General features: G+C 57.2%; 53 protein-coding genes, 1 tRNA gene and 1 other RNA gene (2 of these 55 only partly in view). 18 read left to right on the top strand and 37 right to left on the bottom strand.

Annotated features, from left to right (window positions below):
* The 3 genes in view from RUH64_RS06500 to crcB are tightly spaced (at most 20 nt apart) and all read left to right on the top strand, a layout consistent with a single transcriptional unit that may run on beyond the window.
* On the top strand, window positions 1-211 hold the 3' end of the coding sequence (locus tag RUH64_RS06500; protein ID WP_313812236.1) for a universal stress protein. Its footprint begins 272 nt before the window's first position; the window shows 211 of its 483 coding nt (coding positions 273-483); its start codon lies off the left edge, out of view; its stop codon occupies window positions 209-211.
* A 10-nt stretch (window positions 212-221) separates the two neighbouring features.
* Window positions 222-713, top strand: a complete 492-nt coding sequence (locus RUH64_RS06505) for a CrcB family protein (RefSeq protein WP_313812237.1) — start codon at window positions 222-224, stop codon at window positions 711-713.
* A gap of 20 nt (window positions 714-733) precedes the next feature.
* A complete protein-coding gene (crcB, locus tag RUH64_RS06510; RefSeq protein WP_313812332.1) occupies window positions 734-1,087 on the top strand; it encodes a fluoride efflux transporter CrcB in 354 nt (117 codons plus the stop codon).
* Between the two features lie 67 nt (window positions 1,088-1,154).
* On the opposite strand, the gene RUH64_RS06515 is transcribed toward crcB, so the two are convergent.
* From RUH64_RS06515 to RUH64_RS06580, 14 genes are all read right to left on the bottom strand, one after another.
* Window positions 1,155-1,622 (bottom strand): DUF2568 domain-containing protein, encoded by a 468-nt coding sequence (locus RUH64_RS06515; RefSeq protein WP_313812238.1) that lies wholly within the window; start codon window positions 1,620-1,622, stop codon window positions 1,155-1,157.
* Between the two features lie 277 nt (window positions 1,623-1,899).
* Window positions 1,900-2,268, bottom strand: a transfer-messenger RNA (tmRNA) gene (gene ssrA, locus RUH64_RS06520).
* Between the two features lie 118 nt (window positions 2,269-2,386).
* Complete coding sequence (gene smpB, locus RUH64_RS06525) at window positions 2,387-2,866, bottom strand: SsrA-binding protein SmpB (protein WP_313812239.1); 480 nt, start codon at window positions 2,864-2,866, stop codon at window positions 2,387-2,389.
* 138 nt (window positions 2,867-3,004) lie between these two features.
* Window positions 3,005-4,435: a peptidoglycan DD-metalloendopeptidase family protein gene (locus tag RUH64_RS06530; RefSeq protein ID WP_313812240.1), complete on the bottom strand. Its 1,431-nt coding sequence runs from the start codon at window positions 4,433-4,435 to the stop codon at window positions 3,005-3,007.
* A gap of 57 nt (window positions 4,436-4,492) precedes the next feature.
* Window positions 4,493-5,407: a permease-like cell division protein FtsX gene (ftsX, locus tag RUH64_RS06535; protein ID WP_313812241.1), complete on the bottom strand. Its 915-nt coding sequence runs from the start codon at window positions 5,405-5,407 to the stop codon at window positions 4,493-4,495.
* Complete coding sequence (gene ftsE / locus RUH64_RS06540; RefSeq protein ID WP_313812242.1) at window positions 5,407-6,210, bottom strand: cell division ATP-binding protein FtsE; 804 nt, start codon at window positions 6,208-6,210, stop codon at window positions 5,407-5,409. The genes ftsX and ftsE overlap by 1 nt, the downstream gene beginning before the upstream one ends.
* Window positions 6,211-6,517: 307 nt before the next feature.
* Entirely contained in the window at window positions 6,518-7,633 is a 1,116-nt protein-coding gene (prfB, locus tag RUH64_RS06545) for a peptide chain release factor 2 (protein WP_313812244.1), read from the bottom strand.
* A 49-nt stretch (window positions 7,634-7,682) separates the two neighbouring features.
* Complete coding sequence (locus tag RUH64_RS06550; protein ID WP_313812245.1) at window positions 7,683-8,183, bottom strand: hypothetical protein; 501 nt, start codon at window positions 8,181-8,183, stop codon at window positions 7,683-7,685.
* Complete coding sequence (locus RUH64_RS06555; RefSeq protein WP_313812247.1) at window positions 8,176-8,631, bottom strand: hypothetical protein; 456 nt, start codon at window positions 8,629-8,631, stop codon at window positions 8,176-8,178. Before RUH64_RS06555 ends, RUH64_RS06550 begins: the two co-directional genes overlap by 8 nt.
* On the bottom strand, window positions 8,624-9,043 hold the full coding sequence (locus RUH64_RS06560; RefSeq protein WP_313812249.1) for a pilus assembly protein: 420 nt from the start codon (window positions 9,041-9,043) through the stop codon (window positions 8,624-8,626). Before RUH64_RS06560 ends, RUH64_RS06555 begins: the two co-directional genes overlap by 8 nt.
* A 7-nt stretch (window positions 9,044-9,050) precedes the next feature.
* Complete coding sequence (locus RUH64_RS06565; RefSeq protein WP_396275993.1) at window positions 9,051-9,266, bottom strand: hypothetical protein; 216 nt, start codon at window positions 9,264-9,266, stop codon at window positions 9,051-9,053.
* 77 nt (window positions 9,267-9,343) lie between these two features.
* Entirely contained in the window at window positions 9,344-10,285 is a 942-nt protein-coding gene (locus RUH64_RS06570) for a type II secretion system F family protein (RefSeq protein WP_313812251.1), read from the bottom strand.
* A complete protein-coding gene (locus RUH64_RS06575; RefSeq protein ID WP_313812253.1) occupies window positions 10,282-11,133 on the bottom strand; it encodes a type II secretion system F family protein in 852 nt (283 codons plus the stop codon). The genes RUH64_RS06570 and RUH64_RS06575 overlap by 4 nt, the downstream gene beginning before the upstream one ends.
* Entirely contained in the window at window positions 11,130-12,356 is a 1,227-nt protein-coding gene (locus RUH64_RS06580; RefSeq protein WP_313812254.1) for an ATPase, T2SS/T4P/T4SS family, read from the bottom strand. Before RUH64_RS06580 ends, RUH64_RS06575 begins: the two co-directional genes overlap by 4 nt.
* A 279-nt stretch (window positions 12,357-12,635) precedes the next feature.
* Between RUH64_RS06580 and RUH64_RS06585 the strand changes: the two genes are divergently transcribed.
* Window positions 12,636-16,358, top strand: a complete 3,723-nt coding sequence (locus RUH64_RS06585) for an FtsK/SpoIIIE domain-containing protein (protein ID WP_313812255.1) — start codon at window positions 12,636-12,638, stop codon at window positions 16,356-16,358.
* Here RUH64_RS06585 and RUH64_RS06590 read toward each other — a convergent pair.
* Complete coding sequence (locus RUH64_RS06590) at window positions 16,355-16,768, bottom strand: hypothetical protein (RefSeq protein WP_313812256.1); 414 nt, start codon at window positions 16,766-16,768, stop codon at window positions 16,355-16,357. The two genes, RUH64_RS06585 and RUH64_RS06590, sit on opposite strands and share 4 nt — an antisense overlap.
* Window positions 16,769-17,123: 355 nt before the next feature.
* On the opposite strand from RUH64_RS06590, the gene RUH64_RS06595 reads away from it, so the two are divergent.
* Both RUH64_RS06595 and RUH64_RS06600 read left to right on the top strand, forming a co-directional pair.
* On the top strand, window positions 17,124-17,372 hold the full coding sequence (locus RUH64_RS06595; RefSeq protein ID WP_047118688.1) for a WhiB family transcriptional regulator: 249 nt from the start codon (window positions 17,124-17,126) through the stop codon (window positions 17,370-17,372).
* Between the two features lie 148 nt (window positions 17,373-17,520).
* Entirely contained in the window at window positions 17,521-19,809 is a 2,289-nt protein-coding gene (locus RUH64_RS06600; protein WP_313812261.1) for a protein kinase domain-containing protein, read from the top strand.
* Window positions 19,810-19,884: 75 nt separating this feature from the next.
* On the opposite strand, the gene RUH64_RS06605 is transcribed toward RUH64_RS06600, so the two are convergent.
* Window positions 19,885-21,276 (bottom strand): class II 3-deoxy-7-phosphoheptulonate synthase, encoded by a 1,392-nt coding sequence (locus RUH64_RS06605; protein WP_313812263.1) that lies wholly within the window; start codon window positions 21,274-21,276, stop codon window positions 19,885-19,887.
* Between the two features lie 105 nt (window positions 21,277-21,381).
* A complete protein-coding gene (locus tag RUH64_RS06610) occupies window positions 21,382-22,059 on the bottom strand; it encodes a lysophospholipid acyltransferase family protein (protein WP_313812265.1) in 678 nt (225 codons plus the stop codon).
* A gap of 136 nt (window positions 22,060-22,195) precedes the next feature.
* Here RUH64_RS06610 and RUH64_RS06615 point away from each other — a divergent pair, with 136 nt between their 5' ends.
* The 3 genes from RUH64_RS06615 (at window position 22,196) to RUH64_RS06625 (ending at window position 25,309) form a co-directional block, all read left to right on the top strand.
* The gene (locus RUH64_RS06615) at window positions 22,196-22,954 is read left to right on the top strand and encodes an alpha/beta fold hydrolase (RefSeq protein ID WP_313812267.1); all 759 of its coding nucleotides are present in this window, start codon (window positions 22,196-22,198) and stop codon (window positions 22,952-22,954) included.
* Window positions 22,954-23,388: a hypothetical protein gene (locus RUH64_RS06620; protein ID WP_313812269.1), complete on the top strand. Its 435-nt coding sequence runs from the start codon at window positions 22,954-22,956 to the stop codon at window positions 23,386-23,388. The genes RUH64_RS06615 and RUH64_RS06620 overlap by 1 nt, the downstream gene beginning before the upstream one ends.
* A gap of 109 nt (window positions 23,389-23,497) precedes the next feature.
* On the top strand, window positions 23,498-25,309 hold the full coding sequence (locus RUH64_RS06625; RefSeq protein ID WP_313812270.1) for an AMP-dependent synthetase/ligase: 1,812 nt from the start codon (window positions 23,498-23,500) through the stop codon (window positions 25,307-25,309).
* Here RUH64_RS06625 and RUH64_RS06630 read toward each other — a convergent pair.
* Complete coding sequence (locus RUH64_RS06630) at window positions 25,282-25,821, bottom strand: hypothetical protein (RefSeq protein WP_313812271.1); 540 nt, start codon at window positions 25,819-25,821, stop codon at window positions 25,282-25,284. The genes RUH64_RS06625 and RUH64_RS06630 overlap by 28 nt on opposite strands.
* Window positions 25,822-25,959: 138 nt before the next feature.
* Window positions 25,960-29,412 carry a pyruvate carboxylase gene (locus tag RUH64_RS06635; protein WP_313812273.1) on the bottom strand — a complete coding sequence of 1,151 codons (3,453 nt, stop codon included), beginning with the start codon at window positions 29,410-29,412 and terminating at the stop codon, window positions 25,960-25,962.
* A 352-nt stretch (window positions 29,413-29,764) separates the two neighbouring features.
* Here RUH64_RS06635 and RUH64_RS06640 point away from each other — a divergent pair, with 352 nt between their 5' ends.
* Complete coding sequence (locus tag RUH64_RS06640; RefSeq protein WP_313812275.1) at window positions 29,765-30,580, top strand: ParA family protein; 816 nt, start codon at window positions 29,765-29,767, stop codon at window positions 30,578-30,580.
* Window positions 30,581-30,659: 79 nt separating this feature from the next.
* Here RUH64_RS06640 and RUH64_RS06645 read toward each other — a convergent pair whose 3' ends face one another.
* From RUH64_RS06645 to RUH64_RS06660, 4 genes are all read right to left on the bottom strand, one after another.
* Window positions 30,660-31,253 carry a MerR family transcriptional regulator gene (locus RUH64_RS06645; RefSeq protein WP_313812277.1) on the bottom strand — a complete coding sequence of 198 codons (594 nt, stop codon included), beginning with the start codon at window positions 31,251-31,253 and terminating at the stop codon, window positions 30,660-30,662.
* Window positions 31,254-31,497: 244 nt separating this feature from the next.
* Window positions 31,498-31,977 (bottom strand): bifunctional nuclease family protein, encoded by a 480-nt coding sequence (locus tag RUH64_RS06650; RefSeq protein ID WP_313812335.1) that lies wholly within the window; start codon window positions 31,975-31,977, stop codon window positions 31,498-31,500.
* 41 nt (window positions 31,978-32,018) lie between these two features.
* The gene (locus tag RUH64_RS06655; protein WP_396275990.1) at window positions 32,019-32,768 is read right to left on the bottom strand and encodes a MerR family transcriptional regulator; all 750 of its coding nucleotides are present in this window, start codon (window positions 32,766-32,768) and stop codon (window positions 32,019-32,021) included.
* An 83-nt stretch (window positions 32,769-32,851) separates the two neighbouring features.
* Complete coding sequence (locus tag RUH64_RS06660; protein ID WP_313812280.1) at window positions 32,852-33,304, bottom strand: FHA domain-containing protein; 453 nt, start codon at window positions 33,302-33,304, stop codon at window positions 32,852-32,854.
* 234 nt (window positions 33,305-33,538) lie between these two features.
* On the opposite strand from RUH64_RS06660, the gene RUH64_RS06665 reads away from it, so the two are divergent.
* Window positions 33,539-33,901, top strand: coding sequence for a DUF488 family protein (locus RUH64_RS06665; protein WP_313812282.1), 363 nt, complete (start codon window positions 33,539-33,541; stop codon window positions 33,899-33,901).
* A 209-nt stretch (window positions 33,902-34,110) separates the two neighbouring features.
* Here the strand turns inward: RUH64_RS06665 and RUH64_RS06670 are convergent, their stop codons facing one another.
* The 13 genes from RUH64_RS06670 to RUH64_RS06730 form a co-directional block, all read right to left on the bottom strand.
* Entirely contained in the window at window positions 34,111-36,000 is a 1,890-nt protein-coding gene (locus tag RUH64_RS06670; protein ID WP_313812284.1) for an FAD-binding monooxygenase, read from the bottom strand.
* A gap of 126 nt (window positions 36,001-36,126) precedes the next feature.
* Window positions 36,127-37,815: a ribosomal protection-like ABC-F family protein gene (gene abc-f / locus RUH64_RS06675; RefSeq protein ID WP_313812286.1), complete on the bottom strand. Its 1,689-nt coding sequence runs from the start codon at window positions 37,813-37,815 to the stop codon at window positions 36,127-36,129.
* Between the two features lie 232 nt (window positions 37,816-38,047).
* Window positions 38,048-38,995: a PhzF family phenazine biosynthesis protein gene (locus RUH64_RS06680; protein ID WP_313812287.1), complete on the bottom strand. Its 948-nt coding sequence runs from the start codon at window positions 38,993-38,995 to the stop codon at window positions 38,048-38,050.
* A tRNA-Pro gene (locus tag RUH64_RS06685) sits at window positions 38,968-39,044 on the bottom strand. The genes RUH64_RS06680 and RUH64_RS06685 overlap by 28 nt, the downstream gene beginning before the upstream one ends.
* Window positions 39,045-39,146: 102 nt before the next feature.
* Window positions 39,147-40,679 carry a ribosome biogenesis GTPase Der gene (gene der, locus RUH64_RS06690; protein ID WP_313812289.1) on the bottom strand — a complete coding sequence of 511 codons (1,533 nt, stop codon included), beginning with the start codon at window positions 40,677-40,679 and terminating at the stop codon, window positions 39,147-39,149.
* Between the two features lie 65 nt (window positions 40,680-40,744).
* Window positions 40,745-41,425: a (d)CMP kinase gene (gene cmk / locus RUH64_RS06695; protein WP_313812291.1), complete on the bottom strand. Its 681-nt coding sequence runs from the start codon at window positions 41,423-41,425 to the stop codon at window positions 40,745-40,747.
* On the bottom strand, window positions 41,422-42,522 hold the full coding sequence (locus RUH64_RS06700; RefSeq protein WP_313812293.1) for a prephenate dehydrogenase: 1,101 nt from the start codon (window positions 42,520-42,522) through the stop codon (window positions 41,422-41,424). The genes cmk and RUH64_RS06700 overlap by 4 nt, the downstream gene beginning before the upstream one ends.
* Window positions 42,523-42,527: 5 nt before the next feature.
* Window positions 42,528-43,679 (bottom strand): pseudouridine synthase, encoded by a 1,152-nt coding sequence (locus RUH64_RS06705; RefSeq protein ID WP_313812295.1) that lies wholly within the window; start codon window positions 43,677-43,679, stop codon window positions 42,528-42,530.
* Window positions 43,680-43,780: 101 nt separating this feature from the next.
* The gene (gene scpB, locus RUH64_RS06710) at window positions 43,781-44,371 is read right to left on the bottom strand and encodes an SMC-Scp complex subunit ScpB (RefSeq protein WP_313812296.1); all 591 of its coding nucleotides are present in this window, start codon (window positions 44,369-44,371) and stop codon (window positions 43,781-43,783) included.
* Window positions 44,364-45,284, bottom strand: coding sequence for a segregation/condensation protein A (locus RUH64_RS06715; protein ID WP_313812297.1), 921 nt, complete (start codon window positions 45,282-45,284; stop codon window positions 44,364-44,366). The genes scpB and RUH64_RS06715 overlap by 8 nt, the downstream gene beginning before the upstream one ends.
* The gene (locus RUH64_RS06720; RefSeq protein WP_396275991.1) at window positions 45,284-46,180 is read right to left on the bottom strand and encodes a ParA family protein; all 897 of its coding nucleotides are present in this window, start codon (window positions 46,178-46,180) and stop codon (window positions 45,284-45,286) included. The genes RUH64_RS06715 and RUH64_RS06720 overlap by 1 nt, the downstream gene beginning before the upstream one ends.
* A gap of 177 nt (window positions 46,181-46,357) precedes the next feature.
* On the bottom strand, window positions 46,358-47,485 hold the full coding sequence (locus RUH64_RS06725) for a GDSL-type esterase/lipase family protein (protein ID WP_313812299.1): 1,128 nt from the start codon (window positions 47,483-47,485) through the stop codon (window positions 46,358-46,360).
* Between the two features lie 151 nt (window positions 47,486-47,636).
* Window positions 47,637-48,932 carry a cation:dicarboxylate symporter family transporter gene (locus RUH64_RS06730; RefSeq protein ID WP_313812300.1) on the bottom strand — a complete coding sequence of 432 codons (1,296 nt, stop codon included), beginning with the start codon at window positions 48,930-48,932 and terminating at the stop codon, window positions 47,637-47,639.
* Here RUH64_RS06730 and RUH64_RS06735 point away from each other — a divergent pair.
* Genes RUH64_RS06735 through RUH64_RS06745 form a run of 3 tightly spaced genes read left to right on the top strand, consistent with a single transcriptional unit; the run spans window position 48,931 to window position 52,330 of the window.
* Window positions 48,931-50,835: an ATP-binding protein gene (locus RUH64_RS06735; RefSeq protein ID WP_313812302.1), complete on the top strand. Its 1,905-nt coding sequence runs from the start codon at window positions 48,931-48,933 to the stop codon at window positions 50,833-50,835. The two genes, RUH64_RS06730 and RUH64_RS06735, sit on opposite strands and share 2 nt — an antisense overlap.
* Window positions 50,832-51,551 carry a response regulator gene (locus RUH64_RS06740; protein WP_313812304.1) on the top strand — a complete coding sequence of 240 codons (720 nt, stop codon included), beginning with the start codon at window positions 50,832-50,834 and terminating at the stop codon, window positions 51,549-51,551. Before RUH64_RS06735 ends, RUH64_RS06740 begins: the two co-directional genes overlap by 4 nt.
* A gap of 59 nt (window positions 51,552-51,610) precedes the next feature.
* Window positions 51,611-52,330 carry a VIT family protein gene (locus RUH64_RS06745; protein WP_313812305.1) on the top strand — a complete coding sequence of 240 codons (720 nt, stop codon included), beginning with the start codon at window positions 51,611-51,613 and terminating at the stop codon, window positions 52,328-52,330.
* Here the strand turns inward: RUH64_RS06745 and RUH64_RS06750 are convergent.
* Window positions 52,327-54,243: an AMP-binding protein gene (locus RUH64_RS06750; protein ID WP_313812306.1), complete on the bottom strand. Its 1,917-nt coding sequence runs from the start codon at window positions 54,241-54,243 to the stop codon at window positions 52,327-52,329. The genes RUH64_RS06745 and RUH64_RS06750 overlap by 4 nt on opposite strands.
* 163 nt (window positions 54,244-54,406) lie before the next feature.
* Here RUH64_RS06750 and RUH64_RS06755 point away from each other — a divergent pair, with 163 nt between their 5' ends.
* The 4 genes from RUH64_RS06755 to RUH64_RS06770 form a co-directional block, all read left to right on the top strand.
* A complete protein-coding gene (locus RUH64_RS06755) occupies window positions 54,407-55,060 on the top strand; it encodes a GntR family transcriptional regulator (RefSeq protein WP_313812307.1) in 654 nt (217 codons plus the stop codon).
* On the top strand, window positions 55,057-56,574 hold the full coding sequence (locus RUH64_RS06760) for an MmgE/PrpD family protein (protein ID WP_313812308.1): 1,518 nt from the start codon (window positions 55,057-55,059) through the stop codon (window positions 56,572-56,574). The genes RUH64_RS06755 and RUH64_RS06760 overlap by 4 nt, the downstream gene beginning before the upstream one ends.
* A complete protein-coding gene (gene prpB / locus RUH64_RS06765; RefSeq protein WP_313812309.1) occupies window positions 56,575-57,504 on the top strand; it encodes a methylisocitrate lyase in 930 nt (309 codons plus the stop codon). It begins immediately after the preceding gene.
* A gap of 109 nt (window positions 57,505-57,613) precedes the next feature.
* On the top strand, window positions 57,614-57,671 hold the beginning of the coding sequence (locus tag RUH64_RS06770; protein ID WP_313812311.1) for a bifunctional 2-methylcitrate synthase/citrate synthase. It continues 1,079 nt past the right edge of the window; the window shows 58 of its 1,137 coding nt (coding positions 1-58); it begins with the start codon at window positions 57,614-57,616; its stop codon lies off the right edge, out of view.

Raw genomic sequence — 57,671 nt, forward strand, 5'->3', positions numbered from 1 at the left:
GGAAGTCCGAGCTCGGGCCGGCAACGCAAGTTTCGAACTGGGTCTACTTGCCGATGATCTCGACGCAAGGCTCATCGTTCTGGGCAGCCGGGAGCGTTCGCTGCGAACCTCATTACATGAATTGCTCAACGGATCGGTTGCAGTTCGCCTGGCGCAAAAACAACTTCGCCCAATTCTGATCGTTCCTTCCACACGAACTTCGAACACATAGAAATTCGCTTATGACAAAATTCCAGGCACAGTCTGCTGGCCGCGACGACACTCCCACGGTGAGCTCTTCACCATCACGCCCTTTGCATCACCGCTTTGGCAGCCTGTGCCTCGTTTTCATCGGTGGAGCGGCAGGAACTTCTAGCCGGGAAGCGCTGAGCCTGTTTTTCTCATCGTCCGGGACTTTCCCGATGACAATTTTCTTCATCAACATCGCCGGAGCTTTTCTCTTGGGAGTGTTGTTGGAATCTCTGTCCCGCAGCGGAAAAGATCAAGGTTGGCGTCAGCGGTCGCGCCTCATGATCGGCACTGGGTACTTAGGCGGATTCACCACCTACAGTACCTTGGCTACGGACAGTGCTCTGCTCCTAACTAAAGGCATGACTAACACCATGCTGGTCTATGCCCTGGGGACGGTACTGGTTGGAGCAGTGGCGACGTTTCTCGGCATTCTTTGCGGTTCGAAAATCGCGAACACCAAAGGCATTCGGGAGGCAAAGTGACTCCCTTCTTATTTCTCGCCATGGCAGGGTGCGGAGGACTTGGGGCTTGCGCAAGGTTTTTCCTCGATGCATCAATTAAGGCGCGATCTGGAGGAGCGCTCCCTTGGGGCACAATATCCATCAATCTCTCCGGCTCGTTTCTGCTGGGACTACTGACCGGGTTGGTAGCTGGAAATCTGCTCAGTCCAGCTTGGCAGGTCGCCATTGGCACCGGACTGCTTGGAGGTTTCACTACCTTCTCGACGTCGAGTTTTGAGACTGTCAGGTTAGTTCAGGCAGGAAGAACGCTGGCTGGTGCTGTGAACGCGTTTGGCACCCTACTAGGGGCTGTAATCTCCGCACTATTAGGGCTTTTGTTGGCTAGCTGGCTGTGAGCTCGATGGACTCCGTTAAAAACCATAAGCTAGGGACGACGCCCTAGCTTATTTTTTGCCAACCACACTACCTCGCTGCTCTCCGGCCACGTGATGATGTTTTTTCATTGTCGACAATCAGTTCCTGAGGTTTCGTACGGTCATGTGGAACAACGTACCCGCCAGTGGCAAGAATCAATATTGCACTGATTCCGGTTAAGGCCAGCATCGCGATTGCCCAAATTTGCGACTGGTCAGTAAATGAGTGGTCGACGCTCAGCCACAATGTGTAAGAACCAACTAGGTAAATCAAATGAATCAGTACGATCCTTGTCCTCAAACGAAGCTTGATCACTGCCTTAGGTGAAAAGAAGACTGACCAGATCACCAGCAACGGTACAACAACTACCAAGATGGCAACAATCATTGGTAACGGAACGAAAGCAATTGCCGCCAGTGCGGCGGCAAAAAGTAATCCAACTTCGAGAAGAAACGCAACGGCTGCGTACAGGGACTTAAGAATGGGTGAAACCTGCGTGGCGCCGTTCTTACCCATTACTGACTTCCTTACAGTGTATTTGCGCTCTCGCACAATTATTATTCTTGAGGTATCTGTTTAAGTCTAAGTGGTTATCATTCGACTCGCGAATAGGCGCGCATCAGAATAAATGCACGTGCGTCTTAAGAAGTCGGTTGAGGAATGCAATTACAGATCTGGACAGAACTTATCGGAAATAGCAGGCAAACTATCAAGCTCGCCACTCCGGCATCCGCCAGATAACAAAGTCTTAAACGTCAAGAGCTCCGGCACCCTAAGGTGCCGGAGCTCTTGTGAGTGGAGATGGGGAGAATTGAACTCCCGTCCGATGTAGTGTTGCCAGGTCTTCTCCGGGCGCAGTTTGCTGCGGATTTTCTCTGCCCCAGTCATCACGCAAACATGTGACTGATCCGGGCACAGTTACCTAAATATGTACTACGCAACGGTAACAACCGCGCAATACAGTGGCTATCTAAATGACGTTAGGAACAGGGGCGATAGCATCCCCTGGCTAACGGACTGTCTGGCTGCTTAGGCAGCGAGAGCGAAGTCAGTGCGCTTTGATTCGGCACTTATTGGTTTGCAAAGAGCGTTTACGAGATAACTTTGCATCCTCGGCCCGCTTCATCTGTCGCGACTTACACCGTCGAAACCGATCATCCCCGTATTTTGTTGTCAGTCCCGAAAACGGGTGCAACCACACCAAAGTGTGTTAAATAATCATAGCGCAACCTCTGGCCAGATCCCAATGAGAGTTGCGCCATGATCTGAACTTCAATCGCTTAGGCGCTCCTGCGGTTGCGTTCGCGCATAGCCCGTTGTGCCTCGCGGTTGTCTTGCTTCTCTCGCAGTGTTTGGCGCTTGTCAAATTCACGTTTACCGCGAGCAATACCTATCTCGAGCTTGGCCCGACCTGCTTTGAAATACAGGCTCAATGGAACGATAGTCAGGCCCGCTTCGCTGACCTTACGCTCGATTTTGAGGAGCTCCTGACGATGCAACAGCAGTTTGCGCCGGCGGCGAGCGGCATGATTTGTCCATGAGCCGTTAAGGTACTCAGGGATGTAGCAGTTCTCGATATACAGTTCTCCTCGATAGAACTGGCCAAACCCATCGACCAGCGAGGCTTTGCCCTCGCGCAGGGATTTAACTTCTGTTCCAGTGAGGACCATGCCTGCCTCGAAAGTATCGAGAATTTCATAATCGTGCCGAGCCTTGCGGTTGCTGGCGATCACACGATCTTCTTGGTTCTTCTTGGCCATGACACTCCTTGCACGGCGCAGTCGAATTCCTGCACCCAATCACCAAGTCTAAATGAATAAAGGATGTTGAAACGCCAAAGCTACCCCAGTCGCAAATTCACTTGGGGTAGCTGACGCTTGGCATTGCTCGTATTATTTCTAGAGCAGTCCCATAGGATTGACTGCCTGACCGTTAATAACGGTTTCAAAGTGCAGGTGGCAACCGGTTGAATTACCTGTAGTTCCGACGTAGCCAATGACTTGGCCTTGTGAAACCTTCTGGCCCACACTGACCGCCACTTTCGACATGTGGTGGTATCCGGTAGCAAGGGCCTTACCGTTAACCACGCCATGAGAAATCAGGACCTTGTTGCCCGAGGTGCCACCCCAGCCGGCTATCCAAACTTCACCGCTGGCAGCAGCATAAATTGGAGATCCACACTGTCCGCCGAAGCCCCAGTCAAGACCCGCGTGGACATACCCGCCCCGGCCGCCGTAATCAATAGTCCCAGCAGGGGTCGGACGCCAACCAAAAGTCGAGGTGATGTTGTTGCTGTTGGTCGGCTTAATCAATCCCCAGGCGCTGGATCCTGAGCTTGGAGCCTTAGGCGTGGACGAAGATGACGGGACATACTGCTTTTTAACGTAGCTCTTCTTCTTCGCCTTAGCTGCCTTTGCTTTGCGCTGCTGCTCTGCTTCAAAAGCTGCCTTACGCTTTGCTTCGGCTTCAGCGGCCTTGCGCTGGCGTTCCTTTTCCTCACGGATCAAGCGCTCTTGGCGTTCCTTGATTGCGGCGTTATTCTGCGCGCGTTCTTCTTGCTCAGCGTTGAGCTTGGCCTGAATTTGAGGTTTCTTAGCTTCAAGCTCAGCACTCAGAGACTCTGTACTGACCACTAACGCATCCAAGTCATCCTTGGCCGTTTGTGCAGCATCGCGAGCGTTTTCCTCTTGGGCCAATGCATCTTCAGCTTGCGACTTGAGAGAAGCAATTTCCTTTTCAACGGCTACAAGGCGAGCTTTATTGTTCTCATTGTTGGCGCGTTCTTGGGCCAAGTCGTTATAAGCAGAATTCTGTGATTCCATTGCCCGGTTCGCCATGTCAAGTCCATCAGCCATGGCAGTCGCAGAATCCATGTTCAAGATCATGTCCAAGCCACCGGAAACGCCGCCACGCTTATAAGCTTCGGAAGCGATCTTCGCCATCGCGTCCTCGGCTTTGGCAAGTTTGGCATCATTGGCCTGGATCTGTGCTGCTACCTTATCCCGAGTGTCTTGAGCACTTATCAATCGGTCATTTAGATCTGCAACCGCAGACTGAGCATTGGCCACACGGCTTTGTGCATCTGCAAGTGCCGCCTGAAGAACCGGAACCTGGGCTTGTTGTTCGCGAAGCTTTTTGTCGGTCTCCTGGATATCGGAATCCAGGAACTCCATGTCTTGCTCCAAATTATCGATATTCTGCTGAATTTCGACTTTCTTATCATCCAAGTCGTCAGCGAATACCACCCCTGCAGGCAACGTGAGGGCAAATGCCATTGCTCCACCAATGGTGGCGCGCAAGAACTTGCGCCGAACTGCGTTGGACAGCATAGGACTCCTTGGGTATGTGTAGAGCTTCGTCGGTACCACCACGGTTAGTGGAAACAGCTAAACCTTCAGGTATCGCTTCAACGTTACCACTGATGAAATTGTTGCCAAAACGATACCAAGTATCAAGAGAGCGGGCGCAATTAGCCAAACTTCGTCAGTCGAAATAAACGCAACACCCACGTTTTCACTTGCGAGTTTGTCCTGAACCAAGAACTTCATCAGCATCCAGAGCGTTCCTGTGGCCAGTACGCCGCCAATTAACGAAGCTATAACGCCTTCAATAATGAAAGGTAACTGAATCGTCGCTTTAGAAGCTCCAACTAAACGCATGATCGTAGTTTCAAGCCGTCGGTGCATTGCGGACAACTGAATAGTTGTTCCGGTAAGCAAAACAGCACAAACAATCATCACCGCAGCAACAATTGCAGCTGCACCGGAAGCAACACGAACGAGTTGGAAGACCTTTTCCAAAAGTTCGCGTTGATCAACAACTGATTCCACACCGGGAACGGTCGATAGCGCTTCATTAATTACTTGGTACTTCTCCGGATCCACTAGAGCGACGCGGAAGGACTCAGGAAGTTGATCAGGCTTGACCTGATCCACCAATGACGAATTCTTGTACTGATCAAGGAAATTCATGTACGCCTGATCCTTGGACTCGTAGGCAATTTCCTTGATATATGGCTTCAGTTGCTCGGATTCGAGCAACGTCTTAATGTCTGAACGTTGCTGTTCGGTGACTTCTTTTCCGGCACAGTTTGTCGAGGCGCTGGTGTCGTCGCAAAGGTAGACTGCAACCTCCATTCGGTCATACCAGTAGCCCTTCATCTGATTAATCTGAAGTTGCAGCAGTGCGGCTGCACCGACGAAGGTCAACGATACGAAGGTCACCAGGACGACAGAAACGACCATAACGACGTTCTGGCGCAACCCCTTGACAGCTTCACGCAGGATAAATCCGAGTCTCACTAGTCTTCGTCCTTCTTTTCATTGATATCTCCGGTCATGTCTGCATCCCGATCTTGCTGGGTTGAGTCATCTCCGAAAAGCAATGCGCGAGAGCCGTCCTGATTCACCACGGTAGTCATTTTGGTGTACTGGCCTTCGACTTCGTCACGTATGATTCGGCCATGGTTCAGCTCGATAACGCGATGACGGTATTCACTGACCAGCTCGTGTGCATGTGTAGCCATTAATACGGTGGTGCCATTCTGGTTAATTCTGTCCAGAACATTCATGACTTCAATGCTGTTCTTGCGGTCAAGGTTGCCTGTCGGCTCATCGGCCAGCAAGATGGCAGGCTTATTAACAATCGCACGAGCTATACCTACGCGTTGCTGTTCACCTCCGGACAGTTCGGTAGGTTTGCGACGGGCCTTGCCCTCCAAACCAACAAGCTTCAGGGCGTCTGGGACTCTATCGCGAATTTGAGCACGCGATGCACCGATTACTTCCATGGCAAAAGCAACGTTGTCAAAGACGGTGCGTTCTCTGAGCAGTCGGAAGTCCTGGAAAACGAATCCAATATTTCGACGCAATTTCGGAACCCGACGACTGGAGATGCGATTTAAGTTTTGCCCCGCAACATAAACTGCACCAGCTGATGAGCGCTTCTCACGTAGCACGAGGCTGAGGAATGTGGATTTACCTGAGCCAGATTCACCGACAAGGAATGCGAATTCACCGCGGTTGATCTCGATGCTCACGTCATCCAAAGCAGCATTTTCCTGCCGTGGCTCGTAAACCATCGAGACGTTTTCGAATTTAATCATGTCTTCAATCGCCAGCTTTCGTCGGGGCGCGACCCACGAAAACCAATCTCGAGTGCAAACGTCTAATGATGCGCCAATCAACCAAACCTTATCGGTGTGCCACCGACTTTCCTGAGGAATTCAAGGGCGTGTTGCCAGATTCATCAGCTACTGACAGCTTGTTCAAAAGATCAATATGCCCATGAAACCAGGCGAAATCGCCTCGGAAAGTCACACTAATCTAAGCACCTGGCCAATTGATTACATTTTCAAGGTACTGCTGGTTGACGATCACTAGTTGACCAATCACGCCTTGGTCATGACCAACCTATTTCTCAGGACGACGCTGAGCTGCACGCCAGCGAATGCCAGCGTCGATAAAGTCATCAATCTCGCCGTCAAGAACTGCCTGGGTATTTCCAACTTCATGGTCAGTGCGTAGGTCCTTGACCATCTGATACGGGTTCAGCACATACGAACGCATCTGATCGCCCCAGGAGGCTTTGACATCTCCTGCAAGCTCTTTCTTCTGTGCATTTTCCTGTTCCTTTTTCAAAAGGAGCAGACGAGACTGCAAGACGCGCAGGGCTGCTGCTCGGTTCTGAATCTGCGACTTTTCGTTCTGCATCGACACAACTATGCCCGTGGGTATGTGCGTCATGCGAACTGCCGAATCAGTCGTATTCACAGATTGACCGCCGGGGCCCGAGGAGCGGAATACGTCAACGCGAATCTCTGATTCAGGAATCTCGATTGTGTCTGTCTGCTCAATAAGGGGCACGACTTCTACAGCAGCAAAGGACGTCTGACGACGTCCCTGATTGTCGAAAGGCGAAATTCTCACCAGGCGATGCGTGCCTGCTTCAACCGACAAGACACCGAAAGCATAGGGTTCGTCAATTTCAAAGGTAGCCGATTTGAGTCCGGCTTCTTCTGCATACGAGGTATCCATGACAGTTGCTTTGTACCCTCGCTTCTCCGCCCAGCGCAGATACATACGCATCAGCATTTCTGCAAAATCAGCCGCGTCCACACCACCCGCACCAGAACGGATGGTCACTACCGCGCCCCGCGAATCGAATTCGCCGTTCAGCAATGTAACGATCTCCAGATCCTCCAGTGCTTTATGAATTGAAGCTAATTCCCTGTCCGCTTCTTCAATCGTTTCGGCGTCGTCTTCCAGTTCTGCAAGTTCAACGAGTACTTCCAAGTCGTCTATTCTGGTCTGCAGCTTCGTCAAACGCTCCAACTCAGACTGGCGGTAAGACAACTTGCTCGTGACGATTTGCGCGCTCGCGGGATCATCCCAGAGATCAGGGGCTCCGGCTTCCTCGGACAATACAGCAATATCGGCCTTGAGCTGTTCGACGTCGCTCACCTCCTCGATGGCGGCGAAAGTCGCACGAAGGGAACGGATTTCAGCAGGAAAGTCAGTTTTTGCCATGGTCTACTAAGACTACGTCATTGCTTTGGCAGATTCCGATTTCTGCCGTCTAACGGCTCAAGACAGTCTGTGCGCTGGCGGTTACTTCTATAGGAATTCCTGACGGGACGATCCAACCCACAATTGGCGGATCCACTGAACCCGCCAGCACCAGTTCAGCGCCTTGCCCTCCTGGAAGTATATGAATTGAGCGAATATCAAGATTGTCGATGCGGTTACTGGCTTTAATGTCAGCGACGTACCGTTCGACCCCATGACGTACTTGTGAAGTTGTCAGCTGAATTTTCGGGGCGCCCCCGACTGCCACAAAGTCGAACTCGTCAACCGCAGCTACGACGGCACCATCTGCCACTGCCAGTAGCTGTCTCGCTTTCATGTTAACGGCGCTTACCGCCATCACGACAGAAATCGTCACCAAGGCCAAAGCGCAAAGGCCTATCGCCAGCACCAGCGCCTGCCCTTCTTCCGCGTTGTTCGGACTTCTCAGTCCGCGCCGATCGGATGAAAATCGATTCAGCCTGCATGCATCCATATTCTGCTCGTCAGCCAAAGCGATCAACTCGCTGGGCAGACGTGGAATCTACGGTAAAGACCGACACGTTGAAGTAGTCAGAAGCTACAGGCAACGGCACTTCTAGGCTCACTGTAATTGTCACTACAGATCCAGGTTCTAGGCACTTCGGATCACAGACGATGCGGGAGTGTGCATCCTCAAATCCAAAATTTCGCATGGCCCGAGAAATGACGGAATGTGCATTCGCCTCGGCCTGGGCCGGTGTACCGGAAGCTGCATAAACCTTTGCTGCCTGATCGGCCGCTGATACTACGGCATAGCTACCAGCTTCAAGAGCTCCAACAGCAAAGACCAAGTAGGTCAACGGAATGATCAGGATCGTGGCTGCGAAAATGAACTCGACTATTGCACTACCACGTTGATCATTAGGCGTTCTGAGCCAGTACGAGAGTGCACGACATTCTTTGGACTTGGCGTCACTCATAGCGCACCGCATCAGCTCTAACCGTTAGATCCCATCCTGTAGGGAGAAGCCCAACCAGAGGAACCTTGGTATGGACAGTGACTGTCACCAACTGCCCGTCCCCAATTGGATAGACAGTCACATCTATGTCGTTCGCGAAGCGCTCATTGAGCGCAGTTGAAATCAAGGTTTTAGTCCGGCCCATTGCATCAGAGGGTGCCCTATTCGCCAACGCTCCGTAGTGGGCACCATTTGCCGCTGCGTCGGTGATCGTATTTTTTACATGCAAGACGAGCGCTAACTGGATGACCGTAATGGCGATGACAACGAGCAATGTTGTAATCATGACGAACTCGGCTACGGCAGAGCCTTGTTCCCTGCTTTTGACTTCAATTGCAGGGAACAGAATCAGATTTCCTGATTTGGCATTCATTGACGGGCTATCCGAGTCCAGAAACTCTATCGATAGCTTGGTTGAATAACTCCTGCAGCCTTGGCCCGGCAATCGCAAGTAACGCTGCAACCAAAAGCGCAGACATTAGTGTAATCATTACCCATCCCGGCACATCTCCCCGCGAATCTTGGACTCTTCGCGAACCGTGTGCAGAAATTTCTCGAATCGCGTTTAGACACGTGCAAAGTGCTGCATACATCAAGATCTGAAACCTTAACATGGCTAGTTCTCCTTTTGAAAGCGGATACGTGATGACTCAAAGAATTTGTGAATTATCGGTCAATAGCTCATCTCCAAAAGCGCCAGCCCAGGGAAAATAGCGAATACGATCGTCAGAGGCAAAACACCGAAAACGATGGGCACTAGCATTGAGATTTCACGTTTGCCTGCAATCTCCATCAGCTCACGCTTAGAAGCGTCACGAACGTCTTGGGCCTGATCTCGGAGGACTTGTCCAAGAGGAGTCCCGCGTTCCGTGGCAACAGTAATCGCATCTACAAAGCGGGTCATTGCGCCGATTTGAATTCGATCTGACATGTTGGACAAGGCCACAACCATACTTGTTCCTGCATGAATATCGTTTAAGGTCTGCGTTAATTCGTCTCCGATTTCCCCGTGACAGATCCGCGATATTCGTTCGATAGCGCCTGTCGTTGATTCTCCGGCTCCTACGGTCAATGCAAGAACCTCGGCGACCGTAGGGAATTGAGTTAGTATTCGTCGTGCCCGCTTCCTTACTTGCTCTCCCAACCACCATCCACGCAAGAAATAGCCCAGAAGACCGCATCCTATAACGACTATTAATGCGAAGACGAAGGACAATGGCTGTCTCAACGACAGCGCAATCATTAACGCTGCACCCGAGACCACCCCCACGAACGCACATAGTAATTCCTGCGATCGATAGTCAACCAAGCTAAGTTGAAGGCCCGCGGCTCTGAGTCGTCTCTTCACGGTTGCTGACGTTGGGCTGTGAACCGTTGTGAGCCTTTTCAACTGCTCAAGCAATGGTCGAGCGAGTTGCCACACCGCTGACTTGCCGGAGTCTTTCTGCCAGGAATCTTCTAGCATCCTTGATGAGCGCACACCGACTCGAATATGCGAAGCAACCCTATCCGCAAACGACATGGGGCGCCAGGCTGGCAACCTCAGAATCACAATCCAAAGACCAAGCCCAAGCCCACTTCCGCAGAGAACTGCCCATGGCAAATAGCTATTCACGACAACACACGTTCCTCGACGGGAAGTGTGCCAAGCCGCAGCATTACTCTGTAGCAAATGAAAGAAACCACAAGTCCCGACATGAGTACAAAGACTCCCCCGGGCGTCATATACGCTTCTTTTGCCGCAGGTTGTGTCCCAAGGACCAAAAGCAAGATCCACGGTGCTGCGACTGCTAATCGAGCAGCAGATACAATCCAAGATTGACGGGCAGTCAGTTCGCCACGCGTGCGAACATCGTCACGGAGAAATGCAGCAAGGGTCGCGAGCGTTTGTCCCAAATCCGTGCCACCAACTTCTCGCGTAATTCGCAAGGTCGTGATGATCTTATCGGCAACCGGATCAGCTAGTCGTTTAGACAACTGATCGACCGCTACAACGAAGTTTGCTGTCGCCCGATAGTCCAATGCGAATTCTCGAAATACTGGGCGAAGTGTTTCAGGCCCCACAGTCGCGAGTTGGCTCAAGGATTCTGGCAATGATAAGCCCGCACGAATGGCACTTCGTAAATGATCAACAACTTCCGGCCACTGTTCCTGTAACGCAGCCTGCCGTTTCGCAGCCTGATGACGCAAATATACCCATGGTGTAAACAGCCCAAAGACCATGAAGACCGCGGCGAATAACCATGATGCCGTCAGGCCAAGGGTGACAAGTGCAAAAACGATGGAGCTAGCGCAACAAATTATCACGAATTTCGCGCGACTGACGGTAGTAATTCCTGCACGTAGCAGTGCCATCTGAATGGCTGAACCTTTCCGGCGCTTCATTTCCCAAGGCGCATAAAGCATCCAGTCGGCAATAGTCGCTATACCCAACCCACCAATGAGACCAAGTAAAAGGCTCATGATGCCTGACCCAAGTGCTCAGCGACGTTGAATCCAGCTAGATCGAACTTGCTGTGCGCCCAGTCTGCGCCCGGCGCAGGAAGTAGTTCACCGTGTTGCCTTTCGAATAGAGTTGACGTCTCAATAGCACCGGATTCAACTCTGTTCCGGACTGCAAGAATTTCATTAATGAACCGGTTCCCTGATGCGTCGCGCACACAATGGACCACTAGATCAATGCACGCGGCAACTGTTTTTATGGTGAAATCGCTGGTGATATTCGGCCCCGCCAGCAAGGGCAAAGTCGAGATCTTGACTATCGCATCCCGAGCGGAATTCGCGTGGAGGGTACAGAGTCCGGCAACTCCCGAATTCAATGCAATCAACATATCGAGCGACTCGGCTTCCCTAACTTCGCCAATAATGATGCGATCAGGACGCATGCGCAGAGCTTCCTTAACTAACCTGCGCATAGTAATTTCGCCTGTACCCTCGAGATTTGCCAAACGTGTTTGCATCGCAACGACGTCTCGAAGTCGGAGGTTGAGCTCAAATATTTCTTCAATGGTAATAACGCGTTCCCGCGAGCCAATGGCCGCCGACAGCGCGTTGAGCATTGTTGTCTTACCTGCCTGCGTCGGCCCAGTTACGATGATGTTTAGTCCTGCAGCGATTGCCCAGCCAAGATAAGTCGCTGCCATCGGAGTCAACGATTTAAGTTCTACTAAATCCTCCAATTTCGAAGCACGTGCAATAAATTTACGAATGTTGACTGCCCAGTGTTCGTGGGTGATGTCAGGTATTACCACGTGCAATCGTGAACCATCAGGTAACTGACAATCAACGAATGGTTGGGAAAGATCTAGTCGTCGCCCGGAAGACTTCAGCATTCTTTCGACTAGCGTCGATATTTCTGTTGAATCCAGACATATATGAGTAAGTTCGCTTTGTCCGCCTCGTGCACAAAACACCTGCTGTGGCGAATTTATCCATATTTCTTCTACCGTTGGATCATCGAGCAGCTGCTGAAGCGCGCCAAATCCAGCAACATTGTCATAAATTTTTTGACGTGCCAATTCAATTGCGCCTAGTGCCGGCACTGCGCCAAGTAGCGCCCGCTCGTCGTAATCTCTCAAAACATCATCAATTAATGACTTCATCACGTTAGGTTGCTTGGCCGGGTCAAGACCACGACGCCGTACTAGTTCACGAACTTCATCTTCTACGATGGATAAAGCATCCACGATTAGGTCCTCTAATGCCTGGGGGATCGGCAACTTCCCGGAGTTTTCGGGGACAACCGGCGATAATTGCCAGTTCAGCTCATGTACCTGAATCGTTTGCAAATCTAATAAGTATGTCTCCGGAGCCTAGCCCTGACATTGCGGGCTTTCAAGATGTTTACCAAATTTGTGGATAAAGCCTTTGAAATTTCCACACTTCGACAATTCAGTTCATGCGACACACGTCGTTCGTGCTCAGATCGGTATTCAATCCGTTGAGCAATGAAGAAGTGAGGATCGATGCAAAAGTATGAAGTAGTTGTCGCATCGCGAACACTCTCGCGACCGCATCAGTTCTATGTAGAAGCCAACACCGAACTGTCCGGGCAGCAAATGTCGAAAATTCTGCAAGACAATTTTCCTAATCAAACATTGTTTTTGGGTGAAGAGCCATTGAATGAAATTGACTCGGTGCTACCGTCACAATCATTATTCCTATCGGATGTGCCCTATGTTCGGTCGAGCTCATATTCGTCGGGCTCGGCCTTGAAGCTATTCGTACTCGAAGGCCAAGATGCAGGCGCATTCATCGAACTTACTCAAGGGAGCCACGACATAGGTCGTTGTGCACCATTGCGACTTTCTGATCCCCAGATTTCAAGAGTCCACGCAGTAATCTCTGTCGGTGCCCATCGCCTATCACTCAAGACATTGGCCGATACATCAGTACAAATACAATCCGGCACAGAGACGAAGCTAATCACAGGAGAAACCGAATTATTCGAGGGAAATACACTCTTACTAGGAAATACGGTCTTGCAAATTGGAGAACCCGATCGCGAAGATAAATCATTTGCAGTTCATTCAAACGAACTAGCATTCGAGCTTCCGGAAGCTCCCGAACTCGGGCGATTACTTACTCTCTGTCTGGCCTCGCTCATCCCAGTACTCTCCGGAGTGCTTCTGGCGCTTTTCACTAGATCACTACTCTTTTTAGCAATTAGCGGCTTGTCTGCCTCACTTGGTCTGGTTCCGGCTGGTCAACTTCTGGTCCAACGCCGAGCGTGGAAACACCAGGCCATGAAGCTACAGGCCGAAGTTTGCCAAGCACGATGCGATTTTGCGCCACCTTTAGGCACCGCCTTGATTGCTGGAATGAGCAGGATGAAGCACAGGATTCCAAGTAGAACGCTGCCACCGTTGGTGTTCGGCAAAGGTACGTGGAATTTACCAGGAAGCAAAGTTGGCGATCGGCAATGCCAACCGCGTAAAAGACTGAAGTTTCCAGCACGCACGCGACAGTTGACAGAAGTTCAGAACATGCCGATTTTTTCTCCTTCTAAAGCCGAAACTTGGCAAATAGTCTGCGACCAGAATTCTTCCGGTGCAGGGCTACTTTATGCTCTCATCGCAAGGTTCCTGCCGCAGATCGTTTCTGGAGAAATTAAGCTCCTCATTGATTCGTCGATTTCGGCGTTGCCTCCAGAGGTGCTGCTGCTTAGGAATGTTATCCAGAAAGAAATCTGCACCGACCCCGCCGACAACAGGTTATTCCCGTACACCAACCTTAATTTTCCCGCACGTGGGCTTGAGGCGACCGTGGACACGATCTATCTGACTGCAGAAACACCGCATCCTCGAGAACATACATTAATTATTGCGGTGAATTCTGTACTTTCGAAAGATTGCGACTACTGGGTGGACCCCGTTGCCTCCAAAGCAAAATTACCGGATACGTCCATGAATCTGAATGAGGCGTCCTTCCTGTCAGCTGACAGGTTCGCACGTATAGTTCAAAATTGGATCGACATTCAAGAATCTACAGTTTCTTGCCATAGAAAAGGCATCGCAGCGCCCAACCACAATTCACTACGCGCCAATATTGGAACTGACGAGAAGAATGAGCAGCAATACTTAGATTTCGATGTTGACGGACCACATGTGCTGATTTGCGGCACTACAGGTTCCGGCAAGTCAGAGGCACTTCGAAGAGTTGTCTCTAACCTCGCCGAAACGTATGGTCCACAGCAGATAGCCTTCGCCCTCATTGATTTCAAGGGTGGCGCAGGGCTCGCAGCCTTTAGCGATCTACCGCAAGTTCAACTCTTTGCATGCGATCTCGATGCTCCCAGTGCCCAACGCACATTGGCGCAATTAGAACATGAAGTTCGTCGGCGAGAAAGAGTGCTAGCCGAGCACAACTGCAGCGATCTCTTTGAGTATTACGAGCTCGATCTCGCAGCTCCGATGCCACGTCTGCTCGTAGTCATCGATGAGTTTCGAGTCTTTGCCGAATCGATCCCCCTTGCGAACGAGCGAATCGATCGTCTCGCGGCAGTCGGACGGTCGCTTGGCATTCATCTTTTGCTCAGTACGCAAAGGGCAGCTGGTGCCATCACCGGGCAGACAAAGGCAAATATAAACACAATCATCGCACTTCGAGTCAAAGATGCCTCTGAATCGCAAGAATTGGTAGGCAGCACGGCTGCTGCACACTTGCTTAAGCCAGGAAGCGCGGTAATTGCCAGGAACGTTCAACGAATCCAGAACGTTCAATTCGCTCTGGCAGTTCCGCCGTCGATACAAGGCATGATTGCTGAGCGAGGTCCGAATGATCTTTCGCTTCGCCCGCCAGCGTTCTTCGGCGAGCAACGTTCTCAAGCTGAATCCCGATCAATCCAATGCTATGTCGAAAAAATTCAACAGCTCTGGCCGCTTTCCCAAGTCCCTCACTGCAGCTTTGCGCCTTCGCTTCCGGAGCTGTTGCAAGGAATCTCGCTGCCGATTCCACAGGTAGGAGACGATGATTGCTTTTGCGGTTTTCTCGATAATTTAGAACAGGGAAGACTGGATCCACTTGTCATTGGTTCATCCAGCATGCGCGGAATCCTTGCCTGCGGAGTACCGGAATCAGGCGGAGGGGCACTACTACAACTTCTGGCATCTCGCCATCCACGAGTACTAATTTTCGGACCATCTTTATTCGATCCGCGCAGTAGTCCAGAAAATGTACGTTGTGTTACGGGTTCCAATAGATTCGAATTCAACGAAGCACTCGACTATGTCGAGTCTCGGCAAGGAAAAGATCGACTTCTCATTCTTGTCCACGGCGTCGCGAATTTGCAGGCACAACTTGATCCACGAACATTCCAACGTTTTGATGCAGTACTGATGGATATATTGCGAATGGGCCACGACCCGGAACCACGGCTTGTCCTTGCTGTAGACCGAGATCAAAACCTATTAAAGGCCTCAACTTTATGCACAGAACAGTGGTACTTTCCCCTCGACGCAACCGATGCGTTAAAAATGTCGTGGCCTAAACTTCCACCCTGTAGCCAATTGGTTGGACGCGGTGTGCGGATTGTTTCTGATTCAGCCCCAACAGTATTTCAATTAGTCAATTCCATGCCCGAAGAGTCGAAAACTGTCGGTTGCGGACGATCGTGGCCGCTGGGAGAACATCGCCATAACGATAACCTGAATACTCAATTGTTCGTCGGTGAAACCTCGTTTCGCTCGATTCCGTTCGAACTTCCAAGTGTCGGTACTTCTTACTTTTTATGCACCGAAGTCAACGGTCGAAGCGACATAGCGCAGGAATTGGCCAGCAGGTGGAGATCGGAACTGATCATCGGAATTGAGGCGGCCGAAAATTGGCTGGGGTCTCAGGAGAAACAAGCCTATGCTCAGCTAGTTCCAGTCCTTTGTGTGGAACTCAAGTCAACTGCGGATCCAAACACGGCTAAGACCCTTGAACTACTGGCTACGTTTGTGAATCAGATGGTCGTGTTCGTCCCGCCGTCCTCACGCCTTGCATTCGATCTTGGCATTCCCGGCGGTCAACTGGACGAACGAAATGTGGTCATAGTGGAAGCCAAGCATCCACAAGACCTATTGCCAACGAATTGGCCACCACTGCCGCTCGATTCCGGGCAACAGAAAGTTTCAGCCAGAAATCAGTGGCGTGCACTCGTCCAAATTTCAGGGCAACTGCACGCCATCAATATTTCGAGGAGCTAACGCTGAGGTCGATCCCCCAGAAACTGTGTCGTCTTAGGCGCGAAGAGGAACACGACGATTGCACCGGCGACAATGATCGATATGATCGCCGAAACGATGACCATGGCAATGTCAGATTTTAGGAACGACACCGACAGGATCAATTGGAACAATTGCCACACAATGATCGGTGCACGGGTGAAGGCTTTTCCCTTGTAGAAGCTGAATGCAACCGTCCCCTGCCATACGGCTAGGAAGAGGCATAAAGCCAACATGAAAAGATGGGCCCCAAGATTCAGTGACCCTTCATTTGGGATATTGATGGCGTAATTTACCGTATAGGCCAGCACTGCAAGTGCTTCAAGCAGCACGAGGCCGGCGACCACAACAACGCTGGACGGTCGCGAAATCTTCATGTCTTGGTTGCTCACGTCAACAATTTTCGTCGACCAGAGTCTGGAACTCAAACGCAATGTAGCCACCGTCTGGAAAGTAGTGGTCACCGCCTTGTCAAGTAGCCTATGTGCAAGACGAAATCCATGTGAGAAAGCACTCAGGCAATGCGACATATTTCGCATGAATGACCCTTGTTTACTTTCCCGTAACATGAAAACCTTATGTGGTCGGCAAAACGATGACCCCTTCGTAACGTCCGACCATTCGAAGAGCACTTCAGTAGCTGAACCGCACTCTTGAACTTCACTCTAAATCTGGTGATTCTTTTGCGTGCGTTCATATTGAGAGGCTGTTCGTCACCCTCACAGATTTCAAGGAGCATCAATTAGCATGGATTGGCGTAGCCGCGCGGCGTGTCTGGATAAGGACCCGGAACTCTTTTTCCCGGTAGGCAACACCGGTCCGGCCCTCTTACAGATTGAAGAGGCCAAGAGCGTCTGCCGTCGATGTGAAGTCACTGAGACTTGCCTGCAGTGGGCTATCGAGTCGGGCCAGGACGCCGGTGTTTGGGGCGGCATGAGCGAAGACGAGCGGCGCGCTCTAAAGCGTCGAGCTGCTCGCGCACGTCGCGCATCCTAATAGACTGCGCCCGAGGTAGATCTCGCAACCCGGGACGCTGTACGAAATCCGTCAGTGGTAGACACCGCTGGCGGATTTCGACTTTAAACAAGGAATTCTCAGGTCAGCTAGGTACATTTAAAGGTAGTAATCATGTTCGAAAGGAGTCGTGGGTGAATCTCACCTATTCGGCGCCCCAACTCAGCTCGGGGGTGAGCTCGCGTTGAGCCAGGCGCATACCGACCCAAACCTCGGTCGAACCCTTGATGAACGCTACCGGATCGACCATTTACTCGCTTTAGGCGGTATGTCCCGGATCTATCGGGGCATGGATAAACGGCTCCATCGAGCAGTTGTCATCAAAATTCTCAATGAGAATTTCGCAAATGAGGCGACTGTACGCGAACGCTTTGAATCGGAAGCGGTCATTGCCGCCAACATCACGCATCCGAACGTAGTTTCCATTCGTGATCACAATGTCACGGACAATATCGTTTACTTGGTTATGGAATACGTTCGTGGTCGAAATCTCGAACAAGTAATAGCTGAAAGAGGACGATTCACCCCTCGACAGACTCTCAGTGTGCTGGAACAAGTATGCCGAGGCCTAAGCGCAGCCCATGCTGAAGACATCATCCATCGCGACATGAAACCAGCCAATGTGTTGTTGGCTGATTCAGGCGAAGTTAAGATCACCGACTTCGGATTAGCCAGGGCAGCCAGTGCTCACACCCAATCCGCCACTCTGGTCGCAACGTTATCTCATGTTTCCCCAGAATTAGTTTCGGGCTCCCCTGCTGATTCACGGAGTGATATTTATGCCGTTGGCATCATGATCTACCAGATGCTGACTGGCCGACTTCCGTACACGGATACTAACGCGGCTGCTTTGATGAAGCATCACTTGGATTCTCCAATGCCGCTGCCCTCATCAGTGGTTCCGGGCCTCGCCGACGACCTTGATGAGCTCGTTCAGTGGTGCACCGAGAAAGACCCTGAGCGGCGTCCGCAGAATGCGGGCCTGCTCCTTGATGAAGTGATTCAAATTCATTCAACGCTCAGGGATGAACAACTCGATCTTGACGCCGACTCCTTAGGCGATGTGGAAGACCTCATACCGCGTGCGCTCACACACATGCCAACCACTTTGCAGCAGCGTCTCGATGAGATGCAACGCGAGCGCGAAGACGAACGTGAAAAGCTCTGGCAATTGCGCAAATCAGAGCAGGAAACCCAGGCCGCAAGCCGTCCATCGGACATCGATCCGGAGGCAACGTCTGTTATTTCGACGGCAGATGCAACTGAAGTTCTGAATCTTCGTGACGCCCAAGCAACCGTTGTTCATGCGCTGCACCATGCAGAAAATCCGGTAGCTTCCGATGCGTCAGTGAAGGCCACGGAAGCTTACAGCCGGACCGGCGTTGGGGAAGACGTCCCCGCAAGGGCGGCTCACTCCGGCGCTTCCAAGCCCACAGGTACCTCAGCAAAAAATCAAAAGCGAGCCGACAAGCAAGCCGAGAAGCAGTGGCGCAAAGAGGCACAAGTTCCCACGCATCGTTTGCAGAAAGCCAAAAGTGGATCGCAAAGAGTTGTCATTGCACTCGTGTGGGTTTTCGTCGTCGCACTCGTAGCATCGGCCGGATGGTTCTTCGGCAGGGGCCCTGGAACAATCATTCGCATCCCCTCGTTGACTGGGCTTCTACAAGAACAGGCTGTGAACCAACTGGAGGATCAGGGAATTCCTGTAAGAATCACTACTGCATACGATGATGACCTGGCTGTAGGTCGTGTGGTGGACTCTCGGCCCGACTCGGGTTCAAACATCATGAAGTTTCAGGGTGTCGATCTCACAGTCTCTCAAGGACCGGAGCTTTTTGAAGTCCCCGATGTCTCGGGACAGAAGCTTGACACAGCGGTCGAAAACTTGAAGAACCTGGGGTTCTCTAAAATCAAAAGTACCAGTGCCTATTCAGCGGATGTTCCCAAAGGTTCGGTGATTTCTTCTTCTCCTGCTACTGGGAAGAGCATTGCCCACAAAAGCCAAATCACCTTGAATTACTCCAAGGGACCTGCGCCCGTCGACGTTCCTGACGTGAGCGGGATGACTGAAGATGAAGCTCGAAGTGCGGTGGAAGCTAGCGGGCTCAAGCTTGCGGTAGGAGAGCCAGAATATTCATCGGACGTCGATAAAGATCGAGTTGTATCTCAGAATCCAGCCGACAAAACAGCCGAGGTTGGCAGTTCAGTCACGGTTCACCTCTCCAAGGGTCCCGAATATCTCGATGTACCTTCTGTCGTGGGGATGAACGTTGACGACGCGGTTGCAACGCTTGAAGCCGCAGATTTTACAGTAAATACGCACAACGTGCTTGGCGGATTCTCGCAAACTGTACGCATGCAAACTCCGTTGAATCAGAGCGCAATTCGCGGCAGTGAAGTCACTGTGTACACGTTCTAAATCGTACGAATAAATAATGGTCCGGCAGGTTTCATTTTGAAACCTGCCGGACCATTATTTATTGTTTCCAGACGCTTAGCGACGAGCGCGACTCTGCAGGGCCGAGGATACGAGGAATGCCATTTCCAATGACTGGCGATGGTTCAGTCGTGGATCACACAGCGATTCGTACAGTGAATCGAAGTCCTCTTCACGGATTGGATCCGCACCGCCAAGGCATTCAGCTACGTCGTCACCCGTCATTTCGACATGCACGCCACCAGGGTAGGTACCCAAGGAGTCGTGAACCTCGAAGAAGCCGCGGACTTCGTCCATGACATCGTCGAACTTGCGAGTCTTGTAGCCGTTTTTGCTGGTTACGGTGTTGCCGTGCATCGGATCGGTTACCCATAGAACTTGGGCTCCCGTATCGGTGACCTTCTCGACAAGATTCGGAAGCTTTTCACGGATGTTCTGTGCGCCCATGCGAGTGATGAAGGTCAGTCGCCCCGGTTCGCGGTTCGGATCCAGCTTGTCGATCAGAGCAATCGTGTCATCTACTGAAGTATTCGGTCCGAGTTTCACACCGATCGGGTTACGCACGCGCGACAGGAAATCAACGTGGGCGTGATCAAGCTGGCGTGTGCGCTCCCCGATCCACAAGAAGTGCCCTGAGGTATCGTATGGCAAGCCAGTTCGTGAATCGGTGCGTGTCAGCGCGCGTTCGTAATCGAGAAGCAGTGCCTCATGCGATGCAAAGAACTCAGTTCGCGTCAATCCTTCAAAACCGGCGCCACAGGCGTCCATGAAGCGAATCGCCGAGTCAATTTCGCCGGCGAGCTGTTCATACTGTGAATGTGCAGGATTAGCCATGAATCCACGGTTCCAGGAATGTACGCTACGCAGATCCGCGAAGCCACCCTGCGTGAACGCGCGAATCAGATTCAGCGTCGCCGATGAGGTGTTGTATGCATCGACCATTCGCTTCGGGTCGTGCGCGCGAGACTCAGGAGTGAATTCGTAGCCGTTGACGATGTCGCCGCGGAACGCCGGCAGCGTAACACCGTCTCGGGTTTCATCATTGGAGGAACGTGGCTTGGCAAACTGGCCTGCCATGCGTCCCATCTTAATGACCGGCATGGATGCGCCATAGGTCAGGACTACTGCCATCTGCAAGATGGTGCGAACGCGTGCGGAAATCTTATCTGCGGTGGCGTCGGCAAAAGTTTCAGCGCAGTCGCCTCCCTGCAGCAGGAAAGCCTTGCCCTGAGCGGCCTGGGCCAAACGCTCTCGCAAGACATCTACCTCGCCAGCAAATACCAGTGGCGGACGCGAACCCAGTTCAGCAATTGACGCGCTATAGTCCGGATGCTCACTCCAAGTGGGCTGTTGGGCAATAGGCAGATCACGCCACAGATCAAGTTGCGGGTCGGTGGCGGGGCCGGCTACAGAGGAGCCTGGCAATGGGGTTCGGTTTACTTCGCTCACCTTGATAAGTCTACGTGGCTTCTTCCTAAAGCACCGCGTGAAATGTAACAACAGGACGTAACACTGGCCACCAAAAGTTGGAACCATGTGAAGCAGAGTATTGGGCTAGTTCTTCTTCTTAGCCTTCGTCGGTGCATAGACATCGGCGTAGATTTGGCCAGAAAGAACGTTAATTGCCTTTCGAATTTCGTCGGCCACTTCACGCATGACCACCGGGTTACTAGCTTCATCCTGTAGGTGCGAAAAGTTTAGAGGCTTGCCAATCTTGATTCCCACGCGGCCAGGATGCGGAATTCGCTGACCGATAGGCTGAACCTTATCGGTGTTGATCATTGCGATCGGAATGACTGGAACACCTGTCTCCAAGGCAAGTTTGGCGACTCCAAGCTTTGCCCGGTAGAGCCGTCCATCCGGCGAGCGAGTACCTTCGGGGTAGATACCGAGCAACTTACCTTCAGCCAGGGCAACATTGGCGCTGGCCAGCGAAGCAGCAGATTTTTTACCGCCAGAGCGATCCATCGGCAACTGATTAATGCTACGGAAAAACCAGGCAACGAATCGACCTTTGATTCCCTTGCCGTTGAAGTAGTCGTCTTTAGCCAGGAAGATCACCGACCGCTCAAGGGAAGCTGGCAGAAAAACCGAATCGCTCACCGACAAATGGTTGGACGCCAGAATCGCCCCACCTGACTCCGGAACATTATGGAGTCCCTGAATGTCGATCTTGAAAAAAATACGCAGCAACGGTCTGACGGCGAATCGTTTCAGAAAGTCGTAGAGCACGGTGCAGCAGTTCCTTTTCTCGTCTTCAAGCGTGGCCCGAATTCACCCACGGGAAAGATCCCCCATACGGTGAGTCCACACCATTCAATTGTGCACTACGCTCGAGGAAGATCGCAGGCAATGCAAGGGGGATGCAATGAATCAAAACCATGACGTGCAAAAGTCAACAGAACCCGCGGTGTTACTAATCCACGGTTTCACCGGTTCAACTACATCCATGAAGCCGTGGGCTGACTACTTGCAAAGCGTCGGCTTTAGAACTTTATGCCCAGTTTTGCCCGGCCATGAAACCCAGTGGAAGGACATGATTGGAGTCGGATTCTCCGAGTGGATCTCCGCCACGGAAGATGCCTACGACCAACTGGCTGCACAACATGAAACGGTATCCGTTGCAGGACTATCAATGGGTGGAGCCTTGGCCCTTCACCTTGCCACTCGCCGAAACGTCGCCAGTGTTTCTTTGGTAAATCCCGGGTTGGTCGTCGACAGTAAACTTGCACCGTTTACGAAGTGGCTTAAATACATTGTGCGGTCCGTCGAACCGATCAGCAACGACATTGCCAAGCGCGGAGCCGACGAGCAGGCTTACGATCGCACACCCGTCGCTGCGGTTCACCAGCTGTATCAACTTTTCGATCAAACCCGACGTCGATTGCCTTTGGTCACCGCACCGGTTCAGCTGTTTCGTTCCACGGTGGACAACATCGTCTCAGATGCTTCCGTCCGAGTGCTGACCGAAGGGTTAACACCAGGAACCCTTGTCGAACATCACCAGCTATTGCACTCCAAGCATGTAGCCACTTTGGACTACGACGCAGAACAAATTTTTGAGGAGTCGGCTCGCTTCTTCCAGAAGCATCGCAACCAGCACAGCAAAAATATGAAGGGATCCTAATGGGCTCCGAAGACACGACTCCGTCAAGGTCTGATGATCCGCGGTGGGACGAATTGGTCGAGAACTTTCGCACCTTGGATCAGGACACACCGCGCGAGCCCAGTGCAGCAGAGCGTCAGCAGCAACTGCGAAATCTGTTTAGCACTGGACCCGGCGCGCTGCTTAGACCACGTGATTATGAGATTGAAGAAGGCGACGAAGAATTTGTACCGGAAGAGCCTGATGCCTTGGGCTCTGGCAATCCCCTGACCAATCTTGCATGGGTAGCTGCCTTGGGCGGGCCCCTCGGGTTGCTGCTGTGCGTGATTTTCTTTCGCTCGGCGCCAGTCTATGTCTATGTCGGACTGGTCATCGCCACTTTGCTCGGAGCCGCCTACCTGCTTTTGCACCTACCCACCGAACGAGATCCGGGAGATGATGGGGCAAGGGTCTAGCTGACTTTGCACTTCCAGAACGCTAGGTTACTGTAGAGTAATATGATTGTGACGCGGATTACGTCACGATGCTTATGGGGTCACACCAAGTTCAGGAGATGAGTATTAGATGCGCGAATATGGCTCACCACTTCGCATTCACTCGCCAGCACAGTCCAACATCACTGACCTGTTGCTACGTCATGCTAATTCGGCAGCTAATCCTGCACTATTCTCAAAACCCACCTCGAACTCCGGATGGCAGGATGTCACCGCATCGCAGTTCGCCGCGGAAGCTTCCGCCATTGCTAAAGGCTTCATCGCCAATGGGATCAAGCCCGGTGAACGTATCGCCCTGATGGCTGCGACGCGCTATGAATGGACCTTGGTCGATTTCGCAATTTGGTTTGCAGGATGCGTCACGGTACCCATCTATGAGACTTCCTCACCGAGCCAGGTTGCGTGGATCATTGCCGATTCCGGCGCCGTAGCTGCCGTTGTCGAGTCCTCGTCGCATGAAAATGTTGTGCGACAAGCTGCACATCAAGAACAACTTGAAAGCCTCAACCATGTATGGCAATTTGCTCCTGGCCTCGACAAGCTGAGCAACGACGGACTGGATATCAGCGATGAAATTCTCGAAGAACGCCGGACCTCTGCACAGCTGAAGGACGTCGCGACCATCATTTACACCTCTGGCACCACCGGTCGCCCCAAGGGCTGCGAACTGACACATTCAAATTTCGTTGAACTTGCAGAAAACTCTGTGGCCGAGCTGCCTGAGGCGGTCTACCCTGGTGCATCGACTATCATGTTCCTTCCCCTGGCCCATGTATTCGCACGCTTCATTTCCGTAGTCAATATTGCGGCCGCGTGCCGCACCGGCCATACCCCGGATGTTAAGCATCTTTTGGACGATCTCCAGTCCTTCAAGCCGAACTTCATTCTGGCTGTGCCCCGCGTTTTCGAAAAAGTCTATAACTCGGCAATGCTGAAGGCAGAGGACGGTGGAAAGGGCAAGATTTTCCACGCAGGCGTCAACGTGGCTGTCAGCTACTCTCGAGCCCAGCAAGAAGGGAAGATTCCCCTCGTCTTGCAGCTCAAGCACAAAGTTTTCGACGCGCTCCTATACAAGAAGCTACGCAATGCGATGGGTGGCAACATCCGACATGCAGTCTCGGGCGGCGGCCCACTGGGTGAACGTCTGGGCCACTTCTTCAATGGCATCGGGGTGACGGTCCTTGAGGGCTACGGCTTGACCGAAACTACGGCCCCTGTTTCAGTGAATACTCTGGCAAAAATCAAAATTGGTACAGTCGGCAAGCCTCTGCCGGGCAACGCGGTGCGTATTGCGGACGACGGTGAGATCCTTGCCAAGGGAATTTGCGTGATGCGCGGCTACCGCAACCGCCCCGATCTAACCAACGACGCGTTTACCGACGGATGGTTCCACACCGGAGACATCGGCGAACTCGATGCCGACGGCTTCCTGAAAATCACCGGGCGCAAGAAGGAAATCATCGTTACCGCCGGAGGCAAGAACGTCATACCAGCGCTTCTGGAAGATCAGATCCGTTCCGACGCGCTGGTGTCCCAGTGCCTCGTCCTCGGAGAGGGCCGCCCGTTTATTTCCGCATTGGTGACCTTGGATTCTGAATCGCTGCCCGGTTGGCTGGAACGCCATCATTTGGACAAGGCGCTGAGCATGCAGGAAGCAACGGCACATCCGGCAATCACCGCAGCGATTCAGGCAGTCATCGACAAGGCCAACTCCACCGTCAGTCGAGCCGAATCGATCCGCTCGTTCCGCATCGTCCCGGACGACTTCACCGAGTCCTCCGGACACCTCACACCCTCGATGAAGATCAAGCGAGCAGTAGTGATCAGGGACTACAACAACGTCATCGAAGACATCTATTCGACGCGCAAGCCCACCGCGTAGCTCAGCACGGCATCGGCAAGATTCCACGATTCGTGGGATGCAGCGGCCCAGGGAAACCTGCGGCCGCTTTGCTGTATCTGGCTGACATAGGAATCTTCCAAGACCACGTGGTCAAATATCGGCGAAGTCTGGCGGCGGGAGCTGCCCCATTGGGCGAAGACAAGGTTCTGAGCCAACGATGTGCGACCGTTGGCAAGCAGCCACTGAACTAGCTCCATCAGCCGGTCCTCCGCCTCGCTGCCTGAATTGGCAAGGACCACCAGCACGTCGACGTCGTCGAACTTTCCATCAATGGCGCTGCGCACGCGCTCCGGGCCGGCGGTGGCCACGTCGGCAGCCAAGTCCAGACGTCCCAGTTGACCTTGTAGCTGACGGGCAATTTCCTCGTTCGGCAGATCAACATCGAGGGTGAAGAGCAGGATGTTCAGACGCTCCCGCTGTGCCGCAATCTGTGACGCCAATTTCCGCAGGCGCGCCAGGGTGGACCGCGGAGAACTTTTAGCTGGCGTCATGATGGCTCCCTCGTGTTTCGCTGTTGGGCATGCGTCTAGGCGATGCCCCATGATCTTTTCACAAAAGCAGGGCAGTCCACGATTTTCTTCGCGGACTGCCCTGTGCGTGCGGCCGATTAACCGGCCGCCCGGCTGCTGTTACTTCGGTTCAATTACGACGAGCAGGTCTCCGCCCTGCACCTGGCTGGTGCCGTCGAGTGTCACCTGTGCGACGATGCCGGAGACGTTTGCGGTGATGCCGGCCTCCATCTTCATCGCCTCGATGGTAGCCACCGACTGTCCGGCTTCGACCAGATCGCCGACCTGGACGTTGACGGTGACGGCCCCGGCGAACGGCGCCGCGACATGTCCTGCATTGTTCGGGTCCGCCTTGGGGGCGGTCTTGACGGTTGATTCAACTGACTCATCGCGCACCTTGACCTGACGGGACTGGCCGTTGAGCGTGACGACCACGCTGCGCATGCCCTTCTCATCTGGCTCCGAGACCGAGATCAGCTTGACCAACAGGCGCACGCCGGTACCCAGCGAGATCACGTGCTCGACGCCGCGGACCAGGCCAAAGAGGTAGTCACGGGTGTGCAGCACGGACAGGTCGCCGTAGTTCTCCACCGACTTGGCGAAGTCGCGGGCTGGACCGGCGAACAGCAGACGGTTCAGGGTAGCGCGGACGGTGTCGTCGTCCCCCTGCAACGCGGCTGACTCTTCTTCGCTCAAATCCTCGACGTGCGGCTTGACGTTGCGTCCCTGCAGCGCCTTGGTGCGGAACGGTTCCGGCCAGCCGCCGGGAGGGTTGCCCAGCTCACCGGAGAGGAACTGAATTACCGAGTCCGGGATGTCGTAGTTCTGCGGGTTGGCCTCAAACTCCGCCGCTGGTACGCCGGAGCCGACCAACTGCAGTGCAAGATCGCCGACCACCTTGGAGGAGGGGGTCACCTTCACCACGTTGCCGAGCATCGTGTTCACCGAGGCGTACATCGACTCGATGGCTTCGAAGCGCTCGCCCAGGCCCAGTGCAATCGCCTGCTGGCGCAGGTTGGAGAGCTGTCCGCCGGGAATTTCATGCTGGTAGACACGGCCGGTAGGAGCCGGCAGTCCCGATTCGAACGGCTTGTACAGGGCACGGACCGCTTCCCAGTATGGTTCAAGGGATGCGACTGCCTCCAGGGACAACCCCGGATCACGCTCGGTGAACTCCAACGCGGCGACCAACGCCGAAGCAGAAGGCTGCGAAGTGGTTCCTGCCATGGCCGCACTTGCGACATCCACCGCGTCGACGCCTGCGTCGATGGCTGCCAAGAGGGTCGCCATCTGCCCGCCCGAGGTGTCGTGGGTATGCAGGTGCACCGGCAGGTCGAAGCGTTCGCGCAGCGCGGTGACCAGCTTGGCCGCGGCGGCGGGGCGCAGCAGGCCTGCCATGTCCTTGATCGCGATGATGTGGGCGCCGGCGTCGACGATCTGCTGTGCAAGATCCAGGTAGTAGTCCAGGGTGTACAGCTTTTCGTTGGCGTCCAACAGGTTGCCGGTGTAGCACAGGGCCACCTCCGCCACTGCGGTGCCGGTCTCGCGCACGGCCTTGATCGCCGGAGCCATTTGGGAGACGTCGTTCAGCGCATCGAAGATGCGGAAGATGTCGATTCCTGCGGCGGCTGCTTGCTTGACGAAGGCGTCCGTAACCTCGGTGGGGTACGGCGTGTAGCCCACGGTGTTGCGCCCACGCAGCAGCATTTGCAGCGGGATGTTCGGCAGTTCGGCGCGCAGCAGCTCCAGACGCTTCCAGGGGTCCTCCCCCAGGAAGCGCAGGGCCACGTCGTAGGTCGCCCCGCCCCACACCTCCATGGAGAACAGCTGCGGCACGGTGTGTGCGTAGGCAGGTGCCGCAGCCAGCAGGTCGCGGGTGCGTACGCGGGTAGCCAGCAGCGACTGGTGGGCGTCGCGGAAGGTCGTGTCGGTAATGCCTACCGCGGTGGAATTGCGCAGCGCCTTGGCAAAGCCTTCGGGGCCCAGTTCCAGCAGCTTCTGTCGCCAGCCGTCAACAGGACGGGCATCGTCAGAGGGGCCGTCGAAAGGAGAGCGCAGCGGCTCGCTCGACTTGTCCCCCGGGAAGGAAGGTAGCTTATCTCGCGGGTCGATGCCTTCGATCCGTGCGCCGTTCGGCTGGTTGACCGTCACGTGGGCCAGGTAGCTCAGCGCCTTGGTACCGCGGTCCTGGGACTCATTGCCGGTCAACAGGTCCGGGCGCGAATCGATGAAGTCGGTTGCTACATCTCCGGCGATGAACTGCGGGTCGTTGAGCACGTTGAGGATGAACGGGATGTTTGTGGCGACGCCGCGCACGCGGAATTCAGCCAGCGCGCGGCGGGCACGGCCCACGGCGGTCGCGTAGTCGCGGCCGCGGCAGGTCAGCTTCACGAGCATGGAGTCAAAGTGCGGCGATACTTCGGCTCCCGTGTAAATGGTGCCGCCGTCAAGACGCACTCCCGAGCCGCCAGCGGAGCGGTACACGGTAATGGTTCCCACATCCGGGCGGAAGCCGTTGGCTGGGTCCTCGGTGGTGATGCGCGACTGCAGCGCCCAGCCGCGAACCTTGATCTTGTCCTGGCTGATGCCCAAATCGCTCAGCGATTCCCCGGAGGCGATGCGCATCTGCGCCTGGACCAGGTCAATGTCGGTGACTTCTTCGGTCACCGTGTGCTCGACCTGGATGCGCGGATTCATCTCGATGAAGACGTGCTGTCCGGCACGCTCGCCAACGGTGTCGACCAGGAATTCCACGGTGCCGGCATTTTGGTAGCCCAAGGCTTCGGCAAACTTCACAGCATCACGGAACAATGCCTGGCGGATGCTCTCATCAAGGTTGGGGGCCGGAGCGATCTCCACAACCTTTTGGTGGCGGCGCTGCAGCGAGCAGTCGCGTTCATGCAGGTGGACGATGTTCCCGTACTCGTCGGCAAGGATCTGAACCTCGATGTGCCGCGGACGCAATACCGCCTGCTCGAGGAACACCGTGGAGTCGCCGAACGCTGTTCCGGCCTCGCGCATCGCAGCGCCGAGCGCTTCTGGCAGATCTTCGCGCTTGTCGACCCGGCGCATGCCGCGTCCGCCGCCGCCGGCAACAGCCTTAACGAAGATCGGGAATCCAATCTTGTCGGCCTCGGCAATGAGCTTCTGAGCATCGTCGCTCGGCTCTGAGGAGGCCAGTACCGGGATACCTGCTTCACGAGCGGCCTTCAAGGCAGCGACTTTGTTGCCTGCCAGCTCGAGAATTTCAGCCTTTGGGCCGATGAACTTGATTCCGTTGGCGGCCGCAGTGCGGGCCAGCTCCGGGTTTTCCGATAAGAATCCGTAGCCTGGGTAGATTGCGTCGGCGCCGGCTTCCTTGGCAACGCGGACGATCTCATCAATATCCAGGTACGCACGAACCGGATGTCCTTCTTCACCAATCTGGTAGGCCGCGTCGGCCTTCTGACGGTGGACTGAGTTGCGGTCCTCATGCGGGTACACAGCAACGGTTTTTGCGCCTACCTCGTAACCTGCACGAAATGCACGGATTGCGATTTCACCGCGGTTGGCGACCAAGATTTTTTCAAACATAGTGTCCCTACATCGAATCAGCACATGTGTTTCCGTGGCCGACGTTCGTGGCTCATCACGAACGCTATTCCAGCTGGAAACAAATGTGTCGGGTCTGGCAAAAGCACTCAATCAAGCACCTTCTGGCAACACCCTACACGCGTGACGTACAGAACACCCAAACATTTCTTTCTATGGTCGGACCACATGAAACATTGTGTGAATCTGATGCTTTAATCACTAAGTTGGTTCAAATGGCAAATTCCGCCGTTGCAAAGTCGGGGAAACACCATCACGCACACTATGATGATGAGAGACTAATTAATTCGGTGGGACGTTCAAGAAGCGAACAGTGAAAGGCGTGGTCTGGTCCGTGCACGTAGTGAGCATCAGCAGCCTCAAGGGCGGCGTTGGAAAGACCTCCGTAACACTCGGACTGGCCTCAGCGGCATTAGCCGCAGGAATTCCAACACTTGTCATCGACCTTGACCCTCACGCCGATGCCAGCACCGGCCTGGGCGTCAGAGTCAACGGAAATCAGCCAATCGGCCAAATGCTGAAATATGCGCGACGAACTCGTTTGCAAGACAATGTGGTCGCCGCGGCATGGCAGACCAAAGCCGCGGAAAAGAAATCCCGCACCCGAATTCCGGTACTTGACGTGGCAGTTGGCGACGCTTTCACCAGCATCTACGATCGCCCAGACCTGCGTACCAGGGACCTGCGTCGCCTCACCCAGCTACTCAGCCGTACCAGTGGTTATCAGCTGGTGCTCATCGACTGCCCTCCGTCTCTCAACGGCCTGACCCGTATGGCCTGGAGCGCTTCGGATCAGCTACTCCTTGTGGCCGAGCCGAGCCTGTTCTCGGTGGCAGGTACCGAACGTACTCAGCGTGCTCTGGAATTGTTCCGCCGCGAGTTCGCTCCGTCCTTGGGGCCGGTAAGCGTCGTCGCAAACCGAGTTCGCAAAGATTCCGCAGAACATACTTTCCGACTGTCTGAAATGCGCCAAATGTTCGGAAACTCAATGGTCAAGCCCGAGATTCCTGAACACCCAGAGTGGCAGCAGATTCAAGGCGCAGCCTACTCGGTCCACCTTTGGCCTTCGAAGAGCACTGCACCGATGCTCTCTCAATTCGATGCACTGCTCAAGGATGTCATGGGGAAATCCAACTTGAACAACGATTAATCCATCTAAATAGAAGATCGTCGGCTTGAATCTAACGATTCAAGCCGACGATCTTCTATTTTGTATCAATGCTGCCAAATCATCCGACGTGCCGAGCAACTTTCGCCGCCCTACGTGCAGCGAGTTCATCGCCAGGCAGATCCTGGTCCAGTGAACTCTCGGAAGGAAGCTGCGCGAGCGAGCCTTCCACCTCTCTCCATACCCGTCCAACGGCAATCCCAAAAACACCTTGACCCTTCTGGACAAGGTCGATCACTTCGTCGGCACTTGTGCACTCATAAACCGAGGCACCATCGCTCATCAACGTAATCTGTGCAAGGTCTTCTACCCCGCGCTCTCGCAGATGTGCCACGGCTGTACGGATCTGCTGCAATGAAACACCAGTGTCCAAAAGTCGCTTGACTACTTTCAGCACCAAGATATCTCTAAAGGAATACAGTCGCTGGCTACCCGATCCTTGGGCAACTCGCACCGCGGGTTCCACGAGTCCGGTACGAGCCCAATAATCCAACTGGCGGTAGGTGATGCCTGCAGCTTTACAAACAATTGGTCCACGATACCCCGCGTGCTCGTCGAGCTGCGGCAGGTCATCGGTGAAGAGCAAGCCTTGAGTATTGGACCGCTGAACACCACTGACGGCCCCTGTGTGGGGGCCCACCTGGTTTGTCTCCATCCAATGCTCCTTGCAAATCAGCGCGAATCGAAAAGTGTCGTGGGAAACTAAGCTACCCCTGCAGGTGCGAGTGATGAAGGCTCTTGCAGGACCAACAGATTAATCCCTATGACTCGACGGTACGGCTATATTCAACCCGGGTCAAAGACCTTCAAGCTTAACTTTAATCCGTGTCGCTTTATTCGAATCTAGAACACTTCAAGGTCCGATATTCCACAACGATCTTTTGCCTCAAATTATGGCCCTAAGTGAAATCATCTGGATCGATGCTGTCGAGAAACTCGCGAAATTCACGCATCTGTTCTTCCGGCGCTTCTTCCCCATCGGAGCCATTCTCGATAACCACTCCAGCTTCGCGCATGACTTCCTCGGTGCACTGGATCGGACATTGAACACGTACGGCTAGTGCTACAGCATCTGACGATCGAGAATCTACGCGTTTTCCATTGGACAGAACCAATTCTGCGGTGAACACCGCATTCTGGACCGCAACGATCTCGATACGATCCAGCGTCACGCCTAAAGCCTCTATGACGCTGAGTAGGAGATCGTGAGTCAGCGGGCGGGGCGGGGTCAAGCCCTGTTCAGACATGGCAATTGCAGACGCCTCCGGCGCACCAATCCACAAAGGAAGATAAAGATTCTCATGTTGCTTTTTTAGCAAGAGCAACGGTTGATTGGTCGGAAGTTGAATCCGTATACCTGCGAACTCCAAATCCAGCATCATTGCCCCCTGAGGGTTGGAAAGTCGCTTCTGGCTTCAGCTTAGCGGTCGATCTGGGAAATAGCACGCTGCACCAAGGCATCGTGCAGTTCGAGGCATTGGCGTGAGATCTCTTGGGCTTCCTCCGCCGCTCGCGCCCTGGCTGACACCTCAAGTTTTCTCAGATCATTGCCTACGATCGACTCAATGAGTGAGTATTCCCGCTCGGCCGCGGTCCTGAATTGCCGAAGGTGCCGCGGCTCGATACCGTGCGCGGACAATTGCACGGCGGACTTCGTCACGCGAATGCAGTTAGCGTCGAATAGACCGCTCATCGATTCAATTAGCCCGTAATTTAATAGCTCAATGACTAGCTTTTCGCTCGCGCCGGTAATTCCTTGTAGTTCGGCAAGCGACACGGAACGTGAATGGAGTTCGAGGGACTCGCTCATCTCGCTGCTGACCGCTACTGGTGCGGCTGGGGCGCCACCTGGCAACGCCGCTGGATTTTCCCCGCGATCTACCGCGTCTAAATGATCTTTGATGACTTTCAGCGGCAGGTATTGATCACGTTGTACTGAAAGGATAAACCTCAAACGGTTCACGTCCGAGGCCGAGTACTTACGATAACCAGCAGATGTTCGCTGGGGAATGATTAAGCCCTTGTCTTCTAAGAATCGAATCTTAGAAGCCGTAACACGGGGAAACTGTTCCTTGAGTTCGGATAGTACTTCACCGATGTTCAGGGCTGCCTGCCGCACATTCTCTTGGCGCACTGCCTCGAGTCGTGGGCTGCGGGCTGCATCAAACATCGGCAAAGAACAAACACCTCAATGATCAAATGAACGCCAAAACATGTTTGGCGAGAAAACCTATTACTTCAAACTTCACCAGTTTAAAGGTTGGGTACGCTCTGGTAGAAATTAAGTCGGAATTTTCCGATCTGTACCTGCACACCATTGTTGAGGGCAATGGAATCAATGCGATCTCCATTGATGTAGGTGCCGTTCAGGGAACCAATGTCGCTCAACGTAAAACCTTGACCGGTACGAACGAATTTTGCATGTCTGCGTGAGACCGTCACGTCGTCGAGGAAAACATCGGCATTTGGATGTCGGCCGGCAATGCTTTCATCAGTATCCAGCAGGAAACGGGCGCCCTTGTTTGGACCTGTGTGGGCGATAAGCAAAGCAGAACCGCTAGGAAGGGCAGCCACTGCCTTCTTCTCATCCTCGCTCAGCGCATAAATGATCGCCGGTTCCGAGGAATTCTGGAACGTCGGTAGGGAGATATTAGTCGTCTCGGAGGCAGACTCGTTGTGCGGGTCGACTGGCCCATGTTCCGACATTTGTGGTCCTCCAGAAAATCTGCGTTAAGTTCGTAAACGACGAACCTACAATCAACGTCCGTTCGGTATGTGTACCAAACTATTTACAGATTAGCCTACTCAGTGCACAAGCGATAACAGAAAAGTCGATATTTTCACCTCTCTCCAAGCTCAAACGTGGGATGATGCCAATAAGGATGGTGTTCATAGCGCAGCGACCATGAACACTTGGAGTGAAGTGAAAGCGTGAGAGCCATGACAGATATTCTTCTCAAGCGCGCCTATTCTGAACCTGCATCATCCGATGGATACCGGATTTTGGTGGATCGACTGTGGCCCCGCGGGCAATCCAAAGAAAAAATGCAGCTGGATCTGTGGGCGAAGTCCGTTACGCCCAGCCCAGAATTACGCAAGGCGTGGCACCACGACCCGGATAGATTCGATGAGTTCGCCGAATACTACCGGCAGGAGCTGAATCAAAACCCTGCGGTTGACGAGTTTCTTGAGGAATTGGCAAAGCATCCAACGGTGACCTTCGTCTATGGCGCCAAAGACGAACATGTCAACCATGCAGTTATTCTTCGGAAGTATCTTCTGGATCAGTTGTCGCATTCATAGGCGGCACAAAACAGACTCCGTCAACACAAACCTGATCCGAGGCAACGACCTGCTGAAGATCGAAATGGAACTCGTTATTCATCGCTCTGCCTTTCAGACACTGAATGGTTCAGTTAGAAATTCCAACTCTTATCAACCGCAAGATATTCCTCTGGGCTCCACACGTATATTGCGGAGCCCAGAATGCTCATCCAAGGCGAACTCGCGAGCTAAACCTGTTGAAGCAAGATCGGTTCAAAGAATGCCGTCAATTCGCTTCTCGCTTCCAAGGGCAGAATGTTCGCTACATACATGTCCGGTCGGACGATTACGATGGCTCCATCTCGTGAAATCTGGCGATCGTCAAAGACGTCCGGAGAACCAAGGGTCGTATAAACCTTTTCATAGTCCATCAGTCCAAACTTGCCGACGTTGGGACGGAATATTTGGGGCGCATCATTAATGTCCAATTGCCTGTAGTCCTGTTGATAAACCACTTTCACATCAAATAGCGCGTCAATGTCCTCCCCCGGCGCTGTAAAACGAACGATGGGCGACCTGTCGGATTCCATTAGCCATGAAGACAATTCTGCTAGGCGCTTCGATTGGCCGACTGGTTGTTGGTCGGCAAAGACGTAGATTCGATAACGCCCATCTGCGCGGTGATGGTGTCCCAGATGCTTCGGATTCGCGTCCGCCACACGCATCACCTCGGCAGATCTGAAGCGCTTGCCGATCGGGAATCCGAGAGCCAATTCTTGGTGCTCGTTGCTCCCGGTCAATTCTGACGGCGCGTATTCCGTCATAAATCCTGCTGGAAATTCAGCCGTACGCACATAGAATTCTGCAACTCCTTCTTGGCCCTCAAGATCTTCAGGACTAGCAGCCATGATCGAGGACCACTTCTTGTCGAAGTCGATCAGGTCCTTGGCAATCACCGTGCGCTCAGCCGAATAGCTGCGAAGCAGGCTTTCAGGCGCCCTGCCGGAAAGCACATAGCCTAGCTTCCAGGCGAGATTGAAACCGTCCTGCATCGAGACATTCATGCCCTGGCCTGCCTTGGCCGAATGCGTATGGCAGGCATCTCCCGCGATAAAGACGCGCGGGTCCCTGGCGCCGACCTGATCCAGCGGAACATCGTCAAAGCGGTCGGTAAGCCGGTGACCCACCTCGTAGACGCTATGCCACGCAACGTCTTTCACGTTGAGGGTGTATGGCTTCAGGATTGCCTGAGCCCGCTGGATGATCTCTTCTAGAGGGGTCTGCCGGACATGGCCGCCATTGTCCACTGGTACTTCACCTAGGTCCACGTAAAGTCTAAAAAGCTGGCCGCCTTCACGTGGGATCAGCAAGATTGATCCGGCGCTGGAGTGGATTGCGCATTTGGTGCGCACGTCGGGGAAATCGGTCAGGGCTAAGGTATCCATGACTCCCCATGCATGGTTCGCTTTATCGCCGGATAGCTTCGCTCCGATGGATCGGCGCACGTTGCTGCGCGCGCCGTCCGCACCGACCGCGTACTTGGCCCGGATCACGCGTTCAACACCGGAATTATCTTCTGCGCAACCGATAAGCGTGGCTTTTACCGGGTAGTCATCGTCTTCTTCAACCACAAGATCCTTCAGCTCCCAACCGTAATCGGGCACCGTGCGCGCGGCGGAGTTGGCGGCAAACTCGGCAAAGTAGTCGATCACCCGCGCCTGGTTTACCACCAGATGCGGGAATTCGCTGACTCCGGATGGATCATCTGCAGTGCGGTCCGTTCGGATGATCCGTCCCGGATCCTGAGGATCGGGATTCCAGAACGTCGTCTCTTTGATGATGTAGGCCTCGGCAGTAATGCGCTCAGCGAAGCCGAATGCCTGGAAGGTTTCTACGGTACGTGACTGTATGCCGTCAGCCTGGCCGATTTCCAAACGCCCCGGCCGTCTGTCGATAATCCGCGTGTGTACGCCAGGGAAGGCGGAAAGCTGCGCAGCGGTGATGATGCCGGCAGGGCCTGCGCCGACGATCAGCACATCCATTTCATCGGGCAGTTGCTCGGGGCGATTGGTGCCAACTCCCGCTGCTGGCTGGATCCGAGGATCCGCAGACACATATCCATTGTGGTGAAACTGCACAGCTTCAACCTCCCGATTCCCTATTTAGTGGTCCTAGCCAATAATTTCTAGCTCATGTAATTCCACCGATCATATACGATTTGTGATCCAATGCACATGAAGGTCCAGTATTTGGGAGGCCGTCGGCTAGTCAAGCAGATTCACCTTTCCTGTTTGTACCTCCAGTCGGTGCAGCGGTCCTTGCCTCAGCTTCTGCTGCCATCTGCGGTCGTGGCTGACGCTGATGACCGCGCCCGGGTAGTCTGCCAATGCATCCTCAAGCTGTTCGACCAGCGCCGGAGCCAGATGGTTTGTCGGCTCGTCGAGTAGCAACAACTGGGCCCTAGAACTCACCGCAACCGCGAGTTCAAGTCGTCTTCGCTGGCCCGCCGACAGGGCCAGCGGATGACGTAGAAAGTCGCGCGGGGAAAACAGACCCAATGCGGCCAGTGCATCGGCTGCGTCATCGAGGTACTGGTCTGTAGCCAGGGCAAATGCCTGCAAGAGTGATTCACCCGGCAGGGGCATAGCTTCCTGCCGCAGCCAAGCGCAGCGCAGATCCTCAGCACGGCGAATTTTTCCACCACTGTAGTCCAGCTCTCCCGATAGCATTCTGAGCAATGACGTCTTGCCAGCGCCGTTGGATCCGGTGACCAGCCAACGCTGCCCAGATCTGATATCAAAGCTGCCGCAAGATAGTTGCGGTTCGGCCTTACGCGTCGCTGCTTCAATGCTCAGCAGCAGTCCATGCTCCTCGCCCTGCTGCCCCACTGCCGGCAATGCAAACTCCAGTTCTTCCGCGGGACGCTGAACCGGCTGCGATTCGAGTTCCTCGATGCGCGACTTCGCCTGACGGATCTTAGACGTCGACCCATGGTTGCGGCTGCGCAATCTGAAGCTGCCGTGTCCGAAACCTGCTTTTTCCTGCTTTCGGGGAACCGCCGCAACCCGTGAAGCGTTCTTCGCCACCAGCTGCCGAGAACGTTCCAACTCTGCAACCCAAGTTTCATAGGCGACACGGATGGATAAGCGTTCCTGCTCTTTCGCGTGCAGGTATCCCTCGTATCCATCGCCATAGCGGGTCAGGTGACAATCGGCGATTTCAAGGATGGTACGGGCAAAGCGCTTGAGGAACATGCGATCATGGCTGACAACTACCAGCGTGCCACGATGCATTTCTAGGCTGCGCTCAAGCCAAGCCATTGCGGCATCGTCGAGGTCGTTGGTTGGTTCATCGAGCAGCAGCACTTGAGCGCCCGAGCATAGAACGCAGGCAAGGGCCAGCCGAGAGCGCTGCCCACCCGATAGCCGGGCAACAGGACGCTCGCGGTCGAGTTTCCCTAGGCCGAGCTGCTGCAAGGCGCGCTGAAGTCGTTGATTCAGCGTATATCCTTCAGCAGCTTCGTACATGTCGGTCACCTGCTGCAGCTGGCCCATCAGGACCTCTTGCTGGCTGCCGGCTGCAGATTGCAGGCGAACATTGATAGCGGTCATCAGCAGCTCCAGCTGCCTAAACTTGTGATGGTAGGCGTCGATCACCTGCTGGATAGTATGACCCGGTGCAAATTCGGGGGCCTGAGCGGCATAGGCGATGTGACCCGGGACCTCGACGCGCCGCTGCCCTCGATCCGGTATCAGTGAACCGGCTAAGACTCGCAGCAACGTCGACTTTCCCGATCCGTTGTCGCCGACAATTGCAATTCGGTCGGTGGCGTTCAGAAGCAGGTTCGTTTCCTGCAGCACGTCTCGGTCTCCGAAGCTCACCGACACATCGATCAGTTCCAGGTGGAATTCGGCAGGGGCAACTATGGAGCTGGTTTGGTATTGAGAAGTCAAGAAGTTCTCTTTCCTCACGCGGCAGATCTCTATCTGCAACTGGGTTGACGGGAGGTGCGAATCGCCGGATCAGCAGCGATTCGAGATCATCTTCGCGGAGCACCGCTCCACGCGAAGATGTTAAGAGAAAATCAACGTACCCATATTTCTAGCCTAAATTGAGTCCATGTTTTTGACAATCGTTTCGTGAAAGATCACAAACGGCAGGTGCGGAACTCAATGCGCAGCGGGGCTAAAGCTCGATGCCGCCTTCGATCAAACTTGTCACCGAGCCACCGGTCCACAGCTGGTCGCCCAAAGAGTTGAAGTCGACGATTCCGCGATGCCCCATGACGCTGCCCTGCCGGTTGCTGAACGGCAGCGATGCACGACCATTGTCCACGAGCCATTGGGCGACTCCCGCGTTGAGGCTTCCGGTGACTGGGTCCTCGCGCAGTGCACCGTGGTTGAAATTGAACGCACGAATTTCAAAGCTTGCGGCTTCGCCCTCGGGCAGTGCGCCAACTACGCCGATTTTCCACTTCTGCCGGTGCTTTGAAGCATCGGGCTGCAATCCCAGCACCGTGTCAGCGCTGTCAAGCAGAACTGCACTCCACCCGGGACCGTTGTCTACCCACTGCGTGGCGAGGATCTGCTCTTGAACCACACCCAGTATTTCCCGCACTGCCTCGCGGCGTTCGTCGTCGAATTCCCCGGTGCGCTGCAGCGGCGGGGATACGAAACTGTAGTGGGATGCTTCGAATTTCACCGGAACCACCCCTGCCGTGCACTGGGCATGAATCTTGCCGTGCTCACGCGGGGTGCCGCCGCTAGCCAGCCAGGCATGGGCGGTACCCAAGGTTGGGTGGCCGGCAAAGGGAAACTCTGTTTCGCCCGAAAAAATGCGAAAGCGGTAATCTGCTTGGTCATCTTCGGGCGGCAGTACAAATGTCACTTCCGAAAGGTTGGACCAGCGGGAGTAGTCGCGCATTTGCTCATCGCTCAGCGACTGACCATCCAGCACAACCCCCAGGGGATTGCCCTTGTATGGGTGCTCGCTGAAGACATCGACCTGCATGAAGCGGCGTTTCACTGCGTGGATCCTCTCATCATTTGACGGCTCATGGAACGGCAAAACCCCGGCAAGCTCAATGCTTGCCGGGGTTGCACGGTTGGTCGGGCTAGCGGGATTCGAACCCACGGCCTCCTGACCCCCAGTCAGGCGCGCTACCAAGCTGCGCCATAGCCCGATGCCTTCGCAGCCGTTATCCCCAAGTCGTGAGAACCAAGGGTGCCGTCTGCGAAAAGCTCCTTCATTACCCTACACCAAGTCGGCAGGTAATTTCGAACTGCTAGCGTTTGCGTCCTCGGCGTTCGCGGATGCGCATCGATACCTCGATCGGGCTTCCCTCGAAACCAAAGGTCTCACGCAGGCGGCGGGTGATGAATCGGCGGTAGCCCGGATCCAGGAATCCTGTGGTGAACAGCACGAAGCGCGGCGGGCGGGCCGAAGCCTGGGTGCCGAACAGGATGCGGGGCTGCTTGCCGCCGCGCACCGGGTGCGGGTGTGCTGCGACGAGCTCGCCCAGGAAGGCGTTGAGCTTTCCGGTGGGGATGCGCTTGTCCCAGGATTCCAGCGACTTGTTCAACGCAGGGATCAGCTTGTCCTTGTGCCAGCCGGTCTTCGCTGAGATGTTCACGCGCGGCGCCCATTCGATGTGGGCAAGATCCAGGTCGATTTCCTGTTCCAGGTAGTAGCGTCGGTCCTCGTCCACCTCATCCCACTTGTTGTAGACGACGACCAGGGCGCGGCCGGCCTCGATGGCCAGCTGGATGATGCGCACGTCCTGTTCGGACACCTTCTCGTTGGCGGCCAGCAGCACCACTGCCACCTCTGCCTTTTCGAGGGCTGCCTGGGTGCGCAGGGATGCGTAGTAGTCCGAGCCCACAGCCATGTGCTGGCGGCGGCGGATGCCGGCGGTGTCAACAAAGCGCCAGATTTCCCCGCCCAGTTCGATCAGCTCGTCCACCGGGTCGCGGGTGGTGCCTGCATAGTCGTCGACGACCACGCGCTCGGAGCCTGCCAGCTTGTTCAACAGCGAGCTCTTGCCCACGTTTGGACGTCCGATCAGTGCGATGCGGCGCGGTCCGCCCGAAGGGATCAGACCACCATAGGCGGAGTGCTCGGGCAGCTTTTCCATGACGGCGTCCAATAGGTCGGCGGCGCCGCGGCCGTGCAGGGCCGAAACCGGCCATGGCTGGCCGAAGCCCAGGCCCCAGAGCACCGCTGCTTCTGCTTCCTGGTTGAAGTCGTCCACCTTGTTGGCCACGAGGAAGACGGGCTTGCCCTTCTTGCGCAGCATCTTGACCACTGCCTCATCGGTGGCGGTGGCGCCCACGTGGGCGTCGACCACGAAGAGGATCGCGTCGGCTACATCGGCGGCGATTTCAGCCTGGTCCGCCACTGAGGCGTGGATGCCCTTGGCGTCGTGCTCCCAGCCGCCGGTGTCAACGATGGTGAAGGGGCGTCCCATCCACTCGGCGGAGTAGGACACGCGGTCGCGGGTCACGCCCGGGGTGTCTTCCACCACTGCCTCGCGGCGGCCGATGATGCGGTTGACCAGGGTGGACTTGCCGACGTTCGGGCGTCCGATGACAGCGAGCACCGGAGGGATGACGACGTCTGCGTCATCGTCGGCAAACTCGTCGAGGCCCGCGAGCAGCGCCGCGTCGTCCTCGTCCAGATCGTAGTCGTCCAAGCCGGAGAGCAGTGCCTGCGTGCGGATGGCTGCATCCTCATCGCTCAGTTCGGCAAGGCGCTCGGCGATATCGTCGTCTCCAACGGGGATGTAGTCCTCGTCGTGGGTGGAGTTGTTTTCGCTCATGATTTTCCCTTCACAGCGATTGTCATCTTCATCGGCTCCCGCCGAGGATGGGCACCAGCTCGTGGCTAGTTTTTCTTAGCCGCCTGCACTGCGTCAAGCACTGCGGCGATGGTCTGTTCAAAGTCGAGGTCCGAGGAATCGACGGTCATCACGCCGTCGGCCGCTTCGGTGAAGTTCACGACGGTGGAGTCCTTGGCGTCGCGGGCGAGCACCTGGGCTTCAAGCTGCGCATCGTTCTGGGTGCCACCCAGTTGCAGGCCGCGGCGGCGCAGGCGCGCCTCCTCCGAGGCCGTGAGCAGGATGCGGGCGTCGGCGTCCGGGGCGACCACGGTGGTGATGTCGCGGCCCTCGGCGACGATGCGCGCATTAGCGGCGATGATCTCCTGTTGGCGGCGCACCAGTTCGGCGCGGGCGTCCAGGTTGGTGGCCACGGCGGAGACGTTCTGCGAGATGCGCGGTTCGCGGATGGCCGCAGTGACGTCCTGGCCGGCGATGGTGACCAGCTCGGCATCGGGGTCCACCGAAATGTTCAGCTGTGCGTCGCGCACCGCCTGGGCTACCGCCGCCGCGTCGTCCAGGTCGGTTCCGTCGGCCAGCACCGAGAAGGTGATGGCGCGGTACATGGCGCCGGTATCAAGGTAGGCGGCGTTCAGGGTGCGGGCCACCGCCTTGGAAACCGATGACTTGCCCGAACCGCTGGGTCCGTCAATTGCTACTACGATGCGGCCGTTCTCTACGCTGCTCACTGGGCAACCTTCCATCCGTTGAAAGTCAGTACGTTAATTAGTTCGTCGCGCCGTCCGGGGACGACCGAAACATCTACCAGTCCGACCTGGTGGCCGGCGGAGTGCTCCATGCGCAAATCTTCGATGTTGATGCCGGCCTGGCCGATCTGCGCCAGCAGGGCGGCGATCTGGCCCGGCTTGTCGTCGATCACGACGGTGACCAGGGCAAAGGCCTGCGGCGGGGCGCCGTGCTTGCCCGGGATGCGGGCCTTGCCTGCATTGCCCTCGGTCATCAGCTGGGAAAGATCAAGCAGGGCCCCTGGTTCGTCGGGGTGCTGCAGCGTGTTGATCAGCCGGTCCAGGTCTTCCTTCATGCCTGTCAGGATCGGCACCAGGGCCTTGGCATTGTGGGAGAAGATCTGGATCCACAGCTTCTCATCGCTGGCCGCGATGCGCGTGGTGTCGCGCAGCCCGTTGCCTGCAAGCGCCAGCTGGTGTGCCTGGGCGTTCAGCAGCCGGGAGGCGATCATGGAGCTGGCGGCCTGCGGGAAGTGACTGATCAGTGCGACGGATTCGTCGTGCTCGGTGACGCTCATGCGGTGCATGGTGGCGCCCAGGTCGATGGCCAGGGCTTCGGCGACCTTCACCCGTTCGGCCGAGGCGTTCTCATGCGCGCAGATCACCCACGGCATGGCGGTGAACAGCTCCCCCCGCGCCGCGGCAGGGCCGGACTTTTCGCGTCCTGCCATCGGGTGGGTGCCCACGTAGCGTGAAGTTTGCTCCGCACCCAGGCGCGGGTCTGCCAGCACCGCATGAAGGATCGATCCCTTGACGCTGGCGATGTCAACGACGGTGGCATTCGGGTAGGCCAGCAGCGCATCGGCCACCAGGGCGGCGGTGACATCCGGCGGCGCGCCGATCACCACCAGCTCCGGGGCGATCTTCGCGTCGTCCAACACCACGCCGGCGCCGATGTCCTGGGCTACGCCCTGGGCGGTCGGCGAAATGTCCTGCAGGTAGACGCCCACGCCCTTGGCGCGCAGGCCAAGTCCGATGGAGGTGCCCAGCAGGCCGGTGCCGATGACCAGCACCGGTCCGGCGAGATGTGAAGTTGCCATGCGAATTACATTCCTACCATTTTCATCAGGTGCCCGACTTCCTGGTTGCCCAGGGAGCGGATGGTGCCCTGCTTCTGATCTCCGAGCTGGATCGGACCGATGGCCACGCGCACCAGGCGCTGGACCGGGTGGCCGACCGCGTCGAACATGCGGCGCACGATGCGGTTGCGGCCCGAATGCAGGGTGACCTCCACCATGACGTGCTTCGGGGACTGGTCGATCAGCTTGAAGTCGTCGACCTTGATCCAGCCGTCTTCCAGCTTGATGCCGTCGCGCAGCTGCTTGCCCACCGAACGCGGCAGCGGGCCGGGAACCTGCACCAGGTAGGTCTTGGGGACCTCGTACTTGGGGTGCTGCAGGCGGTTGGCCAGCTCCCCGTCGTTGGTCAGGATCAGCAGGCCCTCGGTCTTGTAGTCCAGGCGTCCGACGTGGAACAGGCGCTGGGAGTGGTGCTCGTTCTTGAAGTAGTCGGCGATGGTGCGGCGGCCCTCAGGGTCCTCCATCGTGCACATCACGTGCTTCGGCTTGTTCAGGACGTAGTAGCGGGTGGCCTTGTTCAGCTGGATGCGCATGCCGTCGACGTGGATCGAGTCTCGTTCAGGGTCCACGCGGCTGCCCAGCTCCACCACCAGGTTGCCGTTGACCTCGACGCGGCCTTCAAGGATCATCTCCTCGCAGACGCGGCGCGAAGCGACCCCGGCGTTGGCCATGGCCTTCTGCAGGCGGATGCCGTCCTGCGACTCGCCGAATTGTGCGCGGTTTGCCTGGCTTTCGGCGCGGGCCTGGGCGCGGGCGCGCTGGGTTGGTCGGGCGTAGTTGGTCGGCACCGAATTGCCGTAACGCTCCTTGGAGAAGGCGCGCTCTGAATTCTTGCGCACCGCCGAGGTGTTGCGCTTGGCCGAGCCGCCGGCAGACTTTGCACCGCCGGAATTTGCACCGCCGGTGGACTTGCCGTAGGGCTTTGAGTCGACCGACTTGCCGTAGGGCTTGGCCGTGCCGGAACCCGGGCGGCCAGGCTTGGAGCCAAATGACTTGCCGCCGGCGGACTTGCCACCGGACGGTTTGCCGCCCTGGCCGCCGCGGCCGCCAGCGCTCTTGCCACCGAAGTTCGAATTATTGCCGCGTGGGGTGCGGCCGGAGGAAGATCCCCTGCTCATGCTAAACATGTCCCTTGCTGTTACGTGTTCGCGAGTTCCTTGACCCGGTGCGGGCAGTACTCTGCGTTGGTCCTTGAAGCGGCGCTGCGTTGCGGCGCCGCTTAGTCGTCGTAGGTTGCCGAATCCAACGATTCGAGGTCCGCCACTCCCGGCAGATACGGGGACAGCGCAGGCAACTCGTCCAGCGAGCCCAATCCCAGTCGTTCCAGGAAGTATTCGGTGGTCTGGTACAGCGTTGCGCCGCCATCGCCCATTTCCGGATACTCGGTAATCAATCCGCGGGTGAGCAGTGTGCGCACCACCGAATCAACGTTGACACCTCGAATCGCCGAAATACGTCCACGCGAGACCGGCTGTCGGTAAGCGATGACAGCCAGGGTTTCTAGGGCGGCCTGTGATAGGCGTGCTGTTTGCCCGTCGAGCACATAACTGGAGACGAAATCGGCATAATCGGCCCGCGAATAGAAGCGCCACCCGGAGGCGACGCGACGCAGTTCAAATCCCCGCGGTCGATCCTTACTATCATACTCGGTCGCCAGCTTCTCCAAGGCGGCGGCCACCCGGGCCGCTGGGACATCGAAGATCTGCGCCAAACGGGCCGAAGATACGGGGGAATCGGCGACCATCAGCACCGCTTCCAACCCCGATTCAAGCCCGCCGGGGAGCTGATCTATGGGTGCAATCTCACTCATGATTCCCCTCACCGTTGCCCGCGTCATAGTCGTCCTGCACCGCTTGGGCGTCGAAATCCGACTCCCCCGCCAGTGAAATCTGCAGCGCGCCCAGCGGATGCTCCTGCTCGAACGCGATCACCTTTTGTCTGAACATCTCCAGCAGCGCCAGGAAACGCACGACGACGACCAGGTGTTCTGTCGCATCTGTCACCAGCGCCGAAAATTCCATGGCGCCGTGCGCCGCAAGCATGCCTGCAATGGCCTGAGCCTCAGCGGCGATGGTGACGTTCGCTCCGTGCAGGTGGCCCAGCCCGACCTCGGTCTGCGGCTCGGGCCTGGGCTCCAGCGCCTTGGCGGCGATCTGGGCGAAACGCTCGGGCCCGATGCTGAAGATCAGTTCCGGCAGCAGCGCCGCGAACTCCGGCTCCAGCGCCACTTCGCGCGGCCGGCGGGACCCCTCGGATTCGTAGCGTTCGCCCAAAAACTCCGCCGCGGTCTTGAATGCCTTGTATTGGAGCAATCGCGCAAAGAGCAGGTCCCTGGCTTCGAGTAGTTCAAAGTCTTCCTCGTCGGCCATCTCGCCGCGCGGCAGCAGCCTTGCGGCTTTCAGGTCCAGCAGCGTGGAGGCAACCACCAGAAACTCTGTGGTTTCATCCAGCACCTTCATTCCATCCGCGCCCTCGGCCAGGCTGCTTGCCTGCAGTTCGCGAAGATACGCGATGAACTCGTCGGTGACCTCAGCCAACGGCACCTCGGTGATGTCCAGCTCGCGTTTGGTGATCAGGTGCAGCAGCACATCGAACGGGCCGTTGAAATTTGCCAAGGCAAGGCGAAAACCGCCAGCCGATTCCCCGTCCCCGTTTTCTGCGGGTTCATCGGGCGAATCGATGGCGGTTTGCACGCTGTGTTCTTCGCTGAGCGTCGAGCTCATTACGGGGCGCCACCGCGCCAAATCAATTCTCGCGCCAGGCTGCGGTACGCGTCCGCCCCGGGGTGGTTTGCGGCATAGGTGGTGATTGGTTCGGCGGCGACGTTGGCGTCGGCGAACTTGATGGTTCGCTTGATGACGGTCTCGAAGAGCTTGTCACCGAAGGCTTCATCCAGGCGGGTGATGACCTCGCGGCTGTGCAGGGTGCGCGGGTCGTACATGGTGGCAAGGACACCGTCGAGCTCCAACACCTGGTTCAACCGGTCCTTGACCTTGTCGATGGTTTCCATCAGCAGGGCCACCGCACGCAGTGCAAAGAATTCTGCGGTCAGTGGGATGATCACGCCGTGGGCTGCGGTCAGCGCGTTAATGGTCAGCAGGCCTAGGGAAGGCTGGCAGTCGATGAGAACGACGTCGTAGTCGTCGATGACATTGCGCAGCTCACGTTCCAGCACCTGCTCGCGGGCCACCTCGTTGACCAGCTGCACCTCAGCTGCCGACAGGTCGATGTTTGCTGGCAGCAGGTCGATGTTCTCGACGTCGGTGTGCAAGATGGCGTCGGTGATCTTCACGTTGCGGTCCATCAACACGTTGTAGACGGTCATGTCCATTTCGTGGGGATTGGTGCCGAAGCCTGCGGACAATGCACCCTGAGGGTCGAAGTCGACCAGCAGCACCTTACGACCGTATTCGGCGAGTGCCGCGGCGAGGTTGATGGTGGAGGTGGTCTTGCCCACGCCGCCCTTTTGATTCACCATGGCGATCACTCGCGCCGGGCCGTGGGACGGCAGCGGGGCCGGGACGGGAAATTCTGATAACGGTTTGCCCGTGGGACCTAAGGGACGCGGCTCCTTGAGCATTCCCGCGCCGCGGACCTTGCTTCCCTGTTCCTCGCTCACGATGGGTCAACCACACTTCCCGTTGATTTCAAGACGAAACTCTGAGCTCAGCGCTCCGTTAAAGATTATCTTCCGGCACCGACTTTAACGATTTTTTGTCCGCTTTGACGGCGAGCCTTTACCTTGAACCTTAACTCAAACGTTGTATGGAAGCTGGATGATTTCTTCGCCCCAGCATCAAGCTTCGCGCCAGGTCTCCGCGTCGATATTCTGCTCCGTTGCATGGTCGAAGGCCAGCGGCAGGAGCTGGAGAACAGATGTCCTTTGCAGTCCCTGGCCCGTGGCGGTGATGATCTGGATCTCGGGGTAGTTATCCGTCAAAACCTGCCGGCACCTGCCGCAGGGGTTCTTCACTCCCCTGCCGTTGTTTCCCACGGCGACGATGACTTGCGGCGATTGGGCGCCAGCGGCCCGAGCGGCGCCCAGTGCGACCAGCTCAGCGCAGGGTCCACCGGTGAAGTGGTAGAGATTCACCCCCACGTGAATTACGCCGTTTTCATCGCGCAGCGCGCAACCCATGGTGTGCGCCCCGTCCCCGAGCTGATCCGCGTCGGTCGATGCGTCAATGACTTGGCGGGCGCGCTGCACCAATTGTTCATCGGCGGCGCTTAACCTTTCAGAACCACCGGCTGGATCGCGACGTTCGAGGTGAGCATCGTCTGTCTTGGGGTCATGTTCATCGGTGGGCTCTGCTAGATTTCCTACCCATCGCAGCCATGCGGGGGCAATGAGCCCTGCGAGCAGCTCATATCCGGCATCCTGTGGATGCGCCCCATCGTCGGCCGCGACTTCGCGCCGCCACAGCGGATGGTCCACCAGCGACGCGTAAACACTGACGTACGTAATCCCATGCTGCGCTGCTTCGGCGGCCAGGACCGCGTCAAGCCGCTCAATGTCCGCGTTCACTTCGTCGTCGGATACCGGCGGCGGGCCGACCATCAGCGTCGGCCACCCCGAGCCCAGGGCCTCGGCAAAAATGCGGCGGGCATTGATACGCCGCTCTTCCGGCGCCACCCTCGGGTGTCCTTGGATTCGTACCACGTCGTTGACACCCCAGGAGAGGACAAGGCCCGGAACATAGCGGTCGGCAGGCAGCCGTGCAGAGCATTCTTCGCGCAGCCGCCGCGCGATCAGCTCGCTGGTGTCCCCGCGCACGCCGAGGTTGTATCCGGTGAGTTGGTGGCCCCGCGCAATTGCGGCTTCTACCAGCCTGCCCATCCATCCACGGTGCGGCCGGTCTCCCACGCCGGCGACGAACGAGTCGCCGACAAAGCACACTCGAAGATCCGCATTTGCCTGCCCCATCTAAGATCCTTTCTCGGGTGTCGCCGCAACTGGGCCACAGGACCCAAGCATATGCCGGTCTACCTGCTCGGGCCTCGGCGCTCGCCTTAAATGGGCGATCCGCCCCCGAACCCAGAAAATGGTCGGGGCGGATCGTTGGGTAGTGCCTTGACTAGTGCATGCTCTCTTCGAGCATTGATTCGTCGAATGGTCGTTCGCCGGACAGTACCGCCTTGGCCTGGTCCAGGTCCACCTCGTGGACCCACTTGCCGATCAACAGGGTGGCTACGGCGTTACCGGTGAAGTTGGTCAGCGCGCGGGCTTCGGACATGAACTTGTCGATACCGACGATGACACCCATGCCGCCGAGCAGTTCGGGGCGGTGCGCCTGGAGTCCCGCGGCCAGAGTGGCCAGGCCGGCTCCGGTCACGCCTGCCGCGCCCTTGGAAGCGATGATCATGAAGACCAACAGGCCGATCTGCTCACCGAGGTTCATCGGCATGTCCATCGCGGTGGAGACGAATAGCGCAGACATGGTCAGGTAAATCGCGGTGCCGTCGAGGTTGAAGGAATAGCCGGTGGGAACAGTAATGCCCACGACAGGCTTGGACACGCCAACGTGTTCCATCTTTGCGATCAGGCGCGGCAGTGCGGTCTCGGAGGAGGAAGTGGAGAAGATCAGCAGGTATTCGCGAGCCAGGTACTTCAGCAGCGAGAAGATGTTCAGGCCGGTGACCACCCGCAACAGGGTTCCAAGCACGACGATGATGAAGATGCAGCAGGTCAGGTAGAAGGCGCCCATCAATATTGCCATCGAGCCAATCGCAGCCCAACCGGTGGCGCCGACGACGGCGGCGATGGCGCCAAAGGCACCCAGCGGGGCGACCCACATGATCATCATCATGATGCGGAAGACGACCTTCTGAACGCACTGGACGGCAAACAGCACCGGTTCGCCGGACTTGCCCATGCCCTGCAGCGCGAATCCGACAAGCAGCGCTACCACCAGGGTCGGCAGGACCGGGATATCCCCAGGGATCAACGACATGAAGAACTCGACAGTAGCGCTGGCGGCCTTCGGCTTATTCGGATCATAGGGCTGCAGATCCAGACCCTCGCCCGGGTGGATGATGTTGCCGACGATCAAACCCAGCGTCAGGGCAAAGGTTGACATGGTCAGGAAGTACAACAGCGCCAGTCCACCAACCTTGCCCACGGTGGCGGCCTTCGCGATGGAACCGATGCCAAGCACGATGGTGCAGAAAATGACAGGCGCGATGATCATCTTAATCAGTGCGACGAATCCGTCGCCCAGGGGCTTCATTGCGATGCCCGCCTTCGGCGCCATCAGGCCGAGAGCCGCACCAAGGACCACCGCGGCAATCACCGAAATGTAGAGCCAGTGGGTCTTGTCCTTCTTCTTTGCCGGAGACGGCGTGGGATTATCGAGCTGTTCGGTGAGGGCCATGGGTTCAACCAACCTTGTGAGTGTTCTTCCGCGCGGCATCATCGCCGCGCCGGTGGTGGATAAGATCGTCAAATCCATGGTGCTCCTTCAGGTGATGTTCATCTCCTTTGCGTTCATATTGGTCATGCACCGCTTAGGATCGGCAGCTGCGCGGCTGGATACTGGTGGTGCACAGGCAGTCAGAAAGGCAAGGGCATTGAGCGATCACTTCCTCGACGACAGGTCGACGGCGGCCGGAAACGACCCGGCCCCGCTCTCCCGCGACGGCTGGTCGTTGGCCCTACTGATCTTCATCGGACAAATGCTGGTGCTGCTGCTGTTGATCACCGGGCTGGGCTTCGCCGCCTACCAGCAGCAGAACAAGGTGATCCTCGCCGACCGCCAGTCCACCGTCGCCGCCATCACCGTCACACTGGCCAACGACCCGTTCGTTGCAGCGGCGCTGGATGCAGAGCATCCCACCGAACAGCTGCAGCCCTATGTCCAGAAAATTATGGACCGCGCCGCGTCGGTGGATTTCATCACCATCATGACGCCCGACGCCATCCGCGTCACCCACCCCGATCCTGCGCAGATCGGAAAGAAGTACATCGGCTCCACCGCCCAGGCCTTGGCCGGCGCCACCTACAACGAGCAGGCTTCGGGGACGCTGGGCAGCTCGGTGCGCACCATCGCCCCGGTGCATAGAAACGGCGAACTGGTAGGCATGGTGTCCACCGGCTTCACGATGCACAATCTGCAGCTGATCTACCGCAGCGAATTGCCGCAGCTGCTGCTGTTCTCCGCCCTGGCGCTGCTGCTGGCGGGTTTTACCTCTTGGCTGTTCTCCCGCTATGTCAACCAGGCAACACTGGGTTTCGGGCCTGCGGGGCTGCGTCGGCTCTACGCGTTTTACTTTTCCGCCCTGCACTCGGTGCAGGAGGGACTGGTGCTGCTTGACCGCAAGCACCGCATCGTGCTCTACAACGAGGAAGCTGCCCGGCTGCTGCAGCTGCCCGAACAGGTGCCCGCCGAGGGGCTGGACGTGCAGCAGGTGCCCCTACCGGCGACCCTGCAAGAGCTGATGCGCACCGGGCGCAGCTGCAAGGACGAAATCCACCTGGGGATGAATACCGTGCTCTCGGTCTCCCAGTCCCCTGCCCGCTTGACCACCGCGAAGCTGCCTCGCCGCGGCAGGACGCGCTTTCACTGGTTCGGCACCGCCCCGTTGACCGGACAGGTGCTCACCCTGCGGGATCTGACCGAGGTGCAGGAACTGGCGGGCGAGGTGCGCTCCCTGAAAACCTTCTCCACCGCCCTGCGAGCGCAGACCCATGAACATGCAAATCGGCTGCACACCATCGCCGCGCTGATTGAAAACGGCAAGTCAGATCTGGCACTTGAATTTGCGGTGGATGACAGGCAGCACTCGCAACAGCTCACCGACGCGATCGTGCACAGCATCGACGACGTCTACCTTTCAAGCCTTCTGGTGGCCAAGGCGGCGCAGGCTCACGAACGCGGGGTGCGCCTGGATATCAGCGCCCAGGGGGTACTCCCCAACCATGCGTTCCACGCCACCGATCTGGTGACCATCGTCGGCAACCTACTGGACAACGCCCTGGACGTGTCGGTGGGCACCGCGGACGCCACCGTCTGGGTGGAGGTCAATGCGTTGGATGACGAGCTGATGATTTCGGTGGCAGACTCGGGCCCCGGCATCGAACCTGAATTTCTGGAGAATCTGCTGCGTCTCGGGGTGAGCACCAAGGCGGGCGTTATTCCCCGCGGCCTGGGACTGGCGCTGGTGCAGCAGGCGGTGCTGCGCCTGGGTGGCACAATGAATGTTGACAATGACGCGGGGGCGATCTTCACCGTCAGCCTGCCGATGCCACGTGACGGCGGGGATGGAAGGGATTCATGAGCACCGTTGATTCCGAAAGGCCGATCAAGGTCCTGGTGGTGGACGACGAACCGGGCACCGCCGCCGCGCACTCCGCCTATGTCGACCGCGTTCCCGGATTCCGGGTGGTGGCCGCGGCGCAGAACGGCCAGCAAGCACTGCAGATTTTGGCCGACGCCCAGGGGTCCGGTGAGCCCATCGATCTGGTGCTGCTGGATATGACGCTGCCGGATCTGCACGGGATCGACGTGGCAAAACGGATGCGCGGGCGCGGACTGACCACCGACATCATCGCCATCACCGCCGTGCGCGATCTTGGCGTGGTGCGCTCCGCCGTGGCCACCGGGATCACCCAGTACCTGATCAAGCCCTTCAGCTTTGCGGTGTTCGCCGAAAAACTCGAAAACCACCGCCGCTTTATTTCAAGCATGCAGTCCACCGGGCCCGACCCCAGCCAGGCCGCCCTTGACCACGCGTTTTCAGCACTGCGCAGCACGAGTGCTTCCGGTGCCCTGCCCAAGGGCCTGATCGCGCAAACCCTGAACGCCATCGACGAATTCCTCACCGCCAACAAGGAGCAGGCCTATTCGGCCACGGAACTTGCCGCGGCGTTGGGCATGTCGAGGGTGACCGCACGCCGCTATCTGGAGCACCTGGCCGAAGGCCAACGTGCCCTCAAACAGCCCCGGCATGGAACGCGCGGCCGCCCCGAATACGAGTACCGCGCCCGCACCTAGATGTGGCTCACATGCCCGCCAGCTTGTATTAACCCGATGTACTGCGCATGATGGCAGTTATGAGCGAATACGCGCCCCACGAGGGGGAAGCCCACGACCAGTCAAGCGTTGGACAGAAGCTCAACTGGCTGCGGGCAGGGGTGCTGGGGGCAAATGACGGCATCGTCTCGGTAGCCGGCGTCGTGGTCGGCGTCGCCGCCGCCACCCCGGAGAACATCCCGGCGATCGCCACCGCCGGCGTGGCGGCGCTGGTCGCGGGCGCCTTCTCCATGGCCGGCGGCGAGTACGTCTCGGTCAGCACCCAGCGCGACACCGAAAAGGCGATGATCGACAGGGAAATCACCGAGCTGCGCGAACAGCCCGCCGAAGAGCTGGAAGAACTTGCAGGGTTCTACCGCGAACGCGGCCTGTCCGAACATCTGGCGCAGCAGGTAGCCAAGGAGCTCACCGCCCACGACGCGCTGGCGGCGCATGCAGAAGTTGAGCTGGGCATCGACCCGGACGACCTGACCAGCCCCATGGGTGCGGCGCTCTCGTCCTTCATCGCCTTCACCATCGGTGCGGCCATCCCGCTGCTCATGGTGATCCTTCCCTTCGGCCGGCCCATCGTCAACACCGCCATCGCGGTGGTGCTGGGGTTGTTCTTGACCGGGTGGATCAGCGCGAGCCTGGGCAGGGCACCCAAGGCGCCGGCGGTGGTGCGCAATGTGATCATGGGCAGCGCCACCATGGCCGCCACCTATCTGATCGGCCTGCTCTTCGGCGTCGCCGTCTCCTAACCGCCCGGACGCAGCACCGGAAGCAGCGCCTGGATCACCGAGGCATCCTCAATGGTTGAGGGCACCACATAGTCCTGCCCATCGGCGATCTGCCGCATGGTCTTGCGCAGGATTTTGCCCGAACGGGTCTTCGGCAGCCCCTCCACCACACTCACCTCGCGGAAGTCGGCTACCGGGCCGATGTGCTGGCGCACCATGGCGATGATTTCTGCACGCAGCTGCTCCTCGGGAATCTGCACACCGGACTTCAGCACCACGAACCCCGCCGGGCGCTGCCCCTTGAGCTCATCTGCCAGTCCGATCACCGCGCACTCTGCCACGGCACCGTGGCTGGCCAGTACCTGTTCCATGGCCCCGGTGGACAGCCGGTGCCCGGACACATTGATCACGTCGTCGGTGCGCCCCATCACGAACAAATACCCGTCCTCGTCCATGAACCCCGAATCTCCGGTGAGGTAGTAGCCGGGGATCTGGCTCAGGTAGGTGTCGATGAACCGCTGGTCATTGCCCCACAACGTACTCAAGGCTCCCGGCGGCAGCGGCAGCTTGACCACGATGTTGCCTTCGGCCCCGACAGGAAGCGGTTCGCCCACAGCGTCGCGGATCTGCACGTCGAACCCCGGCACCGGCGTGGTGGGGCTGCCGGCCTTGGCGGGCAGCTGCTCAAGTCCCAGCGGGTTGGCGGCGATCGGCCATCCGGTCTCGGTCTGCCACCAGTTGTCCACCACCGGCACCCCTAACAGCGCCGAGGCAAAATGATAGGTGTCAGGGTCCAGGCGCTCGCCGGCCACGAACAGCGCCCGCAGCGAACTTAGATCGTGGCTGGTGAACAGCTCGCCGCCGGGGTCTGCCTTGCGCACCGCACGCAGGGCGGTGGGTGCGGTGAACATCGTGGTGACCTTGTGCTCTTCGATGATGCGTCCGAACACCCCGGCATCCGGGGTGCCTACAGGCTTCCCTTCGTAGAGCACGGTGGTCGCCCCCGCGATCAACGGTCCGTAGACGATGTATGAGTGCCCGACCACCCAGCCCACGTCGCTGGCGGTGAACATGACGTCTCCGGCATGTACGTCGTAGACGGCGTTCATGGAGAACTGCAGGGCGGTGCCGTAGCCGCCGGTATCCCGCACCACACCCTTGGGCGCCCCGGTGGTCCCGGAGGTATACAGCACGTAGAGCGGATGGGCGGAGGGCACGGGAACCGGGTCCGCCGGTGCAGCAACGGCAGCCAGCTGCTCCCAGCTGAGCCAGTTGACCGCTGCGCCGTTGAAGCTTCGGCCGTCGTATTCATGCAGGTCATGGTCGAAACCCTCGCGGTGGGCGACGATGACATCCCTGACCGCAGGCTGCGCGAGCCGCAGGGCGTCGGCCACCGCGGGCAGGTACTCGACCCTGCGCGTAGGTTCGATGCCGCCCGAGGCGGTGACGATCACCGTTGGTGTGCAGTCGGTGATGCGGGCTGCCAGTTCCTTGGGAGCGAACCCGCCGAAGACCACCGAGTGCACGACGCCGAGTCTAGCGCAGGCAAGCATGGCAATGGCTGCCTGCGGGATCATCGGCAGGTAGATCAGCACCCTGTCGCCGGTCTTCACCCCGCGCCCCGCAAGCACACCGGCGAAGCGCGCCACTTCTTCGAGCAGTTGGGCGTAGCTGAATTTCTGTACGCTGCCAAGCATTGCCGAATCGTAGATCAGCGCCGTCTGCTCTCCACGCCCGGCGGCGACATGTCGGTCCAAGGCGTTGACCGAGAGATTGAGACTGCCATCGGGAAACCAGGTGTACAGCGGCGCACGCGACTCATCCACAGCGCGCCTTGGCTCCTGCTCCCACTGAAGTTCTCCGGCTGCCTGCAGCCAGAACTCCGATGGGTATTCCGTGGCCCGGGCAAAGGCCCTGCGGTATTCCTGCGCCATGATCTTCCCTCCCGCAGGCGAGGTGCCTGCACGCGTGAACAGTAGCTCCAGCCTATGACTCGCATCACATCAATACAACACCTTTGTATACACACTTGGGAGATTTTTGGAGATTTACCGGGAGGCTTCCCCAAAATTTGGAAATTATGTATACACTCGTCCTATGAGAGCGAGCGACAAGGTCTACGAAACCCTGCGCACCGAGATCGTCGAATGGCGGCTGGTCCCAGGCACCGTGCTGGCCGAGGTCGAACAGTCTGAACGACTCGGCGTGTCACGCACACCGGTGCGTGAAGCGCTGGCCCGGCTGGTTGCCGACGGGCTGGCAGTAGCCCAGCGCGGACGTGGCGTCGTCGTCTCCGAGGTCAGCAAGGACCACCTGGAAGACCTGTTCGTCCTGCGACGAGTCCTTGAATGCGAGAGCGCAAAACTGGCGGCCGCCTCAACCCAGAGCGCAGAATTCACCGCCCTGGCCCGCGCCTTCGATGAGGCAAGCAGCGATGGCGCCCACCCCGACGCCGCCAGCGGCTACTACCAGCTGGTCTCCCGGCTGGACCAGTCGATCGATCGGGCGGCCAACAATGCCTATCTCTCCGCAGCGCTGCGCAACCTGCGCGTTCACCTGCAGCGGGTGCGCCGGCTCGCCCAGGACAATCCGGAGCGGCTGCGCTCCTCGGCCCGCGAACATGCGGCCATCGCCTGGGCCATCGCCGCCAAGAACCCCGATCTGGCCGCGGCGGCCACCACGGTGCATCTTCACCAATCTTTGACACACATCAAGAACTACACCCTCACCACCGAAAGGCAGCACCCATGATCAACCATCCAGTGCGCGTTTACCGCTCCGAAGAAAACCTGGCGCGCGAGGACCAGCTGGCGCACAAGATCGCCGTCGTCGCCGCAGACCCCGTCGAGGTCACCGACGAGGTCCGCGAGATGATCATCAACCGCATCATCGACAACGCGTCCGTAGCCATCGCCTCACTGAACCGCGCCCCGATCATCGCCGCCCGAGCCCAGGCACTGGCCCATGCCCCTTCCACCGGCGGCGCCGGCGCCCACGTCTTCGGCATCAGCCAGAAGGTCTCCCCCGAATGGGCCGCCTGGGCCAACGGCGTGGCGGTGCGCGAGCTTGACTACCACGACACCTTCCTAGCCGCCGAATACTCCCACCCGGGCGACAACATTCCGCCGATCCTCGCCGTGGCCCAGCACACCGGCGCCTCGGGCCGCGATCTGATCCGCGGCATCGCCACCGGCTACGAGATCCAGGTGGACCTGGTTAAGGCTATCAGCCTGCACAAGCACAAGATCGACCACGTCGCCCACCTGGGCCCATCGGCCGCCGCCGGCATCGGAACCCTGCTCGGGCTGGATGTTGAAACCATTTTCCAGTCAGTGGGCCAGGGCCTGCACACCACCACCGCCACCCGGCAGTCGCGCAAGGGCGAAATCTCCACCTGGAAGGCCCACGCACCGGCCTTCGCAGGCAAGTTGGCCATCGAGGCCGCCGACCGCGCCATGCGCGGACAGACCTCGCCGGTCCCGATCTATGAGGGCGAAGACGGCGTCATCGCCTGGATGCTCGACGGCCCGAGCGCCTACTACGAGGTGCCGCTGCCGGAAGCCGGCGAAGCCAAGCGCGCCATCCTGGACACCTACACCAAGGAGCATTCGGCCGAGTACCAGGCTCAGGCGTGGATCGATCTGGCACGCAAGCTGAACGCCCAGCATCCGGAGGCCACAGACCCGAAGAACGTGGCATCGGTGCTGATCAAGACCAGCCACCACACCCACTACGTCATCGGCTCCGGCGCCAACGACCCTCAGAAGTACGATCCGACCGCCAGCCGCGAGACCCTGGACCACTCGATCCCGTACATCTTCACCGTCGCACTGCAGGACGGCGCCTGGCACCATGTGGACTCCTACGCGCCGGAACGCGCCGGCCGCGCGGACACCGTCGAGCTGTGGCACAAGGTCACCACCCAGGAAGATCCCGAGTGGACGCGCCGCTACCATTCGCTGGACATCAGCGAAAAGGCCTTCGGCGGCAGCGTGGAAATCACGCTGAACGACGGCACCGTGATCACCGATGAGATTGCCGTGGCCGACGCCCACCCGCTCGGCGCCCGCCCGTTTGCCCGCGAACAGTACGTCAACAAGTTCCGCACCCTGGCCGCCGGCCTGGTGGAAGAGGCGGAGATCGAACGTTTCATCGCCGCCGCAGAGAACCTTGAGAACCTGGCCGCCGGCGAGCTGGACCAGCTGAACATCACCGCCGCACCGGGCGTCATCGACCTGGCCAGCGCCCCCAAGGGACTGTTCTAAATGCTGTATTCGACCCTTTCGCCTGCGGCCAAGCGCCAGGCACTGCGTGACATGCTCGTCCCCGGCGCCGCACGCCAGTTCCCCGGGGCATTCAACCCGCTGTCGGCAAAGCTGATCGGCGAAAAGAACTTCGACGGCATCTACATCTCCGGCGCCGTCCTGGCCAATGAACTGGGCCTGCCGGATATCGGGCTGACCTCGCTGACCGAGGTCGCCACCCGCGCCGGGCAGATCGCGCGCATGAGCGACCTGCCGTCCATCGTGGACGCAGACACCGGATTCGGGGAACCGATGAACGTGGCCCGCACCATTCAGGAACTTGAATACGCCGGCCTCGCGGGCTGCCACATCGAAGACCAGTACAACCCGAAGCGGTGTGGGCATTTGGACGGGAAAAATGTGGTGGACACCGACACCATGCTCAAGCGCATCGCCGCCGCGGCCGACGCCCGCATCGACGAAAATTTCCTGATCATGGCGCGCACCGACATCCGCGCCATCGAGGGCCTCGATTCGGCCATCGACCGGGCTAAGGCCATGGTGGATGCCGGTGCGGACGCCATCTTCCCCGAGGCGATGAAGGACATCTACGAGTTCGAAGCCGTCTGCAAGGCCGTAGATGTACCGGTGCTGGCGAATATGACCGAGTTCGGCAAGTCCGAGCTGTTCACCCGGGCGCAGCTGGCCGATGCAGGCGTCGCGATGATCATCTACCCGGTCACCCTGCTGCGCAGCGCCATGGGTGCTGCCGAGCGAGTGCTCGACGCGATCAGCGCAGACGGCACCCAGGAGCGTGAAGTGGATAACATGTTAACCAGGTCACGGTTGTACGAGCTGGTGGACTACGAGGCCTACAACCGCTTTGACACGGGAATCTTCAATTTCCAGGTCCCCACCCTAGATATTGGATCCAATAACGCAAACCTCTAGGCAGCACGCGAAAGCTGCAGCATAACGAACCCTGGGACTCCCGGCCAACGACAGGCGGCCGGGAGTCCCAGGGAACCATAAGTTTGAGTCAACGAAGAGGAGAACGAGCATGAGTACCGAGGACATCAAGAAGGGCCTTGCAGGAGTCGTCGTCGACTACACCGCCA

This window comes from Glutamicibacter sp. (assembly GCF_032154645.1).
Lineage (GTDB): Bacteria > Actinomycetota > Actinomycetes > Actinomycetales > Micrococcaceae > Glutamicibacter.

Coding starts and splice junctions, on each gene's coding strand:
- RUH64_RS06755 (WP_313812307.1), top strand. CDS start 54,407: ATGAGAGCGAGCGACAAGGTCTACGAAACCCTGCGCACCGAGATCGTC.
- RUH64_RS06745 (WP_313812305.1), top strand. CDS start 51,611: ATGAGCGAATACGCGCCCCACGAGGGGGAAGCCCACGACCAGTCAAGC.
- RUH64_RS06660 (WP_313812280.1), bottom strand. CDS start 33,304: ATGTCGGAACATGGGCCAGTCGACCCGCACAACGAGTCTGCCTCCGAG.
- RUH64_RS06630 (WP_313812271.1), bottom strand. CDS start 25,821: ATGACGCCAGCTAAAAGTTCTCCGCGGTCCACCCTGGCGCGCCTGCGG.
- crcB (WP_313812332.1), top strand. CDS start 734: ATGGCAGGGTGCGGAGGACTTGGGGCTTGCGCAAGGTTTTTCCTCGAT.
- RUH64_RS06620 (WP_313812269.1), top strand. CDS start 22,954: ATGGGCTCCGAAGACACGACTCCGTCAAGGTCTGATGATCCGCGGTGG.
- RUH64_RS06595 (WP_047118688.1), top strand. CDS start 17,124: ATGGATTGGCGTAGCCGCGCGGCGTGTCTGGATAAGGACCCGGAACTC.
- RUH64_RS06575 (WP_313812253.1), bottom strand. CDS start 11,133: ATGAGCCTTTTACTTGGTCTCATTGGTGGGTTGGGTATAGCGACTATT.
- RUH64_RS06700 (WP_313812293.1), bottom strand. CDS start 42,522: ATGGCAACTTCACATCTCGCCGGACCGGTGCTGGTCATCGGCACCGGC.
- RUH64_RS06750 (WP_313812306.1), bottom strand. CDS start 54,243: ATGGCGCAGGAATACCGCAGGGCCTTTGCCCGGGCCACGGAATACCCA.
- smpB (WP_313812239.1), bottom strand. CDS start 2,866: ATGGCCAAGAAGAACCAAGAAGATCGTGTGATCGCCAGCAACCGCAAG.
- RUH64_RS06725 (WP_313812299.1), bottom strand. CDS start 47,485: ATGGGGCAGGCAAATGCGGATCTTCGAGTGTGCTTTGTCGGCGACTCG.
- RUH64_RS06760 (WP_313812308.1), top strand. CDS start 55,057: ATGATCAACCATCCAGTGCGCGTTTACCGCTCCGAAGAAAACCTGGCG.
- RUH64_RS06730 (WP_313812300.1), bottom strand. CDS start 48,932: ATGGCCCTCACCGAACAGCTCGATAATCCCACGCCGTCTCCGGCAAAG.
- RUH64_RS06635 (WP_313812273.1), bottom strand. CDS start 29,412: ATGTTTGAAAAAATCTTGGTCGCCAACCGCGGTGAAATCGCAATCCGT.
- RUH64_RS06650 (WP_313812335.1), bottom strand. CDS start 31,977: ATGCTGGATTTGGAGTTCGCAGGTATACGGATTCAACTTCCGACCAAT.
- RUH64_RS06625 (WP_313812270.1), top strand. CDS start 23,498: ATGCGCGAATATGGCTCACCACTTCGCATTCACTCGCCAGCACAGTCC.
- RUH64_RS06560 (WP_313812249.1), bottom strand. CDS start 9,043: ATGAATGCCAAATCAGGAAATCTGATTCTGTTCCCTGCAATTGAAGTC.
- RUH64_RS06655 (WP_396275990.1), bottom strand. CDS start 32,768: ATGTTTGATGCAGCCCGCAGCCCACGACTCGAGGCAGTGCGCCAAGAG.
- RUH64_RS06715 (WP_313812297.1), bottom strand. CDS start 45,284: ATGAGCTCGACGCTCAGCGAAGAACACAGCGTGCAAACCGCCATCGAT.
- RUH64_RS06615 (WP_313812267.1), top strand. CDS start 22,196: ATGAATCAAAACCATGACGTGCAAAAGTCAACAGAACCCGCGGTGTTA.
- ftsE (WP_313812242.1), bottom strand. CDS start 6,210: ATGATTAAATTCGAAAACGTCTCGATGGTTTACGAGCCACGGCAGGAA.
- RUH64_RS06740 (WP_313812304.1), top strand. CDS start 50,832: ATGAGCACCGTTGATTCCGAAAGGCCGATCAAGGTCCTGGTGGTGGAC.
- RUH64_RS06585 (WP_313812255.1), top strand. CDS start 12,636: ATGCAAAAGTATGAAGTAGTTGTCGCATCGCGAACACTCTCGCGACCG.
- RUH64_RS06645 (WP_313812277.1), bottom strand. CDS start 31,253: ATGGAGACAAACCAGGTGGGCCCCCACACAGGGGCCGTCAGTGGTGTT.
- RUH64_RS06505 (WP_313812237.1), top strand. CDS start 222: ATGACAAAATTCCAGGCACAGTCTGCTGGCCGCGACGACACTCCCACG.
- prfB (WP_313812244.1), bottom strand. CDS start 7,633: ATGGCAAAAACTGACTTTCCTGCTGAAATCCGTTCCCTTCGTGCGACT.
- RUH64_RS06735 (WP_313812302.1), top strand. CDS start 48,931: ATGGGTTCAACCAACCTTGTGAGTGTTCTTCCGCGCGGCATCATCGCC.
- RUH64_RS06705 (WP_313812295.1), bottom strand. CDS start 43,679: ATGAGCAGGGGATCTTCCTCCGGCCGCACCCCACGCGGCAATAATTCG.
- der (WP_313812289.1), bottom strand. CDS start 40,679: ATGAGCGAAAACAACTCCACCCACGACGAGGACTACATCCCCGTTGGA.
- prpB (WP_313812309.1), top strand. CDS start 56,575: ATGCTGTATTCGACCCTTTCGCCTGCGGCCAAGCGCCAGGCACTGCGT.
- RUH64_RS06665 (WP_313812282.1), top strand. CDS start 33,539: ATGACAGATATTCTTCTCAAGCGCGCCTATTCTGAACCTGCATCATCC.
- RUH64_RS06555 (WP_313812247.1), bottom strand. CDS start 8,631: ATGAGTGACGCCAAGTCCAAAGAATGTCGTGCACTCTCGTACTGGCTC.
- RUH64_RS06515 (WP_313812238.1), bottom strand. CDS start 1,622: ATGGGTAAGAACGGCGCCACGCAGGTTTCACCCATTCTTAAGTCCCTG.
- RUH64_RS06530 (WP_313812240.1), bottom strand. CDS start 4,435: ATGCTGTCCAACGCAGTTCGGCGCAAGTTCTTGCGCGCCACCATTGGT.
- scpB (WP_313812296.1), bottom strand. CDS start 44,371: ATGAGTGAGATTGCACCCATAGATCAGCTCCCCGGCGGGCTTGAATCG.